At 64.8% G+C, this 57,671-nt stretch carries 38 protein-coding genes and 1 pseudogene (2 of these 39 cut by a window edge); 15 read left to right on the top strand and 24 right to left on the bottom strand.

The window, feature by feature from the left end:
* Nucleotides 1–731 carry the 3' portion of a FadR/GntR family transcriptional regulator gene (locus tag QMG72_RS14925; protein WP_226776037.1) on the top strand. Its footprint begins 1 nt before the window's first position, so only the last 731 of its 732 coding nucleotides appear in the window; only part of the start codon is in view: it crosses the left edge, with 2 bases visible at nt 1–2; it ends in the stop codon at nt 729–731.
* A gap of 151 nt (nt 732–882) precedes the next feature.
* Here QMG72_RS14925 and QMG72_RS14920 read toward each other — a convergent pair whose 3' ends face one another.
* From QMG72_RS14920 to QMG72_RS14890, 7 genes are all read right to left on the bottom strand, one after another.
* Entirely contained in the window at nt 883–1,569 is a 687-nt protein-coding gene (locus QMG72_RS14920) for an N-acetylmannosamine-6-phosphate 2-epimerase (RefSeq protein ID WP_226776038.1), read from the bottom strand.
* A gap of 45 nt (nt 1,570–1,614) precedes the next feature.
* Entirely contained in the window at nt 1,615–2,553 is a 939-nt protein-coding gene (locus QMG72_RS14915) for an ROK family protein (RefSeq protein ID WP_226776039.1), read from the bottom strand.
* A gap of 44 nt (nt 2,554–2,597) precedes the next feature.
* A complete protein-coding gene (locus QMG72_RS14910; protein WP_283480934.1) occupies nt 2,598–3,515 on the bottom strand; it encodes a dihydrodipicolinate synthase family protein in 918 nt (305 codons plus the stop codon).
* Between the two features lie 46 nt (nt 3,516–3,561).
* Nucleotides 3,562–4,368: an ATP-binding cassette domain-containing protein gene (locus QMG72_RS14905; protein WP_226776041.1), complete on the bottom strand. Its 807-nt coding sequence runs from the start codon at nt 4,366–4,368 to the stop codon at nt 3,562–3,564.
* Nucleotides 4,365–6,455, bottom strand: coding sequence for a dipeptide/oligopeptide/nickel ABC transporter permease/ATP-binding protein (locus QMG72_RS14900; protein ID WP_283480933.1), 2,091 nt, complete (start codon nt 6,453–6,455; stop codon nt 4,365–4,367). Before QMG72_RS14900 ends, QMG72_RS14905 begins: the two co-directional genes overlap by 4 nt.
* A gap of 3 nt (nt 6,456–6,458) precedes the next feature.
* Nucleotides 6,459–7,415, bottom strand: coding sequence for an ABC transporter permease (locus QMG72_RS14895; RefSeq protein WP_263660626.1), 957 nt, complete (start codon nt 7,413–7,415; stop codon nt 6,459–6,461).
* Between the two features lie 114 nt (nt 7,416–7,529).
* A complete protein-coding gene (locus tag QMG72_RS14890; RefSeq protein WP_396021313.1) occupies nt 7,530–9,188 on the bottom strand; it encodes an ABC transporter substrate-binding protein in 1,659 nt (552 codons plus the stop codon).
* Between the two features lie 95 nt (nt 9,189–9,283).
* Between QMG72_RS14890 and QMG72_RS14885 the strand changes: the two genes are divergently transcribed.
* Nucleotides 9,284–10,237: a DUF4862 family protein gene (locus tag QMG72_RS14885; RefSeq protein WP_283480928.1), complete on the top strand. Its 954-nt coding sequence runs from the start codon at nt 9,284–9,286 to the stop codon at nt 10,235–10,237.
* A 110-nt stretch (nt 10,238–10,347) separates the two neighbouring features.
* On the opposite strand, the gene QMG72_RS14880 is transcribed toward QMG72_RS14885, so the two are convergent.
* From QMG72_RS14880 to QMG72_RS14860, 5 genes are all read right to left on the bottom strand, one after another.
* Nucleotides 10,348–19,425 carry a Tc toxin subunit A-related protein gene (locus QMG72_RS14880; RefSeq protein WP_283480927.1) on the bottom strand — a complete coding sequence of 3,026 codons (9,078 nt, stop codon included), beginning with the start codon at nt 19,423–19,425 and terminating at the stop codon, nt 10,348–10,350.
* Between the two features lie 25 nt (nt 19,426–19,450).
* Nucleotides 19,451–27,598 carry a SpvB/TcaC N-terminal domain-containing protein gene (locus QMG72_RS14875; protein WP_283480926.1) on the bottom strand — a complete coding sequence of 2,716 codons (8,148 nt, stop codon included), beginning with the start codon at nt 27,596–27,598 and terminating at the stop codon, nt 19,451–19,453.
* Nucleotides 27,599–27,954: 356 nt separating this feature from the next.
* Nucleotides 27,955–28,707 (bottom strand): MerR family transcriptional regulator, encoded by a 753-nt coding sequence (locus tag QMG72_RS14870; protein ID WP_226776257.1) that lies wholly within the window; start codon nt 28,705–28,707, stop codon nt 27,955–27,957.
* A 376-nt stretch (nt 28,708–29,083) separates the two neighbouring features.
* A complete protein-coding gene (locus tag QMG72_RS14865) occupies nt 29,084–29,905 on the bottom strand; it encodes an MBL fold metallo-hydrolase (protein WP_283480924.1) in 822 nt (273 codons plus the stop codon).
* 82 nt (nt 29,906–29,987) lie between these two features.
* The gene (locus QMG72_RS14860) at nt 29,988–30,950 is read right to left on the bottom strand and encodes an IS481 family transposase (RefSeq protein WP_282360797.1); all 963 of its coding nucleotides are present in this window, start codon (nt 30,948–30,950) and stop codon (nt 29,988–29,990) included.
* 279 nt (nt 30,951–31,229) lie between these two features.
* On the opposite strand from QMG72_RS14860, the gene QMG72_RS14855 reads away from it, so the two are divergent.
* Together QMG72_RS14855 and QMG72_RS14850 are read left to right on the top strand one after the other, a co-directional pair.
* Nucleotides 31,230–31,994 carry a type 1 glutamine amidotransferase domain-containing protein gene (locus tag QMG72_RS14855; RefSeq protein WP_226775747.1) on the top strand — a complete coding sequence of 255 codons (765 nt, stop codon included), beginning with the start codon at nt 31,230–31,232 and terminating at the stop codon, nt 31,992–31,994.
* A 123-nt stretch (nt 31,995–32,117) separates the two neighbouring features.
* The gene (locus QMG72_RS14850; RefSeq protein WP_502934666.1) at nt 32,118–33,191 is read left to right on the top strand and encodes a DNA polymerase IV; all 1,074 of its coding nucleotides are present in this window, start codon (nt 32,118–32,120) and stop codon (nt 33,189–33,191) included.
* 34 nt (nt 33,192–33,225) lie between these two features.
* Here QMG72_RS14850 and QMG72_RS14845 read toward each other — a convergent pair whose 3' ends face one another.
* Complete coding sequence (locus QMG72_RS14845; protein WP_226775746.1) at nt 33,226–34,017, bottom strand: alpha/beta fold hydrolase; 792 nt, start codon at nt 34,015–34,017, stop codon at nt 33,226–33,228.
* 57 nt (nt 34,018–34,074) lie between these two features.
* Entirely contained in the window at nt 34,075–34,863 is a 789-nt protein-coding gene (locus QMG72_RS14840) for an isocitrate lyase/PEP mutase family protein (protein ID WP_226775745.1), read from the bottom strand.
* 137 nt (nt 34,864–35,000) lie between these two features.
* Here QMG72_RS14840 and QMG72_RS14835 point away from each other — a divergent pair, with 137 nt between their 5' ends.
* Entirely contained in the window at nt 35,001–35,465 is a 465-nt protein-coding gene (locus tag QMG72_RS14835) for a DUF8821 family protein (protein WP_253032922.1), read from the top strand.
* Between the two features lie 88 nt (nt 35,466–35,553).
* Here the strand turns inward: QMG72_RS14835 and QMG72_RS14830 are convergent, their stop codons facing one another.
* Entirely contained in the window at nt 35,554–35,838 is a 285-nt protein-coding gene (locus tag QMG72_RS14830; RefSeq protein WP_226775743.1) for a DUF1905 domain-containing protein, read from the bottom strand.
* Between the two features lie 73 nt (nt 35,839–35,911).
* Nucleotides 35,912–36,355 (bottom strand): YdeI/OmpD-associated family protein, encoded by a 444-nt coding sequence (locus tag QMG72_RS14825; protein WP_226775742.1) that lies wholly within the window; start codon nt 36,353–36,355, stop codon nt 35,912–35,914.
* A gap of 696 nt (nt 36,356–37,051) precedes the next feature.
* On the opposite strand from QMG72_RS14825, the gene QMG72_RS14820 reads away from it, so the two are divergent.
* A complete protein-coding gene (locus QMG72_RS14820) occupies nt 37,052–37,402 on the top strand; it encodes a DUF3846 domain-containing protein (RefSeq protein ID WP_283480921.1) in 351 nt (116 codons plus the stop codon).
* A 206-nt stretch (nt 37,403–37,608) separates the two neighbouring features.
* Here QMG72_RS14820 and QMG72_RS14815 read toward each other — a convergent pair.
* Nucleotides 37,609–37,870: pseudogene (locus QMG72_RS14815) on the bottom strand (pyridoxal 5'-phosphate synthase lyase subunit PdxS); the annotation flags it as partial.
* A 68-nt stretch (nt 37,871–37,938) separates the two neighbouring features.
* Nucleotides 37,939–38,334, bottom strand: coding sequence for an HsmA family protein (locus QMG72_RS14810; protein ID WP_283480920.1), 396 nt, complete (start codon nt 38,332–38,334; stop codon nt 37,939–37,941).
* A gap of 662 nt (nt 38,335–38,996) precedes the next feature.
* Here QMG72_RS14810 and QMG72_RS14805 point away from each other — a divergent pair.
* Complete coding sequence (locus tag QMG72_RS14805; RefSeq protein WP_283480919.1) at nt 38,997–39,620, top strand: TM2 domain-containing protein; 624 nt, start codon at nt 38,997–38,999, stop codon at nt 39,618–39,620.
* A 342-nt stretch (nt 39,621–39,962) separates the two neighbouring features.
* Here QMG72_RS14805 and QMG72_RS14800 read toward each other — a convergent pair whose 3' ends face one another.
* The gene (locus QMG72_RS14800; RefSeq protein WP_283480918.1) at nt 39,963–40,490 is read right to left on the bottom strand and encodes a DUF427 domain-containing protein; all 528 of its coding nucleotides are present in this window, start codon (nt 40,488–40,490) and stop codon (nt 39,963–39,965) included.
* A 184-nt stretch (nt 40,491–40,674) separates the two neighbouring features.
* Between QMG72_RS14800 and QMG72_RS17860 the strand changes: the two genes are divergently transcribed.
* Nucleotides 40,675–41,085, top strand: a complete 411-nt coding sequence (locus tag QMG72_RS17860; RefSeq protein ID WP_502934665.1) for a DUF8817 family protein — start codon at nt 40,675–40,677, stop codon at nt 41,083–41,085.
* On the opposite strand, the gene QMG72_RS14795 is transcribed toward QMG72_RS17860, so the two are convergent.
* The 4 genes from QMG72_RS14795 to QMG72_RS14780 all read right to left on the bottom strand — a co-directional run bounded on the left by QMG72_RS14795 (nt 41,018) and on the right by QMG72_RS14780 (nt 46,687).
* Nucleotides 41,018–42,799 carry a molybdopterin-dependent oxidoreductase gene (locus QMG72_RS14795; RefSeq protein WP_283480916.1) on the bottom strand — a complete coding sequence of 594 codons (1,782 nt, stop codon included), beginning with the start codon at nt 42,797–42,799 and terminating at the stop codon, nt 41,018–41,020. The two genes, QMG72_RS17860 and QMG72_RS14795, sit on opposite strands and share 68 nt — an antisense overlap.
* Nucleotides 42,800–42,887: 88 nt before the next feature.
* Entirely contained in the window at nt 42,888–44,240 is a 1,353-nt protein-coding gene (gene allB, locus QMG72_RS14790; protein ID WP_283480915.1) for an allantoinase AllB, read from the bottom strand.
* A 60-nt stretch (nt 44,241–44,300) separates the two neighbouring features.
* Nucleotides 44,301–45,065 carry an aspartate/glutamate racemase family protein gene (locus QMG72_RS14785; protein WP_283480914.1) on the bottom strand — a complete coding sequence of 255 codons (765 nt, stop codon included), beginning with the start codon at nt 45,063–45,065 and terminating at the stop codon, nt 44,301–44,303.
* Nucleotides 45,066–45,142: 77 nt separating this feature from the next.
* On the bottom strand, nt 45,143–46,687 hold the full coding sequence (locus QMG72_RS14780; RefSeq protein WP_282361109.1) for an NCS1 family nucleobase:cation symporter-1: 1,545 nt from the start codon (nt 46,685–46,687) through the stop codon (nt 45,143–45,145).
* Nucleotides 46,688–47,303: 616 nt separating this feature from the next.
* Between QMG72_RS14780 and uraD the strand changes: the two genes are divergently transcribed.
* The 5 genes from uraD (at nt 47,304) to QMG72_RS14755 (ending at nt 54,834) form a co-directional block, all read left to right on the top strand.
* The gene (gene uraD, locus QMG72_RS14775; protein ID WP_226776521.1) at nt 47,304–47,801 is read left to right on the top strand and encodes a 2-oxo-4-hydroxy-4-carboxy-5-ureidoimidazoline decarboxylase; all 498 of its coding nucleotides are present in this window, start codon (nt 47,304–47,306) and stop codon (nt 47,799–47,801) included.
* Entirely contained in the window at nt 47,798–48,139 is a 342-nt protein-coding gene (uraH, locus tag QMG72_RS14770; protein WP_226776520.1) for a hydroxyisourate hydrolase, read from the top strand. The genes uraD and uraH overlap by 4 nt, the downstream gene beginning before the upstream one ends.
* Nucleotides 48,140–48,345: 206 nt before the next feature.
* Nucleotides 48,346–51,099, top strand: coding sequence for a pyruvate dehydrogenase (acetyl-transferring), homodimeric type (aceE, locus tag QMG72_RS14765; RefSeq protein WP_283480911.1), 2,754 nt, complete (start codon nt 48,346–48,348; stop codon nt 51,097–51,099).
* 1,174 nt (nt 51,100–52,273) lie between these two features.
* Nucleotides 52,274–53,182 carry a factor-independent urate hydroxylase gene (gene pucL / locus QMG72_RS14760; RefSeq protein WP_226776518.1) on the top strand — a complete coding sequence of 303 codons (909 nt, stop codon included), beginning with the start codon at nt 52,274–52,276 and terminating at the stop codon, nt 53,180–53,182.
* Nucleotides 53,183–53,325: 143 nt separating this feature from the next.
* Nucleotides 53,326–54,834, top strand: coding sequence for a nucleobase:cation symporter-2 family protein (locus QMG72_RS14755; RefSeq protein WP_283480910.1), 1,509 nt, complete (start codon nt 53,326–53,328; stop codon nt 54,832–54,834).
* A gap of 61 nt (nt 54,835–54,895) precedes the next feature.
* Here the strand turns inward: QMG72_RS14755 and QMG72_RS14750 are convergent, their stop codons facing one another.
* Nucleotides 54,896–55,651 (bottom strand): IclR family transcriptional regulator, encoded by a 756-nt coding sequence (locus QMG72_RS14750; protein ID WP_226776516.1) that lies wholly within the window; start codon nt 55,649–55,651, stop codon nt 54,896–54,898.
* A 209-nt stretch (nt 55,652–55,860) separates the two neighbouring features.
* On the opposite strand from QMG72_RS14750, the gene QMG72_RS14745 reads away from it, so the two are divergent.
* Complete coding sequence (locus QMG72_RS14745) at nt 55,861–57,270, top strand: NAD-dependent malic enzyme (protein ID WP_282361006.1); 1,410 nt, start codon at nt 55,861–55,863, stop codon at nt 57,268–57,270.
* Between the two features lie 27 nt (nt 57,271–57,297).
* Nucleotides 57,298–57,671: the 5' end (the start) of a malate synthase A gene (gene aceB, locus QMG72_RS14740; RefSeq protein ID WP_282361007.1), read on the top strand. The gene runs 1,225 nt beyond the window's last position; 374 of the gene's 1,599 nt are visible here — the first part of the coding sequence; its start codon is at nt 57,298–57,300; the stop codon falls past the right edge of the window.

The raw sequence follows: 57,671 nt of genomic DNA, 5'->3' as shown, positions 1-57,671 counted from the left end.
TGAGCATCGAATCCCAGGTAGTGTCCCCGGCCCGTTTCAGCGCTCAGATCAGGTCCCATGCGCTGCAGACGCGCATCATGGACCTCATCCTAGAACAGGGACTGGACGTTGGGGACGCATTGCCGACTGAAAGTGAGCTTTCGGCGGTGCTGGGTGTCGGGCGTAACACTGTCAGGGAGTCCCTGAAGGTGTTGCAGGCGCTTGGTGTGATAGAGATCCGGCACGGTTTTGGCATGTTCGTGGCACCTAACAACTTCAGTGCACTGACCGACGGGCTGGCGTTCCGCGGCCGTCTGTCGCTGCGGCACCGGGGTGAAGAGGCCATGGAGTTGATTGACGTGCGTCAGGCGCTGGAATCCGGACTCATCGGGTCCGCGATCGACCTCATGACCGAGGAGCACCTCGACGGTCTCCGCACCACCATGGAGCTGATGGACGCTGCCGCGGAAGCAGGCGAGCCGCTGGCCGAACTGGATGCGGAGTTCCACCGCAGGCTCTACGCGCCCCTGAACAACGAGCTTCTCATCAATCTCATGGATGTCTTCTGGAAGGTCTACCGGCAGATCCATCAGGCTTTGGGCTCAGGACCCGTGGATCTGGGCGATCAGGCCCGTGTCCATTGGGAGATCTTCCAGGCCGTGGTCGACAAGGACAAGCCGCTGGCCTCCGAGCGGCTCCAACGCCACTTCGACGGCATCCGCCGGAAGCTCAAGGACGTCGCGGCCAGCTAAAGGCCAAGGCGGGCCAGGCGCGTTCGCATCAATCCGAACCACTGGTCGGGGTCCCGGAGCCATGCCGGGTTTGGCGCGCCGCAGCGGGCGTGCGGGAGGAACGCCCTTCGGAGTTGATGCCCGCGATGAGTCCGTGCCATGGCGCCAGTCCTCAGCAGTGCAGCGCGGCAGTGAACCATCCGGTGATGGTGGCCGGGTGGGTAATGGCGGTGCCGACGACGACGGCGAACGCGCCGGCGCCGAGCGCCTGGCGGGCTTGCTCCGGTGTGTGGATTCGGCCTTCGGCGATGAGCGGTTTCCCGAAGGCTGCAGCGGCGATCCGTTCGAGGAGTTCAAGGTCAGGGCCTTGGGTCTTGGTGCGTTCACTGGTGTAGCCGGCGAGGGTGGTGCCGATCAGGTCGACCCCGGCGTCGACGGCCGCTGCAGCGTCGTCGTAGGAGCCGCAATCGGCCATAACGAGCGCGTGGGAGCCGCCACGGATGCCGGCGACTGTCGCTGCCAGGCTCAACCCGTCCGGGCGCTGCCGGCGGGTGCCGTCGATGGCCACGATATGCGCTCCGGCATTGGCGACTGCTAGGGCATGCCGCAGTGTCGGGGTGATCAGGACGCCGTCGTGGCCATCCTTCCAGAGCCCGATGACCGGGACCTCGACGGCGGCCCTGGTGTGCTGGATATCGGCCAGCCCCTGGACCCGGACGGCTGCGGCACCGCCGATGACGGCGGAGGCCGCGAGCTGCGCGGTGGTGCGGGGATCCCGCATCGGCTCGCCAGGGTAGGCCTGGCACGAAACGATAAGCCTGGAGCGGAGGGACTCGAGGCCGTCGGGGGTCAGGATCATAAGTGCCTTGTTTCTGTGTGGCCCGGTGTTGGCGGACAGGTTCGGTCAGTTGAAGACGAGCTTTGCGGCGCCAACGACTGCCGCGGAGTTTTGCAGTGTGGCGCGGAGGACGGGCATGCGGGCGAGCGGGGCCAGCAGTTCCCGGCGCAGGGCTGCCTCCATGGGCTCCCACCACAGCTCGCCGGCGTCGGCCAGCCCGCCGGAGACTACCAATACCTCGGGGTCCAGGATATTGAGAAGCCCGCCGGCCGCCTGGCCAGCCGCAGCGGCCGCGGTGCTGACGGCCTCTCCCGCCGCAGGATCGCCGTCGTGCGCCAGGGCAAAGACTGCTCGGGTGTCCGGGACTGCAGGGGAGCCGCCCAGCCGCAGGAACGCCGCGTGGATGGCCGGCCCGGAGGCCACGGCCTCCACATGGCCCGAGTTGCCGCAGGAACACGGCAGCGCCTCGCCGCCGGAGTACGCGTACGGGGATGCGAGGTGCCCCACGTGACCGCCCACGAAGCGGTGGCCGAGGACCGGCGTGCCGGCCAGGACCAGGCTTCCTCCCACACCGGTTCCGAACGCGATCAGCAGCGAACTCGCCGTCCCAGCCGCGGCACCGCGCCACGCTTCGCCGAGTGCATGGGCGTGAACGTCGTTCACGGCACGGACCGCGGCCGCGGGAAGCCCCAGCCGCCCTGCAAGGCCCTTGGTCAGCGCCGTCCGCGCCCAACCCCGGATCGCGTCGGTCGCGGAAACCACAACGCCACGCCCTGCGTCGATCACGCCGGCGGAGCCCACCCCGACGCCAATGGTGGTGATGCCGTTGGCTTGGGCCCGGAGCCGTATCCTGGACACCAGCGCCGCGGTGGCGTCCAGGACAGCCTCGCCGCCGGCACGGCTGAGTGTTGGGGTGGTCTCCGAGAACAGCAGTTTGCCGTCTTCCGAGACCAGTCCTGCTGCAGTCTTGGTGCCGCCAAGGTCCACACCGATGGCGTGCGCCATGTTCCTCCTCAATCCAAGTTCCCTAGGTCCGTGAACACTGGAGCCTAGAGCAGGCCGTTGCGTTCAAGGATGACCTTGATGGCGGTGGTTTCGTCCTCGTTCAGGGAAGGCATGGGTGTGCTCATGGTGTTGGACTCGATGACGCCCATAAGCTGCAGGGCCGTCTTGAACGCGCCGAGGCCCGCCGCGCCGCCGGAGACCCGGCCGTTGGGGGTGTAAACGATCTCGAAGAGGTCGGCAATGCGGTCCTGCTCGGCAGCAGACTTTGCCCACTCGCCGGCTGCTGCGGCGTCCATAAGGCTCCGGTAGCCGCGGGGGTCCACGTTGCCCAGGCCCGGGACGACACCTTGGGCGCCGCCGAGCAGGGCGCCGTCGACGACGACCTCGTGACCGGTGAAGATGTCGAAGTTGGGGATGTCCCGGGCGGCCAGCAGGAGCTGGCGGAAAGCGACGTCGTCGCCGGAGGAGTCCTTGACGCCGGCGATCACGCCGTCGCGGCCGAGCCGGACCAGCAGGTCAGTGGGCAGTTTGAAGTGGGTGCGGACGGGGACGTCATAGGCGAAGATCGGCGCGCTGACGGCGTCGTGTACGGCGCGGAAGTGGGTTTCCGTCTCCTCGGCGTTGCCGATCGCGTAGTACATCGAGGTCACAACGATCGCATCGGCGCCGAGGTCGATGACCTTCCGGGCCTCCTCGATGACGCGGTTGGTGGTCTGTTCGTTGGCGCCGACGATCAACGGCACGCTGCCGGAGTTCGCATCGGCGATGGTGCTGACAACGAGTTCGCGCTCGGCATTTGTCAGGTAGGGGACCTCGCCGGAGGATCCGAGGACGAAGAGGCCGGACACCCCGCCGTCGAGGAGGTGCCGGGTGAGGTTCTTCAGCGAGTCGGTATCGATGCTGCCGTCGGTGTGGCGGGGGGTGACGACCGGGGGAATGACGCCCTGGAATTGGGTAGACAAAGGTATCTCCAATGATGGTTTGGTGAGTTGGGAAAGGATGGGGGGATCAGGGGTGCAGCAGGCTGGGTGCGGCGCCGAGCAGTTTCTTGGTGTAGTCGTTGCCGGGATGGTCGAAGACCTCTCCGGCGGGACCTTGTTCCACGATTTCGCCGAAATACATAACGCAAATCCGGTCCGAGACGTAGCGGACCGTCTGGATATCGTGGGAGATGAAGACCATACCGAGGTTCAGCTGAGTCTTTAGGTCCGAGAGCAGGTTCAGCACCTGGGCCCGGACCGAGACGTCCAGCGCCGAGGTCGGCTCGTCCGCCACAATGATGTCCGGGTCCAGGGCCAGGGCGCGGGCGATGGCAACGCGCTGGCGCTGGCCGCCGGATACCTGCGAAGGCGTGACCTCGGCGGCGGATGACGGCAGCCCGACTAGTGCGAGGAGTTCCTTGACTTTCGCTGCCCGCGTCGCCGCGGTGCCGATCCCGTGGATCTTGAGCGGGTCGGTGAGGATGTCCTGGATGGTCATCCGGGGGTTGAGCGCAGTGGACGGGTCCTGGAAGACCACCGATACTGCGCGGCCAAATTCCCTGCGCAGGGCGGCGTTCCGCTTGATGGCGGGCTTCCCGTGGAACAACACCGCACCTGAGGTGGGGGTCTGCAGTCCCACCAGCACGGAGGCAAGGGTGGATTTGCCGCAGCCGGATTCGCCGACGATCCCCACGGTCTCGCCGCGGCTGATGGTGAAGTCCACTCCGTTGACTGCCTTGACGATGTTGGGCCGGAAGAGGCCGCCGGTTCGGGCCCGGTGGTGAACCTTGACGTTCTTCAGTTCAATCACGGGCTTGCCGGTTGGTGTGCTCACTTGGCATCCTCCTTGAGGTGGCTGGCCCAGTAGTGGTCGCTTTTTTTGTCAACTGGGGTCAGGACGAGCCGCTGGTCCGGGTCGGCGTCGGGCCGCAGCGAACGGGGAGCAAACCTGTCGCCGGTGGAGAACGCCCTCGGTGATGGTACTGTGCCGGGGATCTGGTGCAGGCGGGCGGCGTCGGCCTCAATGGAGAGCACGGCGCCGAGCAGGCCCCGGGTGTATTCGTGCCGCGGGTTCTGGAGCAGGGTGGATGCCTGCGCGGACTCCACGACCTGCCCGGCATACATCACGGTGATGCGGTGCGCGAGTGACGCCACCAGGGCGAGGTCATGGCTGACGAACACCATGGCGAAGCCCAGTTGCTCGCGCAGCTCGTTGAGCAGCTGCACCACCTGGTGCTGGACGGTCACGTCCAGTGCGGTGGTGGGCTCGTCAGCGACGACGATCCGGGGCGAGCGGGACAGTGCCATGGCGATCAGGACACGCTGCCGCTGGCCGCCGGAGAGCTCGTGCGGGTAGCTGGCCAGGGTGCGGACGGGATCCAGCTTGACCATTTTGAGAAGCTCGGCCGGGGTCTTGCGACCGCCGCGGCGGGTGAGTTGCTCCAGCTGGTCCTTGATTTTCATCGAGGGGTTGAGCGAGCTCAGCGCGTCCTGGTAGACCATGGCGATTTGCTGGCCCCGTAGACCTTGGTAGGCCTGGGTGCTGCCGTGGCCGGTTGAGGGGTCCAGCAGTTCCTTGCCGTTGAAGGTGATCGAGCCGGAGATCTTGGCAGTCTTGGGCAGCAGTCCCATGATGGCCAGGGACGTGATGGACTTGCCGCAGCCGGATTCGCCGACGAGCCCCATGGTTTCGCCCTCGCGGACGTTGAAGGAGACGTTGTCCACGATGTCGGTGTCGCCGAAGCGCCCCGGGAAGCGGATGGATAGGTTCTTGACCTCGAGGACCGTGCGCGCGGTGTCGGGGACCTGGGGGAGGCGGTCGGTCCGTCCGACTTCGACGGTGGCGAGCAGTTTCAGCTCCTGGTCCAGCAGGGCGTGGGGATTGGCCGTTGGGACCTGCCTGTCCTGAGGGCATCCGGCCTCCGGGACAGCATCGGCCACAGCGGCGCGGACGACGTCGAGCTCATGCTGCTCCAGCACGGAGCCTTGGGCTACCGAGGTGCCGATCTCGGCGTCGACGGCCACAGCGGCGGGGGATGACCCGTCGTCGTCCTTGACAACGGGTGCCCGGCGGAGCTTCGGATTGACCATGGCATCCGTGAGGCCCTCGGCCAGGATGTTCAGGGCGAGCACTGTGAGCAGGATGGTGAGGCCGGCGAACGTGGTGGCCCACCAGCCGCCGGACAGGACGAGGTTGCGGCCGTAGGAGATCACATTGCCCCAGGACGGCGCGGGGTCCTGGACGCCGGCGCCGAGGAAAGAGAGCGAAGCCTCCAGGATGATCGCGTCCGCGACCATCACTGTGGCGAACACCAGGACCGGGGCCGCGGTGTTGCGCACGACGTGCTTCAGCAGGAGGTAGAAGCGGCCGGCGCCAATTACCCGCGCGGCGCGGACATAGTCTTCGCCGTATTGGGAGAGGACGTTGGCGCGGACCACCCGGGCGAGCTGGGGCGTGTAGATCACCGCAATGGCCACGATGATGGTGGGCACTGTATTGCCGAATGCCGCCAGCAGCACAGCGGCCAGGGCGATGCCGGGGAACGCCATAAGAATGTCCATAAGCCGCATGATCAGTTCGTTGACCGGTTTGCTGGAGGTCGCGGCCAGGGAGCCGAGCAGCGCGCCGGCAGCCATGGCCAGCGACACGGCGCCCAGGCCGATCATCAGGGAGGACTGCGCGCCATAGAGCAGGCGCGAGAAGATGTCACGTCCCAGCCGGTCGGTGCCGAAGAGGTGCTCCCCGCCGGGCGCCGTCGCCGGGGTGAAGGATTCCAGGGGGTCGTGCGGGGCGATGAGGGGCGCCAAGATGGCGGAAACGGTGATGGCCATCAGGAAGAGGAGCGCGAGCCGGGAGGTCCATGGAAGGGCCTTGAACCGGATTCCGGGGGCGCTGAGGCGTTCAGCGAGTTTGCTGCGCATGGGTCAGACCGTCCTGATTCGGGGGTTGATGAGCAGGTAGAGAAGGTCGACGGCGATGTTCACGAGTACGAAGGTCACTGAGATGGTCAGGACCACCCCTTGGACGAGGTTGACGTCGAGGTTGGTGATTCCGTTGAGGATCAACTGGCCCATGCCGGGCAGGGCAAAGATCATTTCGATCACAACGGCGCCTCCGAGTAGATAGCCGATCCGCAGTCCCAGGACCGTCACCGGTGTGACAAGCGCGTTCCGGAGGACGTTTTTTGATACGACTTCCCGGTAGGGGACACCGTTGCCGATTGCTGTCCGGACGTAGTCGCGGTCAAGTTCCTCGACCATCGAGGTGCGGACCACACGGATCAGGGAGGCGGAGACCGGGATGGCGAGGGCAAGGGCCGGGAGCGTCATCGAGTTCAGCCACCCGCCGAAGCCGGATTCGGGTGTTGCGAGGCCGCCCGAGGGGAAGGACGGGCTGGCGCCAAGGGCGAACCACTGGATCAGCAGGATGCCCAGCCAAAATGACGGTGTTGCCACGGCGGCGATGGAGAACACCCGGACCAGTTGGTCCTGCCATTTGTCCCGGTAGAGTGCACCGATGATGCCGAAGGGAAGCGAGAGCAGAACGGCGATCAGCACCCCCAGGAAGGTCAGTTGCAGGGTCAGCGGAAACGCGGCAGCGATCATGTCGGCCACCGACTTTGCCGGCGGCGTGGTGACCCCGAGATCAAACTGGAGCAGCTTCCCGAGGAACCGGAAGTACTGCAGAACCAGGGAATCGTTGAGCCCGTTGTTCTGGCGGTACTGTTCCTTGGCTTCCTCACTGGCACCGTCGCCCAGGGCGCTGCTCGCCTGATCGCCTGGGGCGGCCTGAAGGACCAGGAACACCAGCAGGGTAATGCCAAGAATCATCAGGGGCAGCGCCGCAAGCCTGCGGCCCAGCAGGCGCAATATCGTGACCAAAATTGTCTCCGGAATTCGTGGAAGTTTGTCCCGGCCTCAGCCGGCACCGGGGGGCAGGTCATCCAGGTCCGGGCGGGAGGGGGCCCGCCCGGACCTGGACTTATTCGGCCGGAATCAGGCCGTGCGCCCGACGCCGATGAAGCCGACACCGGTGGTGGGCAGCGGCTTGAAGCCGCTGAGCTTCTTGGCATCCCAGGCGCTCGGAAGCTGGCGGTGGAAGATCGGATACAGCGGGAGCTCTTCGGACACCAGATCCACGATGTCGCCGGTCACCTTTTTCGCTTCAGCCTTGGTGGACCGCCCGGCTTTCGCCATGAGGTCCACAAGTGTCGCGCGTTCCGGGGTGGCGGCCCAATACGCGCGGCCCTTCATCCAGGTGTCGCCGGCGTAGAACCAGCTCAGCAGCAGGTCGGCGTCGTTGCCGAAGACGGACGGGTCGCCCGGGGCGGCGACGACGGAGAAATCTCCCTTGCCCACCCGGTCCGTGTACAACGCACCGGATTGCAGGTTCTTTAGGGTGACCTTGACGCCCGGGATCTTGTTCCAGGATTCCAGCATCAGCGGGGCCACATCCTTGACCCAGGCTGTGTCCGTGGTGAGCAGTTCAAATTCGAGGTTTGTGACGCCGGCCTGCTTCAGCAGATCCTCGGCTTTCCCGGGGTCATAGCCGTAGACATTCTTGGCCTTGACGTAGTCCGGGTGCCCTTCCTGGAAGTAGGAGCTGGCGGCCTTGGCGTTCCCGAACAGTGCCTTCTTAATGATGGAGTCCTTGTCCAAGCCGTAGTGCAAGGCTTGGCGGACCAGCTTGTTGTCGAACGGGGCCCGGGCGCAATTGAACATCATGAAGAGCAGCCCAAAAGACTGGACGGATTCCACCGTCGCCTTCGATTTCAGTCCGTCAATGTCAAGGTACGGGACATCCTCGATCGCCTGCACACGACCGGACTGCATCGCCGTGACGCGGGCGGCGGCGTCGGAGAGCAGGAGCCAGTTCATGCCCTTGGCCAGTGCCGGCATGGGCCCGTTGTAGTCCGGGTTTGCCTCGAAGACAATCTTGTCGTCCTTGACCGCGGACACCAGTTTGTAGGGGCCGGTACCGACGGGCTTGGCGTCGAATGCTTTGAGCTGATCCGATCCGAGCGGGAAGTTGGCCAGGGCCTTGGGAACGACCTTGACGACGGAGATGCGCGGGCCGAAGCCCGGGAACGCATATTTCAGCGTGAACTCGACGGTCTTCGCGTCGATGGCCTTGACGTCCTGGATAAACGGGATGAATTGGGAGAAGAGCGACTTGTTCGCCGGGTCCATCACACGGGTAAAGGAGAAGACCACGTCTTCGGAGGTGACCGGGGTGCCGTTGTGGAACGTCGCGCCATCGCGGAGGGTCACCTGGTACGTGGTGTCGTTGACTTGCTTCGGATCGGCCGCGGCGAGGGCGTTGTACGGCTCGCGGGTGGCGGGATGAAGTTCCACCAGGCCCTCGTAGACATGGAGGTTGGCGGCCAGCGGCGTTGCCCCGGAAGCGGACAGCGGGTCGAACCCGGTAGACAGGGCGTAGGAGATGCCCGCTTCGATGATGAGGTCCTTGTTGATCGGTGCAGTGTTTGCCCCCGGTCCTGCCGTTGTGGTGGCGGCTCCGCCGCAGGCGGCGAGAGAAGTGGTGAAAGCCGCGGCCATGCCCAGGGCGCCCGACAACTTGAGGAAGCTCCGGCGGCTGGCGTCATTGACCAGCGGCAAGTTCATTGATGTCCTGCTCATAATTTGCCTCACCATTCGAGTATATTTATCGGATGTAGGACGTCCGATGCTTGTAGTGAAAACTGTAAGGGGCATCACACGGGCCCGTCAAGCGGGTGTAGAACCGCAAGTTGGCGAACCCCCCGGGCGACGTACGCAGCATCCAGATCGAAGGAGAGAATGTGTCACTGATCGTCGGCGCCTATCCGGCCCAGCCCGAGGGGCTGCTGCAGAGTCAGTTCTTCGAGGAACTCGCAGCACTCGCCGCTATCCGCGGCCTCGAGCTTCCCTACCGCGCCTGGGGCGGCGACCCGTGGCCTGCCGGGGCGAACGCCGACTGGTCAGCGGTGGTCACCGCAATTCCCGGAACCATGCAGAGAGCCGGCGCAGACGCGCGGTTCGGACTCGCCTCCACGGACCGGGAAGGGCGTCGGGCCGCCGTTGACTTCACGGCAGGGATCTTGGGCTATGTCGCAGGCCTTCGGGACCAGGGGCACCGGGTGGAGGCCGTCGCGTTGCATTCTGCTCCGTCCGGGCATGGCACTCCAGCGGCCTTCGCGGAGTCGCTCTGGGAGATCCTAGGGTGGGACTGGCAGGGCACCTCCCTAGTGGTTGAACACTGCGATGCACCGCGTCCCGGACGGGTTCCTGAAAAGGGATTTCTTTCATTCAGCGACGAAACCAACCTCGTCCGGGCGTTTCGGGAGCAGGGCCAGGACATCGGAATGCTCGTGAACTGGGCCCGGTCCGTCATCGAGACAGGTCAGCGGCGCACGGCAGCAGTCCATGTGGCCGAGGCGCGCGAAGCGGGAGTTCTCAACGGCCTGATGTTTTCCGGGTGTTCCCCCGAAGCCACCGAGTTCGGTTACCCGTGGATCGATGCCCATCTGCCTGCCGTCGAGGTCGAAGGAGCTCCGGCCAGTTCCCTGCTTACCACCCGCGAAATCGCCGGATGCCTTCGCGAAGCCGGCAGGCCGCCGATCATTGGTCTCAAGATCGGCCTGCCAGGGGCCGCGGCGTCACCCCTTGAGCGGGCCGCACGGGTGCGTCAAATGTGCGACCTCGTGATGGCCAACGTCGGGTAGATGGAGGTTCCTGAACATCAAAATGGAACACTCGCCCAAGATCCACGTCGGCACTGACGTATGCGGCCTCTTCGACGAAGGCTGCAATCGCCCGGCCCGGACCACAGCCATTAGGCGACCGCCAGTTCCAGCACGAACATCACATCCAACAGCTCGGTCCCATCCAGTGCCGATTGATCACCGGCCACCGGGGCAGCAGGCGCCAGCCCGCCAGCGGCAACAACCCGAACGACGTGTGCGTCCGCGAAACCGTTGGCGAAGGTTCCGGTGACGTCCACGGACGGCAACCCGCCCAGCGTCGGATCCGCGGCAAACGCACCGGTGGGTGTCCCGTCCACCGAGAACTTCAGACCCGCCAACGCTGGCCCGCCCGGCTTGGTCCGCAGCGCCAGCTTCGCCGAGCTCACCGTGACGCCTCGGCCGTTGAGGAAGTACGGCAGGTGTGTGCTCATCAGCGTGAATCCGGCATCGGTAGCGGCAGGGGAGTGCAGCAACGCGTTGAACGTGTTGGAGAACTGGTTCCGCAGCGACACCACGTGCTGCAGCGGATTGTTAGCCAGAACGTTCAGGATGGTGCCCTCGGTGGCGGCCTGCAGCGCCTCGGTCTTGTCCCGCAGCACACCGTCGTACTTCGAGGTGTACGCCAGCCGGAGCACAACATCGTTGATGGTGCCGTAGTCGAACTGCCGGAAGCTCTTCGGTAACGTCAACTGCCAGCTGCTGATGGCGCCCGCCCCCTCGAACGGCATGTACCGCTCGTCCCGGAAGTTCAGTTCGAACACCCCCGGGTCGCTTTGCGCGGTACTGGTGGCGATCAGGGCGGCCCGCGCGTCGGGCATTTGCGTCACATTCGCGGCCCCCAACTTGGCCTCCTTCCGGATCCAGCTCTCATTCAGTTGCAACGTGGCGCTGACGTTCGCGAACGGTCCCGTGACACAGGGAATGGTGATCCGGGCGGACTTGATCCGGCGGAAGTAGTGCCCGGGGTAGACCACATCGAAGAGCACCTCGGGAATGTCGAAGGCACACTCGCCGGTGGTTTTGAGCTGCACCAATGCGGTGGGATCCAGTTGGCTCAGCGAGAATGATTGATCGATCTCAAGATCCCGGATATTGGTCTCCACGTAGCGCCGCTCCAGCTGCTGCAGGTCCACCACCAGCTGTGCCCCGGCAGACAGGCCCAAATACTCGCTATCCCAATACGAGCCGCCCAGCCGATAGGAATCCTCGCCCCGCTCAAACCGGAACGCCTGCTCCGCCATCCGCGCCATGGAGAGCGCCGTATTAAACGCCTCGCGGTGGAGCCGCTGCAAGGTGGTGGCCAGGAAGGCATAGAGTCCCACGCCGGTGAAGTGATTTTCGTACAGGTCCAGGACCTCTTCAGCCTGCTCGGCGGCCCTGGTATGGATGGTGATGTTCCGCTCCGCAATGTCCCGGCGCAGCTTCATCCCCGTCAGCTGCAGATCGATCTCGGCCAAGTCATCCGCTGCCGCATCCACCTGTTGCTTCCAGCCCTGCTCCCGCCGGTCGAAGCCGGCCTCGACGGCGGCGCTCGTGGCCAGCGCATCGGCGAAGTCGCCCGTGGCCCGGGTTCCGACCGCGAAGTTGTGGGCGCTCCAGCCGGCCTCCACGCCGCCGTACTTCATGGCGAACGGGGAGCCCAGTTGGGGGATCAGGTGCAGCGCGCCGGAGAGGAAGCCCAGCGTGGCTTCGGTCATCCGTGCGCCACTGGCAATGTGCTTGCTGATCCGCTCCGTCCGCTCGGACGCCGTGAGGCTGCCGTCCACCAGCCCATCGAAATAGGCCTTCCGGTTGGCCACAGTGGTTCGGTGCCGCTCCAGGCTGGCCACCGCGTTTGCCGCCGCGTCCCGTTCCTGTTCGCGCGTGCGGGTGGTGAGGTCCAGGATCTGCTGCTGATGCTGGGCCCGCAGCAGGTTCAGCTGTTCGCCGTCGCGCCTTTCCACCGCCGCCTGCAGTGCGTTGCCGAAACCCTGCACCGCGGTGGCTTGGCTCTTGGCCTTCTCCAACAGGAACGAGAACCGATACTGCGGCACGTCACCATTGAGGCTGGTCAGCGCGTCCTGCAAGGACATGCCCTCCGCCCGTGCCCGGACCAATGCCATCGGATCGATCTCCGCGGCGAACAGCGAGAGCTTGCGAACCGCGCCGCTGATGTCGCGGCAGTTGCGCAGCTTCCACAGCCTGTCCTCGAGCCGGTCCCAGTAGGCCAGCAGGTCCTTGTTCGGCGGGATGCAAAACACCGGGTTGACCTGGCGAATGAACGCCACCCCAAACCTTCCCGGCCGCCGCTTGTCCGGCCGCACCCGGGTGGGCCGGTCCTTCCCGTCCGGCCGCAGCCGGTTTTTGCCCTCGTAGGCGCCCAGCCGCTTCCAATCCGGCCCGGCGCTGACGGCGGCTGTGTCCGGTTCGAATTCCCGCAGCCCCTTCCGAGGCGGCACGGCAAGTACCCGGGTCCCGGCATCGACCGATCCCACGGACTTCACAAACACCTTGTCGATGTCCGCCCGCTCGGTCTCGCGCTCCTTGATCGCCTCGGGGTACAGATCGTCCGTCCCGGTGCGGCCCAGCCCGGCCAGACCCGCGGGCGAGTCAATGTCGGCGGTCTCGAATCGTGGAATTCGGTTGGCCATCAGCCTGGCCCGGATCGCCAGCCCGGCCACCGGCAGTTCCGCGCGCCGTTCGAACAGCCGCCGCGGGTCCGCCGGCTGCCGGCCCGGCGGCGCCGGGGCGGGAGCGGCGACGGCGGCAGCGTCCTCCACCAGCATGGCCGCGGCATTGCTGGCGGCGAAGACAGCCTTGGTTGAGTCGGGTGCCACCCGGCCCGCGTCCTCGATACTGAACACACCAGCAGCCTTCAGCCGCTCCGACGAGAGCGCCCGCTTGGTGATCCGCTCAAAGGACACTGAATCCAGCACATACTTGTGCCGGCTGCCCATCTCCTTGGTGCGCTTTCCCTGGATCACCAGGTGCTCGGCCTCGACCAGGAACTCCGAGCCCTTACTGATCAGCGGCTGGATCTTCTCGTAGGTGCGGGGGTCCACCGCGTCTGGGCCGCACGAGCCCAACTGCGCCGGCCGGTCGCCCAGGATGTCCGCAACGGTGGCGTAGTGGATGAGCGCCTCGTTGACCGTCTCCATCTGGAACTGCTCGAACAGGGAATCGGCGAGGTCCAGCTTGTTGTCGATGTACCGCATCACGATCGACTTTTGGTAAGCGCTCAGCCGCAGCCGGGCAATGGCATGCGGGTTGAACGGATCCTTGTGGTAGGCCGCGATCGACGAGGAATCCGTGAGGATGGCGCGCATGGTTGGCAACGTCAGGCCGCGGAATTCCAGGTAGCGCCAGTTCCGGTCCCGGCGCCGGGCTTCATTGGCCGATGCGGAGAGCACCGGGTCAGGCGTGACCACCTCAGAGGTGGTGGGGTCGAAGATGTGCTGGTACCAGCGCTCGGCCTGCGCGTACTTGCCCTGGCTGTTGCAGTGGTTGCCGATCAGCGACGGGATGTGATGGAAAATCTCCCGGTAGTACGTGCCAAACGGCCCGGTGAAGTCCAGCCTCCCGGACACCACCCGGTTGACGATCCGGTTCCCGGACAAACCAAATGCCAGCGGCGCCTCGGCAAGCGCTCGCTGGGTGTCCAGGTCCAGCAGGTGTTCCACGCCGCCGGTGAACAGTTCGCGGGCCACCCGCCGCGCCAGCGTGGTGCCCAACCTGCGCAGCGCCCAGCTGGCCGCGTTCGAGGCGGTGGCCTGCAGCAGGTACAGGTCCCCGCCGGCGTCGATGATCCCGTCCGACAGCGAACCGTTGATGGGCATCAGCCGGCCCGCGCCGATATTCGCCAGCGCACCGACGTACAGGTTCTTGGTGATGATGTTCTTCACCGGCGTGGACCAGTCCACCAACACGCGGTCCAGCCGGATCTTGTCGGCGGCAAGCCCGGCGAGGGCGTAGTTATCGAACAAGGAGGCCGACGGCGTCCCGTAGTACAGCGTCCCGTTCTTCTTGGTGAGAATGGGCGAGTGCGGGGTCAGGTTCCACGTCACTGCCTGCCGGCTCAGGTGCAGGCTGGCGGCCGTGGACGTGGACTTGTCGAACGTGTCGATGTAGGCGCGCATCTGGTAACCGGCACCGGCCACAAACAGCGAGTTGCCCTGCACCTCCGGGTACAGCTGGGTCCACTCCAGACCGCGCAGGGTGTACCCGTCGCGGGCCTTGACGTGGACGTCGTCGTCATATCTGGGCGTGATCAGGCGTTTTTGGGCGGCCGTCAAACTGGCCACCGACGAGGAACCACCGAACAGACCCCAGCCCAACAGCCCGCCAATGGCGCTCAGGAAGTCCTGCCACTCCTCGGGCTCGGCCAGCGGATCCTCGATGACGCCGTCGCTCTCGCCAAATGGATCGGTGCCGTACAGACGCACCCGCTGTGGCGCGGTCCACCTGCCATCCAGGCGGAGGGTGGTGAACTTGATGATCAGCTTGTGGTTGTACCCGGCGAAGCGGGATCCGGCGTCGGCCACTTCATTGACCGGTGAAGTTGTGATCTCCGCCCACAGCAAGTGCAGCCGGCCGTTGTGAACCACCGGGGATACTTCCCGGACCGGGATGGCAACGTCCACCTTTTGCCACGGACCCCAGACGGTGCCACCGGACTTCCGGCCCTGCGGCGCAGCATTTTCGACGCGCCGGTAGTAGAAGGTAGCCGGGTCGCCGGGGGTGACCCCGAAGAGGTGCAATACATCGGAATCTGCGCGGGGATCCACCTCTTGGTAGGACCCGGCGATGGTCAAGCTGGCCAGTTCCTGAAAACCGTCCAGGTACGTGCCGTAGGCATCCAGTACCGCCTGCTCGTCGATGTCGGTTTGCAGCAGTTCCTTCTCGAGGTCCTCGAACAAGGGGGTCTTGTCATCCCGCAGGTCCGGGAAGAGGTAGTTTTCCGGCCACAGGAACACCTTGCGATTGGCTTCCCAGACCCGGTAATGCATCCGCCATTCCCACTCGTCGCGCGGCACCTGGGTGGGCTGGACGTGCACGTTTCCGGCCCGGTCCTGCTCGAGGTTCATCAGCACCCGGTGGACGTACATCTGCGCGCTTGAAATGGCGGACACCACGCGCGAGGTGAGGAAGCAGCCCTCCACCTCGGGATCGATCAGGAAGTACCGGAACAGGTCTTCCAGCCGTTCAAATTCGGGGTGCAGCGCGTGCACCAGGTAGTTCGCCAGCGCGTCCCGGCAGCGCTCCAGGAGCCGGGCCCGGAACGGTCCGTATGCCTTCTGCCACGCGGTTTCGTCCGCATACTTGGCGCGGAAAACGGCGAAGAGGGCATCGGCGCCTTGGCTGAGGAGGTCGTAGTCGTCCTCGGCTACCAGGGCGAACGCTTCGCCGCCGATGCCTACCGCGGTGGCCACAGCGGCGGCCTCGGCGAGTAGGTCCAGCGCGTCCAGCGCGTCGGCGGGCAACGCCAGGTTGGCTTGCAGGGAGACGGAAACAGCACGTTCGGCGGCGAGGAGTGCCGCGAGGGTGTCCTGATCGGCAGCGCCGAAGTGGGCGGCATTGGTGAACGCGCCGGCCACTGCCGTCAGTGCCGCGGTGCCCGCGGGATCCGTGCCAAGATGCCGCCGGAACTGGTCCACCTTGCGGGCCGCCTCGATGGTCAGCGCGTTGGGTGCCTGCAGCGCAAACATGGATGCATGGGCAGCAGCAAACTCCACCGCCTCCGCACCGAGGTCTTTGGCGTTGAACAGCGTCACCAGCGGCAGGATGGGCCCGACGGCGGCACTCAGGGCGGCGATGGAGCCGTTGCCCAGCGCTTCGGGAACGATCGCCGCTGCGTCCAGGTCGGCACCGGCAAGGGCGGCGATAGCGGCCAGCTTGGCCACCGGCACCTTGAGCAGGGCAGCCAAGGCCGGCTTCAGCAGCGTGCCCGCGTGGTGGGTGAGGAGGACCGCTCGAAGCTCCGGCTCCGCAACGGTGACGGCGGCTGGCACCGTGAGGACAGTGGTCGGGGTGAACGCGGCGCTCAACGCCAGCTGGCCAGCCGAGGCATCGAAGGCGGCGGGGTTGGCCGCCACCAGTGCGCGCGAGCCGGCCTCGGATACGCCGGCCAGCGTAAACACTGTGTCGGTGAAGGTCAGGCTGCGGTCGGCGGCGAGCCGGTCCAGGGCACCCTTGGCCAGCGCGTCGGCGGCGGGATAGGCTGCGGCGTTGGTTACCGCCGCGCCGGTGATGCTGGCAAGATCGTCAACTGAGCGCTTGGCGCCCCTGGCCCAGGCGGCAGTTGCCAGCAGCACGCGAAGGTCGTTGAGGCCGCCCACGTGGGTCAGCGGTCCGCTGGGCAGCAGGGCCAAGAGCCGGAACAGGTCCGGCAGCCTCATCTTGAGGAGTTTTGCGAGCCGGGCGTGCCGGACCAAGAGCGCCAAGTTGCTGGCGGTCAGGGCAAAGCCACGGGCCGCCTCTGCTGCGGCGGCGGGGTTTGCGCCCAATGGAACGGCTAGGCCCGCGATGAGCTCGAACAGTCCGCTGGCATCGGTGCGGGTGGCGGCGAGCAGCCGGTGCAGCATGTGATCCGAGGCGGCCACTGTGGGATCATCCCGCAGTGCAGGATGGACAAACCGGGTGCCCGGCAACGGCAGCGGGCCGTCCATGGCCACCAGGTCGGGAAGGTTGAACAGCCGGTCAAAGAGGCCAGGTGCCGAGCTGCTGACGGGGCTGGTGGGTACCTCGGTGAACAGCGGGAGCAGGTCCTCCACCGACCCGCCGAGGCTCTGTTGCAGGGCTTGGAGTTCGGCAATCACGCGCACGGCCGCGGCGTCGATCCCGGCAGCCAAGCCGGCATCCGTGAGCGCTCCCACCACGAGGTCGAGCTCGCGAATGGACCAGCCCGGGCAGGCCCGCCACAGCCGGGTGAACCGGTGCATCCTGTCCAGCGATTCAGGCTTCAGCCCGGTGACCCGTTCAATATCGTTCTGCACGCTGGCAGCGCTGAGCTTGCCGCCCACGATCGTGACCGGCTCGGCGCCGCTAGCCGAGACGAACCGGGTGGACACAAGTTGGGCCAGATCGGTCTGCGCGATGGACATTGGCCGGAGCAGGGTCTGTGCATCGAACGGTGTGACTCCTGCCGGTTTGTAGTCGAAACCCTGCCCGTACATGGTGTCCAGGAAGGCGTGGGCAGTGTTGGCCGTGGTGATCAGGGTGGCCTCTTCTAAGCTGAGCCCCAACCCGGCTATGGCCACTTGGTCGGGGGTGCCACCGCTGAGCCGGACAAACGTGGAGCGTGGCACGCCGAAGTGTTCCAGATACGTCTGCGTGCGGTAGAGCGGCCGAGAGAAGGGGAGCCCAAAGCAGACCTTGGCGGACGCCAGTTTGTCCCGGTATACGGCGCGCTCCACCGCGATCCGGTCCGCGGTGTCCCCGGCGAAGCCCGTCCGCTTGGCCAGGTACGTCTCCAGGATCTCGTTGACGATCACCAGCTGCGGTATCTCATTAGTGGTGTTATCGCAGGTCAGCGGCAGGGTCCACAGCTCTGGCCGGCGGGTCTTCAGGTTCAGGACATGATCCGCCAAGGCTCCGGTGAAGACGCGGCTGAGCAGGTGTTCCTCGATGAAGTGCATTAGGTCCACAAAGTAGGCAGCGGGTCCGGTGATGGACTTGCAGTTTTGGCAGGCGCAAAAGGCTTGGCTGCCAAACAGGTCCTCATAGCCATCGATCTGTTTGAAGTAGTCCTCGATGCTGGGATCGGCGTTGGCCACAGTCAAGAGCCCGAAGCCGCCGTGCTTCATATCGATGATCGAGCCCACCAAAGCCGAGGCCGTACCCACTGTCATGGTCACGGTGTCGTAGTAGCGGGAGGCTACGGCCTCGCTCAGCCCGGTCCGGGTGATCACATCGGCGAGCTGCGCCGACGCCAACGCGGTGGCCGAATCGAAGCCTGCGCTCATCAGTTTGGCCGCGTCAGTAGCGTCTCCGGTGATGGCGAAGACGCGCTGCATCACCTTGGCGTGCCGCAGCATCAACGGCCGCTCCGCTTGCGCAACCCCGCCAAAGTCCAACGCGGCGACGTCGGCGCTCTCGGGGGTGAGGTCGAGGTCGACAAGTTCCACGTCGGCGTTCTTCGCCAAGAAGCTGTCGAACTGTGAGACCCGCTGGCCCACCTTCTTGGCACGCTCGCCGGCGGAGAGGGTCGCGTCAGCCATGATGGCTTCGAGTCCCAGCCCGCGGTGCGCTCCCGCCAAGCCGGCCAAGCTGCCTAACGCCGCTTGGACGTTGGGCAGCGATTGGGCGGAGACCCCGGAAAGGTCAGGGGTACCCAAAACATCAGCGCCGACGTCGAGCACTGCTTTCGCCGTGGTGATCGCGGCGGAGACGTCGTTCGTTACCGGAGCCGCCAGCCGGGCCCGGACCGCGCCGGTGGGGTAGGTGGCCTCCACCCTTGCCGCGAGCAACAGCGCGTATTGATCTGCGTCCATGCCGCCCGGCGGGGTGATGCCCGCCGTCGCAATGGCCGCTTTCCAGCCCTCCGTGTTCAAATCGACGAGATCGCGCACTGCCGCCACGGCGCCGCCGGCCGCACCAGTCTTGAGGATGGTGTCGGCCAAGGCGGTGTCCTCGTCCACCAGCCGGTAAATGCTGGTGGCCAAACCAATTGACGTCGCCTCGGCAACGGTGAGCAGCCGGTGGCCCACCAGGTCATCGAGCTGGGTATCGTCGATGTTGCTCAGCCGCAGCCCGCCCTCCACCAGTTTGGTCGCACGGTCTGGGTCAAACGCGGCGATCTCGGCCAGGCGATGCATGCGGGCAGCGGCCACATCGTCGCGGACCAGCGGCCCCGCACCCAACGGGAGGTTTGCCAGCGCCAAACCGGCGGACTCCACCGCGTCGATCTGCGCTTTGGCCTGGGCGATCAACTCAGGCGGGGCCTGCCGGGCCAGCAGTCCCTTCATTAACGCCGCACCCGGGCCTTCCGCGCCGGAAAGATCGATATCCTTGGCCGTTTCCCACAAGCGCGGCGGCCCGGAATTCTGCATCTGGTCCGCCAAGGCGGCACCGAGCGCCGCCCGCTGGGCGTCCTGGACCGCAGCCACCACCTCGAGGTCCTTGGCGTCCACCACCTCGCCCGGGGCGAGACCCGCAATCCGGTCAAGGCGCAGCAATTCGTCTCGGTTCATAGCTCCTCCTAAGGGTGGAAAATGCTCATGGCGCGGCTGCAGGGGCTGGGGCCGGTGCGGTTCCGGGTGGATCTCGTAGGGGTTCCAGGGCGTAGTCCCACAACTTGTAGAGGCCGTAGCCGCCACCGGCATAGGTCCCGTAGTTGAAGACCGCCGAGACGGCTTTGTTGTTGTAGAGCCACGTGTTGAACCAGCCTTTGATGGGCACCACGTTCCAGCCAGCGTCGCCGAGGCCTTGCATGATCCGGTTCATTCGTGTGCCGTAGCGGAAGAAGGGCGGTTTCTTCCCGACGGTGCGGTACCAGCGCTGTTTGATGATCATGTGCTCCATGGACCAGCCGGAGCCCTTCGCGATGCTCCAGCGCTTCCGGAAGTCCTTCCACATCCCGAAGCTGCGCCGGTCCTCCCAGAAGAACCGCCCCAGGCGGCGCAGCAGCGGGGTGCGTTGTCCCGGAGCCGCGCGCCGGAACAGTCCCAGCAGCGCCGTCCCCATACCGCGGAGCCCGCGGCTCACCACACCCTTTAGCGAGGTCATCCCCGCCTTGAGCGCATTCTTGAGGCCCACCATGGCGGCCTTGAACTCGCCAAGTGTCAAGACTGTAAGCACAATGTCGACCACAGTCAGGGCCAGGAAGGCTACCTGCGCGCCCCAGCCGGACAGGAACCCCATGCCGCCGGGAATGCCGCCGGAGACGCCATCGGCGCTGCCGCTGAACTCGAGATGCCAGTAACCGGCGATCTTGGTGATCTTGTCCAGCGCGGTGGGTTCTTGATTGCTGCCTGCAGGGCCGCTGCCCGAGGTTCCCGTCCCGGTGCCCGTATCCGCGGGCTCGCTGTCCCCGGTCTTGGTGCCCGTGCCCGTCCCGCCGCCCGGACCGGACTTTTCCGTGCCGTGCTTGGTGGGGTCCTTCGAGGGGCCGTCCCCCTGGCCGGTGGCACCGCCGTCGGCCGTTCCATCTGCCGACCCGGTGGGGCTGCCGCCTTCGGCCGGGGTGGTGCCATCGCCCGTGGTGTTGCCATCGAGTTTTCCGTCAACGCTGCCGGTGGGGCTGCCATTGACGTTTCCGCCCACCTGGCCGCCAGGAGCGCCGCCTTCGGTGCCGCCGTCCACGCCACCCTGCGCGCCGCCGGGGCTGGTGCCCTTGCCGCCCGTGCCCGATCCGCCTGCCTTGCCGACGCCGGCGCCCGGCGTGGTGCCACCGCCGGTGCCGCCCGGCTCGGTGGGGGTCTTGCCGTTGCCCGGTCCGGTGTCCGTCCCCGGCCCGGTGCCTGGGCCGTTGCCATTGCCCGGACCCGCGCTGGGGCCGGTGGCCGCCTCGCCCATACCGCCGCCGCCGGGACCCGTGCCCTTGGTGCCGGAACCGCTGCCGGTGCTACCGGGCGCGCCGGGTTGGGTGGCCGTGCCCGAGCCGCCGTCCTTGCTGCTGTTCGAACCGTCGGCACTGTGCGCATTCCCGGTGGCCCGATCCCCGGTTGGCGCCGTCTGGGCACTCGTGGCGCCACCGCCGTTGCCGGCACCAGTGGCGGGCGGGGCCGGCGTCGTGGGCGGATCTCCCGCCGGCGCGTCAGAAGCTGGCGCGTCAGAAGCTGGCACGGCTGGTTCGTCCAGTTTGAGCTCGTCAAACATCTTTTCGATGTCGTAGAGGGCCCCGGCCTTTTCCACGTTGCCGCCGTTTTCGGCGATCATTTGCTGCAACCGCGGCGTGTAGTTCTCCTGCCGGACAATCATCCAGTTGTTGCCGCTGCGCTTGACTTCCAGGGCCCGGATGCCCAGCTCCCTGCCGCGGCCATTGTTGAAATGGCGCATGGCTTGGGCGCCGGTGTAATTGGCGGGCACGCTGTCCAGTCGGCTCATGGTGCCGGTGGCCTGCAAGCCGTTCGGATCCACCAGGTTCACCGGGTTGTTCTGGACGAACTCGTAGAGGTTCAAGGATGCGGCATTGCCCAGCGGGTCCGGGCTGAGCCAGCCGCCAATCCAGGACGCGTAGTACCGGTAGCCGAAGTAGTAGAGGCCGGTAGCGTCGTCGCGCTCCTTGCCCGTGTAGCGCCGGTCCCGCAGTTTAGTGCGGCGCAGCGCGGCCCCTGCGATGAAGCAGGAGCCGCCGTAGCTGAAGTGTTCCTCGTAGCTGAGGACCACGCCGTTGGAGTCCAGTTCCATGGCCGTGGAGCCCAGGTCATCGGGGATGAGGAAGCGGACTTCGGCGGTGCCCACGGTGTCCGTTTCGGCGGCGCTGGTATCGGCACTCCAACGGTAGACGGTGGCCAGGCAGCGATCGTCGTCCTCAATCAGCGCCACGGTGCGTTGGATTGCGGTGATGCCGGCGCGGGTATGGAGGAACAGTTCGCAGCCTTCGAGGTAGATTTTCTCGGTGCGTTCCAGCCCACCTGCCGTGAGCCGTTCGGTGACTTTCCGGACGCGGCGGCCGTCAGCGTCGTAGGCGTAATGTTCGACGTCGTTCGGTTGGCCTTGGGCGCTCCGGTCAATGATGGTGGCGGAGCGGAGGCGGTTGCGGTGGTCCCAGACGATCGCGGCCAGGTGCGGCAGCGAGTTCGTATTTCCGGCGGCGTCGAACCGCCCTTCCGGCGCGGCGATGGGAACGCCGTTCGTGTCCAGAGCCGGGAGACGCCGGTTGGAGGTGGCCGAAACCCAGATGTCCTGTGTCCACGACCGGGTGGTCCCGGTGTGCTTGATCTGGTCCAGGTTGCCGGCGACGTCGTAGTGGAAGCGCTGCGTGAAGCGCTCCACCGCGGCGCCGTTGGCCAGGCTGAGGTGCCGGGTGCCCTGTACCACGCCTGCCGCGCCGGACCAGGCATCGGTGGGCAGCAGCGCCTGGTGCACGCGGCCGGTGGCCTCCACCACCTGGTAGTAGGGGTCGTAGCGGTACTCTCGGGCCGGCGTCACCGTGAGCCCCTGCAGGACCGGGGTGGGGTGCGCCGGTTCCTGGGCGTGATCCAGCAGCCAGGTGATGTTGCCTGCCGGGTCCCGGACCACCTCCACGTCCCGCAGTGTCTGCGCGGCGGCGCCAGCGGAGGCAGTTGTGGAGCGGGTGAGCTGTCCGGTGGCGCGGTCGTAGCCGTTGATCGTGGTGACGCCGTTGCCCAGCTCGACGCGTTCCTGCTGGCCGCGGGCGTTGGCGCTGCTGCCCGCCAAAATGGACCGGTTGCTGAGCTGACCATCAGAAGTGGAGACGGTGATGGTGTCCATCCCGCCGGCGCGGCGGTACTTGAACATGCGGGTGGTGCCGTCCGGGGAGGTTCGCCGCAACGGCCTGCTGAAGGCGTCATAGGCGGAGACGGCGGTGTAGGTGGTGGCATCCAGGGGCTCGCCGCCGGGAGCGGCCCAGTCCGGTTCGCGGTCCACCACTGTTCGCAGCCGATGCGAAACCTCCAGCGGGTTGCCGTCCGGGGTGAAGCGCAGGGCCTCATGCCGCCCGGCCGAGTCCTCGTGGACCACCAACAGCCCGCGCGCGTTGCGGGCCACGGCCTGCGGCACCGCAGGATCCTCGCCGTAGGTGAGCCGTTCCACCATGTGGTTCAGGCCGTTGCCGGACACGCGGATTTCCGTGGGCCGGCCCGCGGCGTCGTAACTGGATTGGATCCGGTACGCCCGCGGATCCCAGCGCTGCACCTCCCGGTCCAGCGCGTCGAGGAAGAAAACCGTCTCGCCAGCGTCCACGCTGCGTTGGCGCAGCAGCCGGCCAGCCATGTCCAGGTCCACCTGGGTGATCATCACCCCGCGGGCATCCACGACGGCGGTGACGTTGCCGTCGTCGTCCAACGTCCGGCGGCAGCGGCGTTCCTCGGCCGCGGCACCGCGGCGCACCTCCAGGACGGTGCGGCCCATCGGGTCCACGTGCACGGTGGTGGGAGTGCCGGCGTGGGCTCTCGCGCGCTCGAGCGCGCGGCGTTCGGGATCGCCGGCGGGCAGGGCTTGGCGTTGCAGTTCATAGTCCGAGCCGGTCACGGTGTCATTGGGGTCCGCGGAGGTGGTGGACCAGGCGTCGGTGGTGACTTGCGTGCGGGTGCCGTTGGGCAGGCTGACTCCAATTTCCCGGCCCAGCGCATCGTAGCGGTGGCGCACGGCGGTTCCGAACGACTGCAATTCGGGGTCCGGCTCGTAGCGGGGCGTGGTGGTGTGGAAGGGCTCGAACTCGAGGACAGCCTGCTGCTTGGAATCGAACACCACGTGCCCGGATGCCCGCCAGCGTTGGGCGGCGGGGGCCTCCACCGGCACCCCCTGGGCATCCACGTCGATACTGCCGTCCGGGCGGCGGACCACCGCGGGGCCCGCGTCCACGCGCTGCTTACCTTGGATGGGCCGGCCGAACCCGTCGAAGTACTGCACGGCCACCTTCAACTCGCCGTTTTGGGCCGGGCCGCCCGCGCCGTCGTCCACCAGCGACTCGCGCGCCACGTCAACGCTGCAGATCGGCTCACCCCGGTCCCGGAAAGCGGCGAGGTCGCAGAAGGCAAAGGTGCTGGCCTGTACCACGGCGCCAGCCGGGTTGGCGAGGGCCGCCGTCACGGTGCCGGGGAGCCCGCCCGGGTGGGCACTCAACGGCCGGGCCCCGTGTGCCTGGGAGGTGCCGCCGTCGTCCAATGCCGTGCCGTGCCCGGACGTGAGAACGGTGAACCCGAAGGCGTCATAGCGCGCCTCGAAGGTGGCCTGGTTGGCGTCGGTGATCCGCCACGGGGCCATGACCTGGTAGTCGAGGTCCGCGGTGGTGGTGTTGCCCACCTCGTCCGTGAAGCTGAGCCTTGACAGCGCGGCAGGGTCCCACACCCACGCGGTTTGTGCGCCGTCGGCTTCCAGGGAGCCTTCCGGCAGGCTGAAACGGGCGGCGGGGAGCAGTGCGGCCACGGGTCCGCGGGCCCACCAGTAGCCATCCGCCGCTACATAGTGGGCGGCGGTGAGAGCCGCGGCGTTGACCCGGGCAGCATAGATGCGGGCCACCTCGGCGGCCGCGAAGCAGGCGTGCTCCTCGTGGTGGACCAAGCCCTCAGGCCCCGGATCGCCGAGTGGCCGGGTGCCGGTTCGGGCGGCGTCCCGGTACAGCGTGCGGTCCCAGGACACGCGGCGCAGCTCCATGCCGGCGGTGAAGGCCGCGCCGTTCTCAAGCGGGGCGGCCAGCGCGGCGGTGGCTGCGGCGCGCGCTGCGGTGAAGCTGAGCGGGCCGGCGTCGCCTAATCCTCTGCCCTCGAATGCTTCCTCCTCGACGGGGATCGCCAGCAGGTAGCTGTCCTCGGTGTCCACGTGCGTGACCCGGCGGCGGGTCACCTGGGAGATGGGCACACCCTGGCTGGGATCGGCCGCAGGCTGGCCGGGGCGGCGCGGGCAGCCCAGGTCCAAGGTGAGCAGTTCGCAGCCCACCTCGTCCCGGGCCAGGACCACGCGCTGCTCCACCCGGGGATCTGCGGGCTGCTCCTCGTAGCTGGCTTCGAGGGTCTCTCGTTCGCGCACGGTATAGGCGGCAGGGCGCCCGCCCAGCGCGGGCTGGAGTTGGTGCACGGCGTAGCCCGTGGTGGAGACACTGAGGGGCTGCGGGTTGCGTTGGCCGGTGCGGTTTACGGCGAACAGTTCGTCCCGCAGCGGCCAACCGGCCAGGGCGCGGTGGGCGTCGGGGTCTTCGGTGGGCGCGTCAGGGCCGCTGGGCGGGGTGGGCGCGTCCGGGTCTGCGGCCCAGCAGCGGGTGCGGAGCCGGGCGTCGACGTCGGGGTCCCCAGAGGCGTGCCAGAGCCGGTGGCAGGAGGCAGCGCCGAGGTCGTCAGGGGGCAGCTCATCGGGGCGGAGGGGCCGGATTTCGGCCACGCCGGGGGCGCCCCAGCCGGGCCGGTGGAAGGAGCCGGAATCATGGATGTCCACGTGCAGGAAGCCGCGGAAGACGCGCTCGACGGAGTCGAAGTAGCCGCAGTGGTATTCGTAGCGTGCCACGGAGCGGGTGTTGGCTATGTGGTCAATGAGGAAAACACGGTCCACCACGGTCACGTGCTGGGGGAGCCGGGTCAGCCAGGGTTCGTCCCCGGCTTCGTCGCGGCGGTAGTGCACGGCGGAGGAAGAATATTCGACGACGGTCTCCGCACCGGCGTCGCTGGCGACGGACACGAGGCGGCGGGGTGGGCCGTCCGCCATCAACCGGACGTAGCGCAGGGGAGCGGAGCTGTCTCCGGCGAGGACGGAGGACCAGACAATGCTGAGGGTGCCGTCGCCCAGGAGGTCCAGGACCTGGGCGCTGCAGAGGTCATCCGCAGCGGGCAGGCCGAGGACCTGGCCGCCGGAGACAAAGCCGTTGCCGGCGGCGTTCCGCCACCACAGCAGGTAGTCCGCGCCCACGTAGACCAGGTCCGCGGTGCCGGTGGAGTCCAGGTCCGCAAACCGGATCCGACGGATGTCCAGTGTGGTGCCGTCCGGGAGGCTGGGCGGGTTGAGCATACTGATGGGGTCGCCTAAATCGCCGCCGGGCAGTCCGGGCCAGTATTCGATCCGGCCTTCCTGGACCTGGACCAAGTCCAGGAGGCCGTCGCCGGTCATGTCCGCCATAAAAACGCCCACCTCCGGACGCTCGGCAAGGAGCGGGACGGAGGTCGCTGCGTGCTGGGGGAGATTGGTGGGGGCGCCGTAACCGATCTTGCCCAGGGCGGGAAAGCACAGGGAATTTTCGCCCAAGGCGAGGATCGTCTCCGGCAGCCCATCGCCGTCGACGTCGACCCAGTCCTGCCGGCCGGGCCCGGCGAAGACAGGGACCTGGCCAAAGGGCTGGAAGGCATGCCAGCTGCGTTCGTCCCTGTTGTATTCGCTGAAGCCGGCGTGGCGGCCGTCCAGGACGGCCACGTTGAAGTTGCCGTCGCGGTCGAAGTCCGCCAGCAACGACCCGGCGGTGCGGTCCGAGGGGGTTTCGGCGAGCCGTTCTTGCGGGCCGAAGATACCGCCGCCCAAGTTTGGTTTGTAGTACCAGGCGCCGTCCGCCACGGTGAGGACACCGGGCAGGCCCTCGCCGCGGACGTCCGCGAATCGGTAGTCGGAGCCGTGTAGGCCCTGGGGTAGGTTTTCGAGACTGGCGGAGTCCAGGGTGCGGAGCCGCTGTTCCACCACGCTGTCGCTATAGCGGAAGGTAACGCCGGGGAGGGATTGGACGGTGACGGTGGCATCATGCCGGAAGCCTTGGACTTCGATCCGGTGCAGGAATGTCCCGGTGGGTGCCTGGTCGTGGATGAGGTTGACGGCGCGGGTGAGGACGGGGGCGGGGCCCAATGCGGCGAAGCGGTGGAACACGAGGATGCGGCGGCACAGCCGGTAGGTGCGGACCTCGAAGCCGGGGCGGCGGCTGGAATAGGGATCCTGCCGGACCAGCCAGTCTTGGTCTGGTGCCGGAGTGGCAGCCTGGCCGGGGGCGTGGTCGCCGTAGTCGAGGACCACTTCCAGATGCCAGTTGGCGGCAGCACCGTCGTCGTTCGCGTCCAGCGGATCCTGGTTGAGGTACCGGACGCGCTTGAGGAGGCGTTGGGCGTGACCGGCGGGGTTGAGGCGCGGGAATTCGGCGGGGGAGCTCCAGTCCACGGCGGCGCCGTCCTCGGCCGCGTAGTCATAGCGGATGGCGTTGCCGAAGCGGTCGTACTGGGCCTCGAGTAGCCACTCGTAGATCCGGGACGGACGTTCGGGGTCCCGGATCCGGCCGGATCCATCACTGCGGCGGCCGAAAATGGCCACGCTGCCGTCTGGTCGTCGCACCCGCCAGTGCACGTCGCCATCCGCTGTCGCGGTCCATTGTTCCACCCGGGTGAAGGTGGACTCGTGCCGGCTCCGGAAGCGTCGGACGTGGTGGGCGGGGGCGTCCCATTCCAGGGCCGTCTGCCCGCCAGGACCTGATGTGAGGGCGGGCACCAGCTCGTCCCCGGCGAGGGAGTAGCGGTCCGTGGCGTCGTAGCGGGGCACATCACGGCGGTCAAAGACGCTCACCGAGGCCATCCCGCCGAGCGCCCAGCCGAACCCGAACGGCGAATTCCCCGCCGCGTCCTGGTAGTTGAATGCCAGCCCGGGGCCGAAGCCCAAGCGCCCGGACGGCAACGGCAGCGGGTAGGAGTACGACGCGGAGCCGGTGGACGCATCCACGGCCACATCGAAGGGCGGCAGCAGGTCCGCCACCTCAACCAGGGCCGGGGTAATGGGGCCGTTCACGGCCGGTGATTCACCCCGCCAAGACGGTGTAAAAGCATAACCCCATACAGCACGGGTGCCCCCAATTTCTCGAGGTGAGAGTACTATGCCCTTGGTCTAGCACTTGGAAGTGGTTTCGTCGAGGGGAAAATCTTAGCGACAGGTCAGGTGGGCCCTGAGGCGGCGGGTATCAGCCGGATGTCCCTAAAAATGGCCTGACTGTTCCGCAGGAAGATGAGCCTGGCCGCTATTCCCGGCGACGGAGACCCTCCCGGGAACCGGCATAAGGGCCGATGACGGCGCTGCCGCTGCGGCAGATCTCCGGGTACACGCCCTCGCCTTCGGCCGGACCGTCTTACGGATCTTCGCCCCAGGAACTAGCCGGCGTCCCGGACCCGCTGGAGGTACATAACTAGTTCCTGGAGCCGGTCCGCGGGCCACGGTAGCCGGGCGCTCAACTCCGGGCTGTTTTCCTGCCACATGCTCCGCGCCGCAGCCTTAGTCGCGTCATTGCTGTGGAACTGGGAACCGAGCCCGTCCCAACGCCTTGCAAAGTCGCGGACCGCGGGATCGTCCACAGGCGTGCGCGCTGACACGTGGCCCAGGCCCTCTTCGATAAGACTGGCAAGCGTGGTCCTGGCATCTTCGACGGCTGCCGGGCCGACCTCGGCCCTCCGTTGCGCCAGTTCGGTGCGCTGTTCTTCCGTGAAGTACTTCTCGTACATCGTCATCCCTTCCAAAATTGTTATGAAGTGGTCCACGCCCGGCATGGCGTCGCCCATGCTGTCGAGCAAGGCCTGGATCTGCCGCTGGAGGCGCAGCGCCTGCTCCGCTTGGTCATGCAGTGCCGACAACTGGCTGGTGAGCAGCCGCCGCACGGCGCCGACGTCGTCCGGCGACGCCGCCAAGACCTCGCGGACCTGCTCCAGAGACAGGCCCAGCGCCCGCAGAGCCCTGATCCGGTAGAGGCGGCGGACATCATCTTCCGAATATCGCCGGTGCCCGGAGCCCGTTCGCCCTGTTGGTGGAAACAGGGCGATCTGGTCGTAGTGGTGCAAGGTCCGCACAGTGACCCCGCACAATGTGGCAAGTTCGCCAATGCTCCACGACTGCCCACCGGTCTCCAACATGTTTCCCACCCTAGGACCTGACGCCACGTCAGGATCAAGCCCCGTGCGCGCGGGGTCCTGACCAAACCGCCAAATCCAATTTGACGGCTATTGGAGCATCGACGGCTTTCACGGCACGCCTCACGAGCCCGGCTGAGCCGGCCGAGTTGTCAGTTTTAGAAGTCGTCTGCCCCAGATTGCGCGGCCGGGCTGCCGGGATGAACAGGCCCGGCAGCTTCCGTGGCTGCATGACACAGGGCGCTTAGCAAAATTCTTGGGAGGTGTCGGCTTAGCGCAATTCCGTGAGTGGTCATGTGCACGAACGCCTCGATGGGGGCAAAGCTTGCGCGGGGTACACCGCTTTTTCGCCGGGAGGAACTGTGCCGCTGGGCGGCCGCTATTGTGGCGTCTCGTTCTTTGCCCTGTGGGCGAGCCGCCCTAGTTGCCATCGGTGCACGTCGGGCAGCCAATCCAACGGGGCCGACGGGCCGACCCGGGGATCCTCGGAAAACCCGCCGTCCCGCAGAGCCTCTACGTACACGCGATCCTCTTTTATTCGAGCTCGAAGCTGCTCAGCCCCGCAACCCGAGCCGTGACCGGGGATCACGGCAGCAACTTCGTCGGCAACACCCTCAAACAGCAGGAGCGCGGCGAGGTAGTCCTCGACCGGATTCACAGCCTCAAGATCGAGAAACGGCATCAGGATGTCGGAAAGCATGTCGCCGGCGACGAGGACGCCGTGCTCCTCGATCAGCAGCGCCGCATGGCCTGGCGCATGGGCCTGGTGCTCGATGATCCGGACTTTCGGTCCATCCCAGGGAATCTGCGCTGCTCCGGCGGGCAGACCGGTCATAAGACCGAGCAGATCCATCGGGATCTCCCCGGCGAGCTCCGGCGGTAGCGCCCCGGCCACGCGGGCCTTCCAGTCCGAGTGCGACAGCAGGTCTTGGATGGACGCCGCGCAGCGGCCCGTACCGTAACGGGGCGCGTCGCCGAACATCGCGTGCCAGAGCACGTGGTCCCAATGCGGATGCGTCGAGAACCCCGCCACGACTTGCTGGCCCAACCCTCGAAGGTCGTTTGCTAGGTCGGCCATTTCCTCGCTCGTGATACCGGGATCGATGAGCAACACACCTGTCAGGCCCTGCACCGCAACGGAGTTACTTTGGATGAACTTGCTCTTATGGACGTAAACGCCCTTAGCCACTTGCTTCAGCATCAAACGCCTTCCGCTTGTGGTTTGCGACCGCTTGCCGCGACGGTACTACCTGGCGGTAAGAGTTTTCAAGCACTAGTTGTACTCAGCCAGCAGGTTGGTTACATCTGCTGATGGGTGCTCGTCCTCCGAGGGCTGCGTGGTTTCGGCGGTGGTTGTAGAAGTCTAGCCAGCCGGTGAGGGCTTGTGCGCGGTGGTCACTGGAGTCGTAGGCGTTCTTGTAGGCCCAGCCTTCCTGCAGGGTCCAGTTGAACCGTTCGGCTTTGCCGTTCTGCCACGGGCTGCGGGGTTTTGTGCGCCGGTGCTTGGCGCCGAGGTCCTCCATGACTTTGGAGAAGGCCGCGGACCGGATGTAGGCCAGGGCGTTGTCCGTCATGACCTCTTGCACGGGGGCTCCGTTGGCGGCCATGAACGCTGCGGCGTTGGCCAGGAACGCCGCGCAGGTGGGGCCCTTCTCATCGGGCAGGACCTCGACATAGGCCAGGCGGGAGTGGTCATCGACGGCCACGTGGACATAGTCATAGCCCAGTCCGCGGCCTCTGACGGCTTCGGACCGGCCGTGGACCCGCCAGCCTCCGCCGTCCGGGATTTTCCCGAGTTTCTTCACGTCAATGTGCAGTAGTTCTCCGGCGGTGTCGCGTTCGTAGCGGTGGTCGGTTGCCCGGCCGGCGCGGATGCGTTCGCCGCTGATCGGGTCCAGTTCCCATAACCGGGGCAGCCCGGCCCGGGCGATGATCCGGGAGACCGTGCGGGCCGGGACGTTGCAGCGTTCGGCCAGTTCGACCGGGCCCTCGCGGTGCTTTACCCGCGCCTCGAGGACCTCGTCGATTTTCGCCGAGGGGGTGGCATGCGGGCACGAACGCGGGCGGGACGAGCGATCCTCCATACCGTCCGAGCCGTGCTCCAGATATCGCCGGAACCACCGGTGGGCGCAGGCACGGGAAACACCCATTTCCTTCGCCACATGCGCCACGGGACGGCCGCCCAGAACACGCTGGACAAGGATGCTTCTACCGGCAGGAGTCAGACGGGCATTACGGTGGACCATGAAGACCTCTTAGTCGTTTGGTGTGTGTGGTAACCACCAACCTAAGAGGTCTTCACCCTTTCAACATGTAACCAACGTCCTGGCTGAGTACACCTAGTGGCAGAAGGCTGAGCGGCGGTCGGGATGCCCGATCGAGGCAGCGGTCACCGCGTTAGGCGATCGCTGGGCCCTGGCCGTGATCCGTGCGGAATCCGCAGAGTTGCCAGGCAGCCGACTGCCACCTGCGTCGGGCGTGAATTAGGCTTGGCGTAGGCTGGAATTCGACGATAGGAGCATTTTATGAAGAAGATTCTTATGGTACTGACAAGCGTTTCGGAGATCCCCGGTACGGGCGAGAAGACCGGCTACAACGTGGCCGAGGCTGCACATCCCTGGAAGGTCTTCAAGGATTCCGGGCATTTCGTCGACTTCGCGTCCATCCAAGGCGGCCAGCCCCCACGTGACGAGGTGGACTCAGAAGATCCCATCCAGGTTGCCTTCACGGAGGACGAGGCAACGCGCGCCGGTCTCTACAACACCGCCCGAGTCGACGTCGTTGATCCCGAACAGTACGACGCCGTCTACCTCGTGGGCGGCCACGGCACCATGTGGGACTTCCCGGACAGCGAAGGCTTGCAGAACCTCGTCGCCAGCGTCTACAACGCCGGCGGCTTGGTGGGCGCGGTCTGCCACGGACCGGCCGGCCTGCTGAACGTGGAATTGGAGAACGGGCTTCGCCTCGTCGAGGGCCGGAAGGTGGCGGCCTTCACCAACGACGAGGAGGTTGCCGCGGGAAAAGACAAGGTCATCCCGTTCTTTTTGGCCGACCGGCTTGAGGAACAGGGCGCCACCCACGTCTCCGCTGATGTCTTTGAGGAGAAGGTTGTGGTTGACGACCGGCTGGTCACTGGCCAGAATCCGGCTTCAGCCGCCGGCGTGGCCAAGGAGATGGAGAAGCTCTTCGCAGAGGTCATCCACCGGGAAAAAGCCGAGGAACGGCACGAAACGGAGGCTCTGCGTGCCGAGAAGGACGCCGAGAAGGCTGCCGCAGAAGCGGAACACTAAGACCGCGCACTGAAACTGACGGCCGCCCCGGCAACGGGGCGGCCGTCAGTTGTCTTGGGGCGCTCTGCTCACCACCCGATGGGAGCGGGCGCTTGCCAGGGATGTTTAGGGCAGACTGGTGGCGTGAACGGAATCCGGTGGGTGCTGCACGTCGATCTCGACCAGTTCATCGCGGCAGTCGAAGTCCTGCGGCGGCCGGAGCTTGCGGGCAAACCGATCATTGTCGGCGGCCGGGGCGACCCCACGGAACGGGCCGTGGTGTCGACCGCATCCTACGAAGCCAGGGCGTTCGGTGTGGGTTCCGGAATGCCGCTACGCATTGCGGCCCGGAAAGTGCCCGACGCCGTGATCCTGCCCGTCGATCAGGAGGCCTACCTAGCGGCGTCTGAAACGGTGATGGCTACCTTGCGCGGGCAGCCCGGTGCCACCGTGCAGGTGCTGGGTTGGGACGAAGCCTTTGTTGGCATTGAGACTGACAGCCCGGAAGCTTATGCCCGGCACGTGCAGGCCGCTGTCCTGGAACGAACGCTGTTGCATTGCAGCGTGGGCATCGGCGACACCTTGGTCCGCGCCAAGGTCGCCACCGGTTTCGGCAAGCCGGCCGGCGTCTTCCGTCTCACTGCCGGGAACTGGCTCGACGTTATGGGCAGCCGGCCCACCAAGGACCTGTGGGGCGTCGGAACCAAAGTGTCGGGCAGGCTGGCGAAACTCGGCTTCAAAACAGTCGCGGAGCTCGCCGCGGCCGACCCCCAGGACCTGGTCCCGGAGTTCGGCCCCAGGATGGGTCCCTGGTACGCGGAGCTCGGACGCGGGGACGGCGCCGGCGTTGTGGACGCCACCCCGTGGGTTGCCCGCGGTCATAGCCGGGAAACAACCTTCCAGCGGGATCTGACCGAGCCCGCCCAGGTGGACGCCGCCGTGCGGGAGCTGACAGCGCGCGTGCTTGAGGATGTTGGGGCGGAAGGACGGCCCGTGGTGGGGCTGACCCTGAAGGTTAGGTACGCGCCGTTCATCACCAAGACCCATGCGCGGAGGATTCCCGAAACTTCCGACCAGGATGAGATCCTCGCGCGGGCCTTGGACCTCGCAGCCGGAATCGAAGTTGGCCGTCCGGTCCGGCTCCTGGGCCTGCGGGCCGAAATGGCAATGCCCGACGACGCCCGACAGGGACATACGCCCACGCGCGGCGGCTGGTAACGACGCCTTTGCCCTCGTCTTCTGGCGAAGGCGATCACTTTTCGTCCGGCCGGGCCCGGTCAAGCCAATCACCGAGCAACGCGGCGAGGAGCTCGGGCCGTTCGTGCATGAGTGCATGGCCCGCGCCCTCTACTACTGCCAGGCTGGCATGCGGATAGCGCTCGAGCAGATCCATGGCGTCGGTGTAACCAACGATCGCATCGCTCCGTCCGGCCGCGATTAGGGTCGGCCCCGTGAAGGTGCCAGACCCGACGTCGACCGTCCATTCGGCGAAGATACGGCCCAGTCCCTTGGCGTCGACGAGCGTTGTACCCGGCACGACATGGCTGCGGTAACGGCGTGCGGTGGCCGGTGTGCGCACGACGAAGTACTCATCGAACCCCTGCCGTTGCTCAGGTTCGAGTTCGTCGTAGGCGTCATCGTCCTGATAGATCACCCGATGGTCCGGCACATTTTGAGACCGCTCGGCGCCGGGGCATAGCAAGGCCAAAGCGCGCACGATGTCCGGCCGCTGTGCGGCCACTCCGCGCGCAAGATATGCGCCGTAGGAATGCCCCAGCAGCATCACCGGTCCGGCCTCCAGCCGATCAATGAAGTCAGCGAGGAGCGCGACTACATCGTCGTTGCAACCCAGGTCCCCGGTCGTGGAATGACCCATCCCCGGCAGATCCGGGTAGATCCGCTGGAATCCCGGGCCGGGGACGACGGCCTCTATCGCCGCCTCGATCTCGCGGTGATCCACACCGGCGCCATGAAGCGCAATAAGCGGCATGCCGACACCGTGCTCGACGTAATGAATCAGGACATCGTTGATCCGTCGCTCCATGTCAACATCGTATTGATCGATTCGGGGCAGCAACACCACCCATATCCAGGTGGCCTCCTACGGCTCCGTGGGGCGCTGGCTGAATGCTACGAGGCGCGATTGCATCTCCCAGTACGGGGTGGCGACCGGCGCCTGCCGGCCGCCACGAAGGGCCGTGACCACCATCACCGCCGCGTCAACAGCTGCCCGGTACGGTAGGGAGCCGGAGCTTACGCGCCGGACCCCCAGCTCACCCAGCTCGGCAACAGTCAGCGAGGGATGTGCCAGCACGTTGACCGGCAGCCCGATGCCGGCGGTGATGGCCCGGATGTCCTCCGGAACCACAAGTCCGGGCACAAAGATGCCATCCGCCCCGGCATCGGCGTAGGCCGAGGCGCGGAGCAGGACGGCATCCACAGTGGCCTGTTCGCCGAACCAAATGTTGTCCACCCGGGCGTTGACAAACATTTCCGGGCTGCGTCGCTTGACGGCGGCAACCTTCTCGGCAAAGGCTGGGGGATCGACCAGGTGCCCGGCTGTGCTGTCCTCCAGGTTGATCCCGGCCACGCCCAGGGCAGCCAGTCGGGCCACAGTCTCCGCAACCTCGGCAGGATCATCGGAGTAGCCGTCTTCGATGTCCGCCGTGACGTGGACAGGCAGGCGGCACAGCTGCGCCGCCAGTGCGAAGGTTTCCGCCTTGCTGGACCGTCCTCCGTTGGGGAGGCCGGCACTTGCCGCAATACCAAAGCTGGTGGTGCCGACGGCCGGGAATCCTGCTGTCGCAAATGCCAAGGCAGACCCTATGTCCCAGGCATTGGGGAGCAGCAGCGGCGACGCAGTGTTGTGGAGATCCCGAAAAGCCGCCATTTTCATTCCCAACTTCGGCCAACCGCATATGTGAATACCTTTGCAGTCTACAAACATGGCTGGGCGGTGCAAGGGAGGGACGCCACTCGAGACAAGGCCCGTTATCGTTGGTCCAACACATCTAGTCAGGAGGGCGCATGCCATACGTTGTTGACTTCGCGAACGTTTCTACTGTCGGCCTGGAATCGTCTCCGGTCGCCGGGGCGCTCGCTGGGTTACGCGCCAACGAGGGACGCTACTACCGCAACAAATACGACCACGTCTTCACCGTTAGCCCCGCAAGCGAGGTTCCGGAAGTAGTCGATAGGGTGAGCCGCATTCTTAAGGACGAGCGCGACCTCGTCATCGGCTCCCGCCCGCTCGAGGCGACCGCGTTTGAAGTCGGCGGTTTACGGATGGATTACGTTTTCTACGAATCCGGGCTGTCGATCAACGTTATGTACAGCATCGAGGACGGCGGGAAACGGGCGGTTGGATTCAAACTGGCCGAAGGCATGGAGATTCCAGCGGAACTGGAGTCACGTTTCAAGTTCGCCCGCCAGAAGTCAAAACTGGCAGGCGTTATCCGCGGCTCCTACTTTGTGATCAAGGGCAAATACTGATCCGCTTGGCAGCTGATGTTAAGCCTGTTACGCCCGCGTTCGGGGGTGCGTAGAGGCAACCCTCGCCGGGACGTCGTGGAGCTGAGGTTTAGTTCAACCGCTGGGTGAGTCTTACCTCGACGCTATCGCCATCAGCCTTGCCGATGGCTTTGCGCACGGGCGCAGCGACCGGTAACTTGTGTGTGCCATCGCCCAGCGCCATAAACGCTCCGGTAAACGGGTACCCGTCAATGGTGCCGGCTACTTTGACAAGCCCCCTGGTGCCAAAGATCTGAGCCGAATCCGGAAGCTGGACGCAGGTCCACGTGTCTCCCGGACGCACCCTGCCCAGAAGCGCGGTAAAGGTGATGTTCAGCGGTTGCTTAGCGGCCATGGTCGTTGTTCCTTAGTGCGGGTCGAGGAAACTGCGGCCGCACTCTGGGTGAAGGTGCTCCAGGGAACGCCCACTATTTCAGACCGGCCTTGAGATCAGTTACCACCTTGGCGACTCGGCGGGAGCGGGTTTCTGCAGTTTTTGCATTCGCGATTGGCTCCACGTAGCGCCGCTGGCTACTGTAGTTCAGCGTCGCGTAGAAGGCCTTCGCCTCGGGTTCCGTCGCAAGGGCAGCGGCGAGGTCCTCAGGAACATCGATGATTCGCGGCTCGGTGTCCACCTCGACGTCCACCTCCACAGTGTCCCCTGCAGAGACCCCCGTCAGTTCACGGTTGACCGCGCTGACGCCAACCATGTTCTGGCCGCCCATCACTGCGATGCTGCTGCGATAGCTTTTGCCGTTGACTGTCACAACCACCGGGGGCCGCCTCCCGGCACCAAGCGCAACTACGATGTCCTCTGGGACCTCGATGCCGACTTTGTTTCCGCTGCCCAGGATGGTCGTGGTGAATTTCATCCTCACAGTATGCGCCGGAGCCCCCATCAGGTCCACGGCGGTGGAGGGCTGACTGTGTCGACCCTTGGTGGCCACCGTATGACAGCTACTTGTCCCCCCTCGTTCGATCGTGCCATAGCCGCAAAAATTCACCCCCGGTGTGGGCTTGCAGCCGGAAGCGAAGGGGCAGTCACAGAATGACCGGCAGCGGCAACGGGAGGTCAGACATGGTTCACTTCACGGCCAACATGGCAGGCGTGAGCGGAACAACTACGTCCTTCCACGGGCAATAGCCAGCCAGGTCAAAGGTAAATATTTCTGGCCCAACCTTGGTCCATAACCAGTCAATATTGTCAGACAACTCGGGGACTGGCATTAAAAATATATGCGGGTATGGTTGTCGATAGATAGCGTTTAGAAAGGCGTGATTCCATTGTCAGGAAAGTCCCCGAGAAATATCGGTACCAAAAAAGCGGGAAAGTCGCTTCTTGAAAAGAGGGCCGACAAAAGAGAAAAAGGAGCAACCAGCCCGAGTCTTTTCATAAAGCCTCGCAAAAACCAGCGTTGACGCATCGGTGGAAGACGGCGCCGGTTATACGATCTGCAGCGGCGCACTGGGCTATAGGATCCCACCACCGGCTTGAGGTTCGCTGCCAGGCGGGCAAACAGGCTCTGTAATTCACCAACGAACCAATTGTTGCAAAGAAGGGAGTGCCAATGCGCTCGCAACGTACCGCCCTGATTATCCCGGCTCGCCTCAGCCAGGCCGTTCGCATAGAAATTATCGACACAACGCCGGCCGCACGCCAATCCTTGATTGACGGAAATGTTGAAGCGTTCACTTGCAGGGATTGGCATGTCTATTTGAACGACGAGGCAGACTTTATCCCCCTGCCCCAAAATGTCCGGGCCGAAGTGCTGATCCGCGAGGCAGGTTTACATTTCGAGGAGAAAGTCAGCGGAACGGCCGTGTTTCTTGGACACGGCGACACTGGCGACGAAACAGATGCGCCCGCACACTTGCTCCGGTTGGCCGAACACCTGTTTGGCACCGCGTGGGCCGCCTAGCGGCAACGGAATGGTCCATCGCGTGCGTGGTTCGTTCTCTGCTTGTCCGGGACCTGGGCTGTCCAGAGGATGTTGGAGTCTTCGGTGGCGTGACCAGCCCACCCCACGCAGCCCAACTGACTCGCAGGTGGGGTCGTTTTGAGCCCTCAAAACGACCCCACCTGCGAGTCAGTTGGGCGTTGGTGCAGTTACCAGCCACGGCCAGGCTGGATGACCTGGGTCTCGACGAAGTGGCCGATTCGGACCTTCGCCATGACCCGAATGGACACTGCGGCGATGTTCGCCTCAATCATGTCCGGATCGGACATGCGGGCCGCCCTGGGCCCGGACGTCGGCCGGACTGCGTTCCAGCGCTATGACTGCCACGGCTCCGGCATCCTGGGCAATGAGGACCTGGTCGACGTTAACTGCGTCGATGATGACGCCCGCCCATGTCCCGGACGTTTCAACGGATTCGATCCTGGTCATCCACTTGACGCTTTTTGACGCCGACCTCGTTCACATGGAGTCCGCCCCCTTACCGTTCCCGCGCCAGGTCAGCGCAGATTGGTGCCGATGGCTCCGGCCAGATACGGGACGAGCCATATGGCCCAGACGAGGAGGGAAAACTTGTGGAAGCGCTTCTTTTCAGCGTCGCGGTCGCGCAGAAGCACGATGCCGGCCCATGCCAGGTGGACCAGCATAAGCAGCAACGCCGCAGGACCGGTTATGGCCATGATGGTATTGAGTCCTGCACCGATTCCACCTGCACGGGCCGCCCCGGATGCCGCGAGTTGGGTCATCAGGTAGGTTCCGGTGCCGTCGCAGATCAGCCCCAGGCCAAAGAACCCCGCATGCCACCACTTGAGAACGCGCTGGCGATGTTCGGCCCACACACCAACAGAGTAGAAGGCCAGGGCCGCGGTGATGAGAATGATTGCAGCCGTGAGCATGCCCTGAGACTACAGGTCCTGCGCTCACCAATAGGTCGGACGAAACCGGACACGATCGGCTGGGCATGCCCCGCGACGAGGTGGAAGCGCTGCTGGGGAATCTGGACCGGGCCTTGGCTCTGGCGATGTGCTCGGGCTTAGGCATCCGCACCCTGGACACAGGCAACGAGGGATACTGGCCGCTGCGTTACGATGCCGGTTCCGTCTGGTCCCACGACACGGCAGTTGTCCTGCAGGGCACGGCCAGGGCCGGGCACGGAGCGAAGCCGCGCAGGTCGCCGCAGCGTGGACGTGGACTCCGACGGTCGATTCACCGTGTACCCGGAACATCCTGCTCCCAGCGCCAACTGACCGCCGGCTGTCGATGCGTGTCCGGCGGAGCCGTGGACAGCGAGTCCCATGACGCCTTCCGGCTCGTGGTGTTGTGCGGGCACGAGAGCCGCTGTGTGAGCCGCAGCGAACGGCAGGCAATTGCGCTTAAATTCAACGGCGAGTCGGTTGCGCGGGGCCTTTGGCTAGGACATTCAATGTGTCGTGTCGCGCTGACGGATTTGTTCCGTCAGAATGATGACGGCAAGTGGATTCTTGGGGGAAGCAGTCTTTGACGGTGCTGCCGCCGGGACTCCCGTGGCTGCATCATCACTCCATCGAAAGGCACCACCATGACCCAGCCCAATTTTGACCCCAATGCTGTTCCGCCGGAAGGTTATGGGCCGCCCACTGTACCGCCCTCCCCGGGCCAGCAGTACCTGTCCGGTGCCCAGCCGCAGCCTCCCTACCAGGGCCCGCAGCAGCCATATGCCGGGCAGCCTCCCTACCAGGGCCCGCAGCAGCCATATGCCGGGCAGCCTCCCTACCAGGGCCCGCAGCAGCCATATGCCGGGCAGCCTCCCTACCAGGGCCCGCAGCAGCCATATGCCGGGCAGCCGCAGTACCAGGGCCAGCAGTACCCCTATGCCGGGCAGGCGCAGTACCCGGGCCACGCCCCGCAGCCGCAGTACCAGTACCAGGGACAGGTGCCCATGCCGAACCCCGCTTACGGTTACGCGCAGCCCAAGTCCAAGGTCGTCGCCGGACTCCTGGGCATCTTCCTCGGCGGCTTGGGCATCCACCGCTTCTACCTCGGCTTCACCAAGATTGCAGTCATCCAGCTTGTCCTGACGCTGGTCCTGGGTGTTTTTACCTTTGGCATCGTCGGTCTGTGGGGCGTCATTGAGGGCATCATGATCATCGCCGGCTCGGCCTACTTCCGCACCGATTCCAACGGTGTCCCGCTCCGCGACTGACCTTCGTGAACCGCATAATCCATCAGCGACCACCAGGGGTACGCCTTGACCCAGGTCATCCACGCCAGGGCCGAACAGTTTGAACAGATCAAAGCCGATCGCAGTTCCAGACCACAAGGTTGTGTCCGCACTGCGGGGCTTTTCAGCCTCGCATCAATCCGACGTCCACGGCAGTGACGGTCGGACCGGCATGGCGGTCTAAGGTCAGCAGGAAATGGCGCTGTTCTTCGTTTCAGGGGCATCCCGCAGGACCTGCAGCGGCGGGAGTTGCTGAGCTGGTTCTACTGTGCCGCCAGAGACGAAGTCACGGACGGGTGTTGCCGGCGGGAAAGGCCGATGTGCTCACCAGCCGGCCGTACCGGGGCCGCCCTTGAACGGACCAACGATCTGCGTGGTGATCCAACCGCCGTAGAAGTCACCGTCCTGGAATGTCACCCGCTCGCCGTTGACTTCGCAGGATTCCATGCGACCGGGGTAGAGCGCTACCCGGGTACTGAGCGCCTCGAAGCCCCGGGCGGGTTCCGGGTAAATCCACCCGGCCCTGGCAGCAGAGACTCCGCCGGCAACGACGTCGAAGTAGTGCGCTTCTCCCTTGAACTCGCAGAAGCTGGTGCCCTCGACCGGGACGAGTACACCGGCCGGGAATGAGTCCAATGGCAAGTAGTAGACGGGCGGATGACTCGTCTCCAGGACGCGCACTGAATCGGTGGTGTCGGCAATTACCGCCCCGCCAAGCCGCACGATGACCCGGTCCGGTCGCGGCTCGACCCTTGGCGGTCGCGGGTAGTCCCACACCGATTCTTGACCGGCCCTGGGTTTGATGGGTTGGGGACGCCGGAAGAAGCCGGAAAAACCGTGAGCAGGAGTCATGCCTCCATGGTGCCATCTTCCGCTGGGAGGCTACCGTTAACGCCGGGGGATCTCGATTGGCACAGATGGCGGCTGGTTCCGGCAGTCATTTAGACTGCAGCGTTTTCAATCACGGCCACAAGATGAGCTCCAGGGTGGCTCACAGTCGCGAGTACAAGCACTAATGCCGAGGCAAAGTTGACAGTTGGAATTCTTCCCAGCCCCCGACCTCGAACCGCTATTTAGCAGCTTTATGTGCTGCCTGCGCGTCATCGACGTCGACGAGCTGCACGAGGCAGTCCGACGATTCGGGGTGCCCGGCGTCCGTACCGGGATGCCGCGACTGCGCCCTGTCCGTATGCAGGGGCGGGGTCTTCGGGCAGGGTTTCTCGTGGACCCCGACGGCACCCAACTCACCCTCATCGAGCAGCGGGCCTATCGGACATGGCCAGTGGTTTCGGCCGGGCTGCGGCCGCGAATGAAAAAGGTTACGGCGGCGAGTTCCAGTGCGAAAGCAAGATTCCCAGGCTCCGGGGGCGGACGTTGGGCTAGATCGATTGCCGGTAGCCAAAGAATTCGTGGTCGTTGTTGTATCCGCCAAGACCACCGCCGATAGCTGCGAAGGATTCGACGAACTCGATTCCTTCGATCCACTTGACCATTTTGAAGCCAAGCTCGGACTCGTTCCGGAGCCGCACAGGTGCCCCATGGCCAAACGACAAGGGGGCGCCATTCATGTCATAGGCCAGCATGGTCAGGTGGTGGTCCATCTGTTCGATGGCGTGGGCATCGTAATACAGGCCGCCTTCGGGGCCGGGCGCAAAGGAGTAGAAGATTACCCACTTTGCTTCCGCGCTCGGCTTCACCATGTCCAGGATGGTACGCATGGAAACGCCGCCCCATTTGGCGACACCGGACCAGCCTTGGATGCAGAAGTGCTGAGTGATTTGCTCGTGATGCTCCAACGCCCGCAACTGTGCCAGGTCCAGCTCCAACGGGTTCTCAACGAGCCCGTTGACGCGGAGTTTGTAGTTGGTGAAGTGGCCGGCGGACAGTTGTTGGTATTGCTCGGTGTCCGGATAGTTGCCGTTGTGCCAGAAGTATGGGGAGATGTCCTTTTCCGTGTATTGGCCAGGCTTGGCGTCGAGGTGCTCGAACAGGCGTTCCGCCGGTCCGGTCAAAGCGAATCCGACCTTCTGAACAACCCGTGGATGCCTGTAGGTGAATGGGGTGGCTGCCACCCAGGCGGCGATCAGGACGATCATGGCGAGAGCAAAAATCCAGAACCCCGTCCAGGATTCGTTGTTCTGGGCCGCGAACATGTGGTTGAGGTTTTGGAGGACTCCGGTGGTCATTACGAGGGCAATGTGAAGGACGATGAACATCAGGAACCAGCACAGGACCAGGAAATGCAGCGACCGGGCAGCTTGGATGCTGAAAATGGAGCTGATGCGCCGGAACCGGGTGGAGAGTGCCGGCGACATTCCAAGCCCCGAAATAAGGGCGAACGGTGCAGCGATGAAAACCGTGATGAAGTAAGCGATCAGTTGAAGGCTGTTGTAATTGCTCCACCCGCTCTCTGTCGGCCAGTCCAGCGACAAATACTGGATCGTCACGGAGAGCGCGTTGGGGATGACGTCCCAGTGCAGCGGGACCAGGCGCATCCACTGTCCGGTTGTGAAAAGCAGCACGAAGAAGACGGCGCCGTTGGCCAACCAGAGGGTGTTGATGCCCAGATGCCACCATCGGGCCAAGCCGATGGAGTGCCGGCGCCCCGGCAGGCCGACTCCGTCCGGCAGTGTGATTGAATCCTCCTTCGCCGTGTAGAGCGGGTTGGGCGGTACGGGTTTCTGGACCCGGAACCAGTCGCGGCCGGGGGTGGAGTGCCGGGTCCAGTAGAGCCGCGGGTGGTCGGCGATGATTGTGATCCCGGACCGGATGATGAAGATCATCAAGAACATATTCAGGAAATGCTGCCAGCCGACCCACACAGGGAACCCGACGGGCGCACTACCGGGCAATGCCGAGATGCCCGGATAGCGGACGAGAAAATCCTGCACCGACGGGAGCCCCCGGAGGCCCTTGGCGACCGCGACAGCTACCAGCAGCAGCAAGAGACCGATCGGGATCAGCCACAGCAGGTTGAACCATCTGTTTTGACCGATCCTCACCCGGGGAGCCACACCGTATTGGGCGGGCAGGCCACCGGCCCAATCCGCATTAACTGCGGTGTATCTCTGACGGTCGAGCTCCGACCGGAAACTGCGGTCTTTGCCGCCCGCAGCAATATCGGGAGCACGAATGGGAAGATCTTCCGAAGAAGGAGTCATGATCCGAAGCCTAGCTGTTTCTCCCGGGATTCTTGCCGGCCCGGTTGACCGTCAGGCACTTTAGCGATGCTGCCTGCCCGGGTGGGGTTTAGATGCCGCCGCGGCGCAGGAGGGTGCCATGGGGGGTGTGGTTGTTGATGGGGTGGCCGCGGAGGTAGGTTTTGCGGACGACGCCGGAGAGTGCTTTGCCGTCGTAGGGGGTGATGGGGTTTTTGTGCTGGAGTTTGGTGACGTCCACGACGTAGGCCTCGTTGGGGGCGAAGATCGCGAAGTCCGCGTCGTAGCCGAGGGCGATGTGGCCTTTGGTGGTGAGGCGGGCGAGTTCGGCGGGTTTGGCGGCCATCCAGGAGATCACTTGTTCCAGGGCGATGCCGCGGTGGCGGGCTTCGGTCCAGATCAGGGACAGTCCGAGCTGCAGGGAGGAGACCCCGCCCCAGGCGACGGCGAAGTCGCCGTTTTCGAGGTCTTTCAGGTCCAGGGTCGAGGGTGAGTGGTCTGAGACGATGCAGTCGATGGTGCCTTCCTGGAGGCCTTTCCAGAGCAGTTCCCGGTTCGCGGCTTCCCGGATCGGCGGGCAGCATTTGTATGCGGTGGCGCCGTCGGGGATTTCCTCGGCCATCAGTGTCAAATAGTGCGGGCAGGTCTCCACGGTCAGGTGCACGCCGTCGCGTTTGGCCGAGGCGATCATCGGCAGCGCGTCGGAGGAGGACAGGTGCAGGATGTGGGCCCTGGCTCCGGTCCAGCGGGCGCGTTCGATGACTTCGGCGATGGCTTTGTTCTCGGCCCCGCGCGGGCGGGAGGAGAGGAAGTTCGCGTAGTGGTCCCCGCCCGGGTGCGGTGCGCGGTCGATCGCGTGGGAGTCTTCGGCGTGGACGATCATGAGTGAGTCGAAGGATTTCAGCTCGGCCATGTCTGTTTCCATTTCATCGGCCTCCAGGTGCGGGAATTCATCGACCCCGGAGTGGAGCAGGAAACACTTGAACCCGAAGACGCCCTCGTCGTGGAGGCCCCGGAGGTCTTTCAGGTTCCCCGGGACCGCCCCGCCCCAGAACCCGACGTCGACAAACGCCTGGTCCGCGGCGACTTCACGTTTGAGTTTCAACCCTTCGACAGTGGTGGTCGGCGGAATGGAGTTCAGCGGCATGTCGATGATCGTCGTGACGCCCCCGGCCGCGGCGGCCCGGGTCGCGGACGCGAACCCTTCCCACTCCGTGCGGCCCGGTTCGTTGACGTGGACATGGGTATCGACCAGGCCCGGGATCATCGTCTCGTCATCGGCGAGGTCTATGACCTGCGCCCCGGCCAGGGCATTACCCAACGGCTCGATCGCCACGATCCGCCCGCCCCGGATCCCGACCTCCCGCGCCGCGATCCCCGCCGTCGTCAACACACGCCGACCACGAACAACCAAGTCATATTCCGGTCTGGTCGTTTCACTCATTGATTTTGTTCCTCTGGTGATTGGGCTATCAGGTCTACGCGCGTCCCGGAACTGCTCCCGCTAGCGGGCGTGGACGTCAGAAGGTGTGCCATCGGCGTTCTGGTTAATGGAAAACGGCCATCCGGTGACCACCTTGGGTCGGGGTGTGGCAAAGGTTCGGACCTTCGACGTACTCAGCCCAAGGCGCACCAGGGACTCGGCGATCGTTACTGCGGCTGCGACGCCGTCGACGACGGGTACGCCAAGGGATGCGCGGATTTGATCGTCGAGCCCGGACATGCCGCCGCAGCCGAGGACGATAACTTCGGCTTTGTCCTCTTCCACGGCCCGTCGCGCCTGGTCCAGAATGGCCTCTACGGCACGGTCCGGGAATTCCTCGAGTTCAAGGACGCCCAGGCCGCTTGCCCGCACGGAGGCGCATCGGGCATCGAGTCCGGCGAGTTTCAACCGGTCCTCAATGAGCGGAACCGTCCGGTCGAGGGTGGTGACGACTGAATATTTGTGGCCCAGGAACATCGCGGTGCTGGCGGCTGCCTCGGTGATGTCGATGACTGGCACGTCGAGCAGTTCCTGGAGCCCCTCCCGGCCGTGTTCGCCGTAGCCGGCCTGGATAACGGCGTCGAACGGTTCGGGATATGCAAGGACAACATCCATAACGGCAATGGCGGCCAGATAGCTTTCGAAGTTTCCCTCGCAGGAGTCCGCGCCAAAGCGCGGGGTGAGACCGATAATCTCGGTCCCGGCAGTGGCGGCCGTGCGGGCCTGTGCGGCGATCGATTCCGTCATGGAAGCGGTGGTGTTGACGTTTGCGACGAGGATACGCATGATGCCTTTCGGGTCGTCTGGGATGGGAAGCGGCCGGTCCGCTGGGCAAGAGCGGACCGGCCGTGATGCCGGGCGGTTCAGTGGAGGCTGGGTACGGCGATCGGCTCGCCGGAGACGTCATGGAATTCCCGATTGCGGTCGGCGACGATGAAGTACGCCAGGGCTCCGATTCCGGCGCCGATGAACCAGGAGAACGCCGCGACCGGCTGCAAAGCCGGGATGAAGGCGATCAGGAGCGAAATGATTGCCGCCGGAATGAACGCTCCGACCGCCCTCATGTTGACGCCCTTGCTGTAGAAGTAGGAACCCTTGTCGACTTCGGTGTACAGCTCCGGGACGTTGATGCGGGTTTTGCGGATCAGCCAGTAGTCGGCCATGATGACGCCGAACAGCGGGCCGAGGAGCGCGCCGAGGCCGCCCAGGAAGTAGACGATGACTGCCGGATTGTTGTAGAGGTTCCAGGGCAGGATCACCAGTCCGATGATTGCGCTGACCAGGCTGGCTTTGCGGAAGTCCAGCCGTTTAGGCATGAGGTTGGTCAGGGCGTAGATCGGCGCAACGAAGTTGGCCATCAGGTTCACAGCAATGGTCAGAATGAGCAGGGCCAGTGCCGCTGCCACCAGAAGGAAGGTGTTGGGGATCGACTGGACAATGTCGGAGGGGCTGCCGATCACTACGCCGTTGATCTTGAACTGGGCTCCCGTGATCACGATGACGATGAGGCCAAAGAAGAGCATGTTGATCGGGATGCCCCAGAAATTACCCTTGATGATGGATTTGCGGGTGGTGGACGATCGGGTGAAGTCGCAGAAGTTCAGCACAAACGTGGCATAGATGGAAACCCAGAGTGCGCCGCCAGCGAAGATCTCCCGCCACATGGCGCCTCCGGTCAGGGCGTCCGGTGTCGAGAGCGCAATGGAGCCTCCGGCCTGCATAAACATCCAGATGGCCAGTGCGGCCATGGTGATGAGGATAATCGGCCCGGCGAACGCCTCGTACTTGCGGATCATGTCCATCCCGTACCGGACGATGATCACCTGCACGATCCACAAGGCAAGGAACGACGCCCAGCCCAGGGTCGAAAGGCCGAGAATGGAGTCCTTGTCGAGGTCCGCCAGGCCGGGCGCCAGCGCGATCAGGAGGACACGGAGGACCAGCGAAGCCAGGTAAGTCTGGATGCCGAACCAGGCGATTGCGACGCCGCCGCGGATCAGGGCCGGGATTTGTGCGCCGTGGATTCCGAAGGCGATGCGGCTCATCACCGGGAACGGGACACCGGTCTTATGGCCCATAAAGCCGGAAAACGTCAGAAGCATAAACAGCAGGACGGCGCCGACGCCGAGGGCGAGCAGGATTTGCCACGCACCAAGGCCAAGGGCGAAGAGGCCGATCGCAAAACCATAGTTGCCCAGGCTGTGTACGTCATTGGCCCAGAGGGTGAAGATGCTGTAGGCGGTCCAGCGGCGGCCCTTCATCATTGTGGGCGCGAGGTCCTGGTTGTAGAGTCGGGCGCTCGTCGGGGACAAGCCGAGCTCCGCGGCAGAGGGTACGTCATCCAACGCAACGGCGGGACGGTCATGGTTCTCGTCGACGGGCGGAGCCGCGTTCGGCAGTTGTGACATGGAATTGCCTCTCGGAAACAAGAAATGTGTTCTATCGAAGGGTCGGCGTAACTGCCGACAGGCTGGAGGGGGCGGCTTATTGCCGTGTTCTGCAGTCCTGAGATTCAGGAACGGAAAGCCGGGGGACCAGTGGGTCCAGATGGCGCCGCGGCATAGCTGGATTGTCGACGGGGTACGTCCCGGGGATAAGCAGGGGCTGCCGCATAAAGACGACCAATCGTTTGTTGCTGTCCTCCTCGTTGAGGAACAAATTAAAAGTAACCCAGATCACGTCCTTCCACAAGGGAAGAGAAAACTTTCATATGGTGGAATCAAGGTGACCGGGGTGGCGGGGCTGCCGCGGCAGTGGGTGATGCCGCACGGCGCACGGTGCGCCGCCGTCGGATGCCTGGCGCCTTTTGTGGCCGCCGGCGCCTCGGGCTGCGCGCCGGTATGGTCGGGTCAGCGGCACGGAAGCGATCGGCGTCCCGTGCAGTGGTGAGGCACTGGAAAAAGTTGACACGCAAAATCGCGTACGCTTCACTGATGGATATTGGAATAAGACTTCCATGATGTGAAATAGACTGGTGTTGTCCCACCGCATCGCGGACAGCGGCCCAAAGCAGAAGGACTAATTATGTTGCTCAAGGATTTCAACGGGGCCAGCCGCCCGGAAATTATCTCCGCGCTGCGTCCCTGCCTTGATATTCAAAGGTGGGTCGAGCAGATTGCCGACGAGCGGCCCTTCGCCTCAGTCGAGGACCTGTTGAACTTCGCCCGCAGTGCCGCCTTTCCCTTCGCTGCGGCTGAAGTGGAATCGGCATTGTCCCACCATCCCCGGATCGGCGAGGTCGCTGCGGGGGAGAGCTCTGAAGCCAAACTCTCGCGCGGTGAGCAGGATGCCCTTGGCGAGTCTTCGGATGCTGTCATTGCGGCGCTGGCCGAGGGGAACCGGAGCTACGAAGAGAAGTTCGGGCGGGTATTTCTGATCCGCGCCGCCGGCCGCAGTAAAGAGGAAATCCTGGAGGCGCTTCAGGTGCGGATTTCCCACACCGCCAACGAGGAAGAGCCTATAGTGCAGCAGCAGCTGCGCGAGATTTCCATCCATCGACTCAGAGGAATGATGAGCCAGTGACGAGTTCCCACATAACAACGCACATTCTGGACACGGCGACGGGCAAACCCGCTGCCGGCGTCCCTGTTAGCCTGCTGGCGCTGGACAACGGAGACTGGTCGGAGGTTGCGGCCGGGCATACCGATGGCGATGGGCGCGTCAAGGATCTCGGTCCCGAGGTGCTGGACTCCGGCACCTATCGCCTGCAGTTCTCGACGGCGGAGTATTTCACCGCCCTGAACACGCCCGCTTTCTTTCCGGAGGTCGTATTGACGTTTACCGTCGACAGGAATGAGGCGCACTATCACGTGCCGCTGCTCCTGAGCCCGTTTTCATTCTCCAGCTATCGCGGCAGCTGAACCCCAGGCGCCGTCCGGCTTCAGCCCGGACGGCGCCTTTCCGCAGTCACAATCCACGGACAGGCCCCTGAGGTGTGCAGCTGGTCGTTGGCGGCCGTTCCTGCTTGACTGCCCCTACCGGGGTCGGTAATCTCGAATAGCAAGAATGTTTTCTCACAATATGAAAATAACTAGCCCAGACATTCAAAGATGAAGAGAGGTTGGACGTGGCTGCAGGAGAAGAGACCTCCCATATCCTTAGCGGGTTGACTAACCAGCTGCCTGATCGTGATCCGGAAGAGACCGCCGAGTGGCTGGAGTCCCTGGATGACTTGATTCAGGAACAGGGTACCGAGCGTGCCCAGTACATAATGCGTAGTTTGCTTCAGCGGGCCGGCGCGCAAAGCGTGGGTGTTCCGATGGTGACGACCACGGATTATGTGAACACGATCCCGGTCGATCAGGAGCCGGCGTTCCCGGGGCATGAGGAGATCGAGCGGAAGTATCGGGCGTGGTTGCGGTGGAATGCGGCGATTATGGTGCATCGGGCGCAGCGGTCTGATATTGGTGTTGGCGGGCATATTTCCACCTATGCCGGTGCCGCGACGCTGTATGAGGTTGGTTTTAATCATTTCTTCCGCGGTAAGGATCATCCCGGCGGCGGTGACCAGGTGTTTTTCCAGGGCCATGCCTCTCCGGGGATGTATGCCCGGGCGTTTATGGAAGGCCGGTTGTCCGAGGAGGACCTGGACGGTTTCCGGCAGGAGAAGTCCAAGGAGGGCCATGCGCTTTCCTCGTACCCGCATCCTCGGTTGATGCCGGAGTTCTGGGAATTCCCGACGGTTTCGATGGGTATCGGGCCGATGAACGCGATTTATCAGGCGCAGTCCAACCGGTATCTGGCCAACCGCGGTATCAAGGACACCTCGGACCAGCAGGTCTGGGCGTTCCTGGGTGATGGGGAAATGGACGAGCCGGAGTCCCGGGGCCTGCTCCAGCTCGCCGCGAACGACAAGCTCGATAACCTGAACTTCGTGATCAACTGCAACCTCCAGCGCCTCGACGGGCCCGTGCGGGGCAACGGCAAGATCATGCAGGAACTGGAGGCATTCTTCCGCGGCGCGGGCTGGAACGTCATCAAGGTCGTTTGGGGCCGGGAGTGGGATGACCTCCTGTCCAAGGACGAGGACGGTTCGCTGGTGAAGATCATGAACGAAACCGTTGACGGGGACTACCAGACGTACAAGGCCGAGTCCGGCGCGTTTGTCCGGGAGCACTTCTTTGGCCAGACTCCGCAGACCAAGGAAATGGTCCAGGACCTCACCGATGACCAGATCTGGAACCTCAAGCGCGGCGGCCACGACTACAACAAGGTCTACGCCGCGTACAAGGCCGCGACCGAATTTAAGGGCAAGCCCACCGTTATCCTGGCCCACACGGTCAAGGGTTACGGCCTGGGTACCCACTTCGAGGGCCGTAACGCCACGCACCAGATGAAGAAACTCACCCTCGCGGACCTGAAGGCTTTCCGGGACCACCTGCGCATCCCCATCACCGATGAACAGCTCGAAGGGGATCTCTACCGGCCCCCGTACTACCACCCCGGCATGGACTCCCCGGAGATCAAGTACCTGATGGAACGCCGGGCCGCGCTCGGCGGCTTCGTCCCCGAACGCCGCTCCAAGCACACCGAGGTCACCCTCCCGGAGGAGAAAGTCTACGAAGTCGCCAACCGCGGCTCCGGCAAGCAGCTGGCAGCCACCACCATGGCCTTCGTCCGGCTGCTCAAGGACCTGATGCGGGACAAGGAGTTCGGCAAGCGGATCGTTCCGATCATCCCGGACGAGGCCCGGACCTTCGGCATGGACGCGTTCTTCCCCACCGCGAAGATCTACAACCCGAACGGGCAGAACTACCTCTCCGTGGACCGCGAGCTCGTCCTGGCCTACAAGGAGTCCATCTCCGGGCAGATCGTGCACGCCGGCATCAACGAGGCCGGCTCCGTCGCGGCGTTCACCGCCGCGGGGACCTCCTACGCCACCCACGGGGAACCGCTGATCCCGATCTACGTCTTCTACTCGATGTTCGGCTTCCAGCGCACCGGGGATTCCTTCTGGGCCGCCGCGGACCAGATGACCCGCGGGTTCATCATCGGCGCCACCGCCGGCCGGACGACCCTGACCGGTGAAGGCCTGCAGCACGCCGATGGCCATTCCCCGGTCCTGGCCGCGACCAACCCGGCCGTGATGACCTACGATCCGGCCTACGGGTACGAGATCGGCGTGATCATGCGCGATGGCCTGAACCGGATGTACGGTCCGGGGCTGGCCGATAACGACCCGTCACGGAACGTGATGTACTACATCACCGTTTACAACGAGCCGATCTCCCAGCCGGCAGCGCCGGCGGAACTCGACGTCGAGGGCATCATCAAGGGCATCTACCTGCTCGCGCCGGCCAAGATCGATGGCCCGCGCACGCAAATCCTCGCCTCCGGCGTGTCCGTCCCGTGGGCCCTCGAAGCCCAGAAAGTCCTCGCCGAAGACTGGGGAGTCTCCGCCGACGTCTGGTCCGTGACGTCCTGGACCGAACTGCGCCGGGACGCGATGGCCGCCGAGGAAGAAGCATTCCTGAACCCCGGCCAGCCCGCACGCGTTCCGTTCGTCACCGAACAACTCGCCGGCGCTACCGGACCGATCGTGGCCGTGACCGATTACATGAAAGCCGTGCCCGACCAGATCCGCCAGTTCATCCCGAACGAGTTCGCCTCCCTCGGCGCGGACGGCTTCGGCTTCTCCGACACCCGCGCCGCAGCACGACGCTTCTTCAAGAACGACATCCACTCAGTGGTCGTCCGTTCCCTGCAGATGCTCGCCCGCCGCGGCGAAGTAGACACCCAAGCACCCGCCCAGGCAATCGAAAAATACCGCCTGCTGGATGTCACGGCCGGGACTACGGGAGGGGCAGGCGGGGATTCCTGACGGTCCGCCACCGCGCGTTCCTTCGCCGGGGCCGCGTATATCGCCGAGTCGACAGCGCGCCCGTTCGTGGACATTACCTCCACGGCCGGGCGCACGGGACTGCGGGACGCGCCTGCTGGTCTGTGACCCGTCGCGAAGCTGGAAACCGCGGTCCGGGACGGACTTGCACCAGCTTCCTTGAAAGCCCGGCGATGGCTTGGACGCATTGGTTTTAAACAACGTTGCCGCACACCACGGCAATAGCCAGTTCATCGGTGTCGCTTGTGCTCGGAGATGCCCGCCAGGATCCGTCGACGCGGGCAGTTAAAGAAGCGTCCGGATGGGCCGCTTATTGTGGCGGAGGATGCGCCGCGGCGGAGGATGCGCCGCGGCGGGGGCCGGGCCGTCGGCGCGGGGTACTGGCAAGAGGCATTGACCCATCTTCGACACGCCGCGAAGCCGCGGGATTGTGGCGCTTGACGTGGATCCGGTACCTGATTCCAGCCCTGGGGTTTATGTGGGGTTGCCGTGGGCCGCGGGTTTCAACCCAGGCCTGACGTGTACCATCCGGCTGATGCGCGATCGCCGTCGCGCTTTAATGAGCAGCCCAACAACCGGCGCTCCGGCGGACTTCGTAACTCGGCAGGGGAGTCCCTTCACCTGCCGGCGAGCAGCGAGTTGTGCAGCCACCGTGAGAACGGGCCCCGAACGTTCACCGTCTCTGCCCGCGGAGCGAAGTCAGGATCCGTACCGCCGCCGGCAGGAAAATAGAAATCAGGAGCTGGCGCTGCTGACCCTGCTGAAGATTCCGACTGTGCGGGCACGTGCCCCTCATCATGCGACATGATGACCTCATTTCCATATAATGAAATAACTTTTTTACTGTATGAAAAAGCATACGGACGTGGGATCTGTCGGTCAAGGGGTCCGGCGGGTGCGCGGAACCGGCGCGGTGCGGAAAAGTTTCTTGTAGATCGTGATGTACAACACGGTCAATGTCCCTTAGTGTTGAAGTACTTCGTGGCGGACGTCACGTAACCTGGGAGCAGCAGGCAGGGTTGTAATGAGCTGACATCGTAGCGATGTCGGCTCATTTTTTGTTTGGGTCGACAGCAAACCATTGGGCCGCAGTAGAAAATGCGCCCGTTTTCAGTGTGGATTATTTATTTCACATAACGGAAGTTTGGAGCAGACCATGAGCAGCAACATCATCCTTGGCGAAAATCAGTTCGGCAAGGCGGAAGTCCGCGTCGTCAAGATCACGCGGGATTCGGACCGGCACGAAATTGAGGACCTCAACGTCTCCTCACAGCTCCGCGGCGATTTTTCCGCTGCGCATCTGGCGGGGGACAACGCCCACGTTGTGCCAACCGACACCCAGAAGAACACGGTGTACGCGTTTGCCCGCGAGGGCATCGGATCGCCCGAGGCCCTGCTGCTTCGGTTGGGTGATCACTTCACCTCCAGCTTCGACTGGGTCTCCGGCGGACGCTGGGAAGCCGAGGCCTACAGTTGGGACCGCATCCAGTCCCACGGCACCTCCCACGACCACTCATTCGTGCGCAACGGACAGGAAATCCGCACCGTCGTCCTCGTCCGTGACGGTGACACCAACCACCTCATTTCCGGGCTTCGGGACCTCACCGTCCTCAAAACCACCCAGTCAGGCTTCGTCGGCTACCCCAAAGACAGGTACACGACGCTTCCGGAGACCACGGACCGGATCCTGGCTACGGATGTGGCCGCGCGCTGGCGCTTCAAGACCGGGACGGACTTCAGCAGCTTCGATTTCAACAAGAGCTATGAAGATGTCAAGGGCCTGCTTCTTGAAGGGTTCACCGAGAACTACTCGCACGCCCTGCAACAGACACTCTTCGACATGGGCAAGAAGGTCCTGGAGGCGCACGCTGAGATCGACGAGATCAAGTTCTCCATGCCGAACAAGCACCACTTCCTGGTGGACCTCTCACCCTTCGGCCTTGACAACCCCAATGAGGTCTTCTTCGCCGCAGACCGGCCGTACGGCCTGATCGAGGCCACCGTCCAGCGCGAGGAATCCACTCCGGCGGCCATTGCATGGTCGGGAATCGCCGGCTTCTGCTGAGTTGAAAAACATGGTGGTGGCGCGGGTAACTCCGTGTGCCTGCGCCACCGCACCCCCGCACTACCGACGTACCTGCAGCATCCAGTTAGCCAGACACCAGTTAGCCAGACGACGACGTCTGCCATGAACCAAGAAGGTCTGCCATGAACCTAAAAAATGCCAAGAATTCCGCCAAGGCGAGCGGCGGCCGCACGTCTTCGGCCCGCCCCGAAGACGAACGGCTCTCCATCGGAAGCAGCTTCGCCTACGGCTTCCAACACGTCCTGACGATGTACGGCGGAATCATTGCCGTGCCGCTGATTGTGGGTCAGGCAGCGGGACTGTCGCCCGAAGACGTTGGAATCCTCATCGCCGCCGCGCTCTTTATGGGCGGCCTTGCCACACTTCTGCAGACCCTCGGGTTGCCGTTCTTCGGTTCGCAGCTGCCGCTGGTGCAGGGTGTGTCGTTTGCCAGCGTCGCCACCATGGTCGCAGTCGTTACGGGCGGTGGCGGCCTGCCGGCAGTTTTCGGTGCTGTCATCGTCTCTGCCGCCATCGGCCTGCTCATTGCCCCGGTCTTCTCCAAGATCGTCCGGTTCTTCCCGCCCGTGGTCACCGGCACCGTCATCACCACCATTGGGTTGACGCTGATGCCCGTCGCCGCCAACTGGGCCATGGGCGGAAACAGGAAAGCCGACAATTACGGCAGTATGGCCAACATCGGGCTGGCCGCCGTGACGCTTGCCCTGGTCCTGATTCTCAGCAAGGTCGGCAGTGCCACCATTTCGCGGCTCTCCATCCTGCTGGCAATCGTGATTGGGACTGTGGTTGCGGTTGTCACCGGCATGGCCGACTTTTCGAAGGTGGGTAGTGGGCCGATCGTCGCCTTTCCCACGCCCTTCCACTTCGGTGCCCCGACCTTCGAAGTCGCCGCGATCATTTCGATGGTGATCGTGGTCCTGGTCATCCTGACCGAGACCATGGCCGACATTCTGGCCGTCGGGGAAATCGTCGGCACCAAAACCGATTCCAAACGGATCGCTGCCGGCCTGCGCGCCGATATGGTCTCCAGCATGGTGGCGCCGGTCTTTGGCTCCTTCACCCAGAGTGCGTTTGCCCAGAATGTGGGGCTGGTAGCCGTCACCAAGATCAAGAGCCGCTACGTTGTCGCGGCAGGCGGCGTTATCCTGGTGCTTCTCGGCCTGCTGCCGGTGATGGGCCGGGTTGTTGCTGCGGTCCCGACGGCAGTCCTTGGCGGAGCCGGGATTGTACTTTTCGGAACGGTCGCCGCGAGCGGCATCAGGACTCTGGCAAAGGTGGAGTACCGCAATAACATGAACCTGATCATCGTGGCGGCATCGATCGGCTTCGGCATGATTCCGATTGCCGCTCCCACCTTCTACGACAAGTTCCCGTCCTGGTTCGGCACCATCTTCCACTCCGGGATCAGCTCCGCCGCCGTGATGGCCATCGCACTGAACCTGCTCTTCAACCACCTGAAGGCAGGAAACTCGGAGAACCAGTCGGTCTTTGTCGCCGGAACAGGGCGGGTCATCCGCGAGGAAGACCTCAAGTGCCTGGCCGACGGTGACCGCTACGAAAACGGCAAGCTGATTGACTGCGACGGCAAGGAAGTGCCGCTGGAGTCTACCGGCGGCCCGGCCGGACACTGACCGCCAACGCCCGCGGTTGGCACTGTCTTCGCGACGACCGCGAAGACAGTGCCAACAAGGCCTACTGGTGGTTCAGCTCAGCTGAAATTGCCAGTGCGGCTTCACGCAGCAAGGGCACGGCACGTTCCGCGAAGGACTGGTCCACCCGCGATACCGGACCGGACACCGAAATGGCTGCCGGGGTGGGTGAATCAGGAACCGCCATAGCGAAGCAACGAACACCAATTTCCTGTTCTTCCTCATCGATGGAGTAACCACGTTCACGGATCAGCTTCAGCTCAAGGAGCAGGCTCTCCACGTCGCCAATGCTTTTCGGCGTGGCAACGGGCATCCCGCTGCGGTGGACAATCCCGCGGACGGTTTCGTCGTCGAGCTGGGCCAGGATTGCCTTGCCGACGCCGGTGGCATGGGTATGGGCACGGCGGCCCACCTCGGTGAACATCCTCATGGAGTGCAGGGACGGCACCTGTGCCACGTAGATAACCATGTCCGAATCCAGTACCGCCATGTTGGCTGTCTCGCCCAGCCGGTCCACGAGGGACTTCAGTTGTGGCCGGGCGACGGCGCCCAGCTGCTGGTTCGCCGCTTCGCCGAGCCGGATCAGTCGGGGCCCCAATGCGTAGCGGCGGTTGGGCAGCTGCCGGATGTAACCCAGCGTTACGAGCGTGCGCAGCAGGCGGTGAATCGTCGGCAGCGGCAATTCGGTCGAGGACGAGAGCTCGCTCAACGTGACATTTCCGCCGGCGTCGGTAATGAGTTCCAAGAGTTCGAAGACGCGTTCAACGGACTGCACGCCTCCGGGGGCTTTTTCGGCCATAACAGTGGTCTCCTGCTGGATCGGTCCGGCACGTTATATCCACATCGTGAAAATAATTGCTTGAAATCCCTAAGATACAGCACCGCGCTGAGGCCCACCACAACACCACAGGGTTGTATTTCCACTCAGTAGATAATAATATCCATAATACGAAACTTTTTTATTTAGCACAGCAGCCCAGCCCTGGGCCCGAACTGGAGGAACATTCAATGGCGAACCCGAGCCCCGGAAATTCGATCACCCTTCGCGTGGACGCGCCGTCCAGCTTCACCGCCACGAGCGAACTCGCGGCCGCTGTCGGCGCTGCCGGTGCCGCAATTACCGCGCTGGACGTCACAGAGTCCCACCACGAGACGCTCGTGGTCGATGTCACCTGCAACACCACCGACGACGAGCACGCCGGCCGCGTCAAAGACGCGCTGAACGCTCTCGCGGGCGTTACGGTCCGCAACGTCTCGGACCGTACCTTCCTGATGCACCTCGGCGGCAAGCTCGAGGTGGTGCCCAAGGTGGCCCTCCGCAACCGCGACGATCTCTCCCGTGCCTACACGCCGGGAGTGGCGCGCGTTTGCATGGCGATCGCCGAGAACCCCGACGCCGCACGGAACCTCACCGTCAAGCGCAACACAATCGCCGTCGTGACCGACGGGTCCGCCGTCTTGGGCCTGGGCAACATTGGCCCCGCAGCTGCCCTGCCCGTGATGGAAGGCAAAGCGGCGCTGTTCAAGCAGTTCGCCAATGTCGACGCCTGGCCGGTGTGCCTGGACACCCAGGACACCGAGGAAATCATCATGATCGTCAAGGCCCTAGCCCCCGTCTACGGTGGTGTGAACCTTGAAGACATCGCCGCACCGCGTTGCTTCGAGATCGAGAACCGCCTCCGCGAAGAGCTTGACATCCCTGTCTTCCACGACGATCAGCACGGCACCGCCATTGTCACCCTGGCTGCCCTGGTCAACGCGCTGCGGGTGGTGGACAAAAAGCTCGCCGACGTGCGGATCGTCGTCTCGGGGGTTGGTGCCGCCGGTTCGGCCATTATCCAGCTGCTCAAGGCCCAGGGTGCCCGGCACATCATCGCCGCCGGACGCTCCGGTGCCATCCACTCCGGCCAGGACTACGACGACGAACACCGCAGCTGGATCGCGGCGAACACCAACGAGGAAGGCTTCTCCGGGACACTGCATGAGGCGATTAAGGGCGCCGACGTCTTCATCGGCGTCAGCGCCCCCAACGTGATCGGCGAGGAGCAGGTCGCTTCCATGGCGAAGGACGCGATCGTCTTCGCCATGGCCAACCCGACCCCGGAAATCGACCCGGCCGTCGCGTCCCTTCACGCGGCAGTTGTGGCCACCGGCCGCAGCGACTTCCCGAACCAGATCAACAACGTGCTGGCCTTCCCCGGCTTCTTCCGCGGCCTCCTGGACGCCGGAGCATCGGACATCATCCCGGAGATGCTGGTGGCGGCCGCCGAGGCAATCGCCAACCGTGTGGCCGATGACGAGCTTAACGCCAGCTACATCATTCCCAGTGTCTTTGATCCGCATGTTGCCGCCGACGTAGCGTCCGCGGTCGCCCACGCAGCCCACGCAGCACGTGCAGCTGTCTTCGCAAAAGCCTGATTCACCGTCAAGGAAAGGACCCGGACCATGGCTCTCTCAGTCACTGACCCGCACCCGATTGCACGTGCCGAAGAAATTCTGACCCCGGAGGCGTTGGCCTTTGTGGAGGAACTCCACCTTCGCTTCGCCGGTACCCGTGCCGAACTCCTCGCGGCCCGCGTGGTTAGGCGCGAGCAGGTAGCCCGGACCGGCAAGCTCGACTTCCTGCCCGAGACCCGGGACGTCCGCGCGGGCGACTGGACGGTGGCCCCCGCTCCGGCCGCCCTGCAGGACCGGCGTGTGGAAATGACCGGACCCGCCACACCGGCCAAAATGGCCATCAACGCGCTGAACTCGGGCGCAAAGGTCTGGCTGGCAGATCTTGAGGATGCCAGCACACCCACCTGGGCCAACGTTATAGA

Source organism: Pseudarthrobacter sp. PH31-O2, from assembly GCF_030063265.1.
Lineage (GTDB): Bacteria > Actinomycetota > Actinomycetes > Actinomycetales > Micrococcaceae > Arthrobacter.
Note: the sequence above shows the minus strand (reverse complement) of the source record. Positions and strands in the feature narration are given on the sequence as shown.

What these genes read in the sequence shown, in the direction of transcription:
- QMG72_RS14810 (WP_283480920.1), bottom strand. Translation starts at nt 38,334, where the DNA reads ATGCTCACGGCTGCAATCATTCTCATCACCGCGGCCCTGGCCTTCTAC.
- QMG72_RS14750 (WP_226776516.1), bottom strand. Translation starts at nt 55,651, where the DNA reads ATGGCCGAAAAAGCCCCCGGAGGCGTGCAGTCCGTTGAACGCGTCTTC.
- QMG72_RS14800 (WP_283480918.1), bottom strand. Translation starts at nt 40,490, where the DNA reads ATGACTCCTGCTCACGGTTTTTCCGGCTTCTTCCGGCGTCCCCAACCC.
- QMG72_RS14920 (WP_226776038.1), bottom strand. Translation starts at nt 1,569, where the DNA reads ATGATCCTGACCCCCGACGGCCTCGAGTCCCTCCGCTCCAGGCTTATC.
- QMG72_RS14835 (WP_253032922.1), top strand. Translation starts at nt 35,001, where the DNA reads ATGCCATACGTTGTTGACTTCGCGAACGTTTCTACTGTCGGCCTGGAA.
- QMG72_RS14860 (WP_282360797.1), bottom strand. Translation starts at nt 30,950, where the DNA reads ATGGTCCACCGTAATGCCCGTCTGACTCCTGCCGGTAGAAGCATCCTT.
- QMG72_RS14890 (WP_396021313.1), bottom strand. Translation starts at nt 9,188, where the DNA reads ATGGTGAGGCAAATTATGAGCAGGACATCAATGAACTTGCCGCTGGTC.
- QMG72_RS14915 (WP_226776039.1), bottom strand. Translation starts at nt 2,553, where the DNA reads ATGGCGCACGCCATCGGTGTGGACCTTGGCGGCACCAAGACTGCAGCA.
- QMG72_RS14755 (WP_283480910.1), top strand. Translation starts at nt 53,326, where the DNA reads ATGAACCTAAAAAATGCCAAGAATTCCGCCAAGGCGAGCGGCGGCCGC.
- QMG72_RS14820 (WP_283480921.1), top strand. Translation starts at nt 37,052, where the DNA reads ATGCGCTCGCAACGTACCGCCCTGATTATCCCGGCTCGCCTCAGCCAG.
- QMG72_RS14780 (WP_282361109.1), bottom strand. Translation starts at nt 46,687, where the DNA reads ATGTCACAACTGCCGAACGCGGCTCCGCCCGTCGACGAGAACCATGAC.
- QMG72_RS14900 (WP_283480933.1), bottom strand. Translation starts at nt 6,455, where the DNA reads ATGCGCAGCAAACTCGCTGAACGCCTCAGCGCCCCCGGAATCCGGTTC.
- QMG72_RS14745 (WP_282361006.1), top strand. Translation starts at nt 55,861, where the DNA reads ATGGCGAACCCGAGCCCCGGAAATTCGATCACCCTTCGCGTGGACGCG.
- QMG72_RS14785 (WP_283480914.1), bottom strand. Translation starts at nt 45,065, where the DNA reads ATGCGTATCCTCGTCGCAAACGTCAACACCACCGCTTCCATGACGGAA.
- QMG72_RS14855 (WP_226775747.1), top strand. Translation starts at nt 31,230, where the DNA reads ATGAAGAAGATTCTTATGGTACTGACAAGCGTTTCGGAGATCCCCGGT.
- QMG72_RS14870 (WP_226776257.1), bottom strand. Translation starts at nt 28,707, where the DNA reads ATGTTGGAGACCGGTGGGCAGTCGTGGAGCATTGGCGAACTTGCCACA.
- QMG72_RS14880 (WP_283480927.1), bottom strand. Translation starts at nt 19,425, where the DNA reads ATGAACCGAGACGAATTGCTGCGCCTTGACCGGATTGCGGGTCTCGCC.
- QMG72_RS14830 (WP_226775743.1), bottom strand. Translation starts at nt 35,838, where the DNA reads ATGGCCGCTAAGCAACCGCTGAACATCACCTTTACCGCGCTTCTGGGC.
- pucL (WP_226776518.1), top strand. Translation starts at nt 52,274, where the DNA reads ATGAGCAGCAACATCATCCTTGGCGAAAATCAGTTCGGCAAGGCGGAA.
- QMG72_RS14840 (WP_226775745.1), bottom strand. Translation starts at nt 34,863, where the DNA reads ATGGCGGCTTTTCGGGATCTCCACAACACTGCGTCGCCGCTGCTGCTC.
- QMG72_RS14825 (WP_226775742.1), bottom strand. Translation starts at nt 36,355, where the DNA reads ATGAAATTCACCACGACCATCCTGGGCAGCGGAAACAAAGTCGGCATC.
- allB (WP_283480915.1), bottom strand. Translation starts at nt 44,240, where the DNA reads ATGAGTGAAACGACCAGACCGGAATATGACTTGGTTGTTCGTGGTCGG.
- QMG72_RS14805 (WP_283480919.1), top strand. Translation starts at nt 38,997, where the DNA reads ATGACCCAGCCCAATTTTGACCCCAATGCTGTTCCGCCGGAAGGTTAT.
- uraD (WP_226776521.1), top strand. Translation starts at nt 47,304, where the DNA reads ATGTTGCTCAAGGATTTCAACGGGGCCAGCCGCCCGGAAATTATCTCC.
- QMG72_RS14845 (WP_226775746.1), bottom strand. Translation starts at nt 34,017, where the DNA reads ATGGAGCGACGGATCAACGATGTCCTGATTCATTACGTCGAGCACGGT.
- QMG72_RS14865 (WP_283480924.1), bottom strand. Translation starts at nt 29,905, where the DNA reads ATGCTGAAGCAAGTGGCTAAGGGCGTTTACGTCCATAAGAGCAAGTTC.
- QMG72_RS14795 (WP_283480916.1), bottom strand. Translation starts at nt 42,799, where the DNA reads ATGACTCCTTCTTCGGAAGATCTTCCCATTCGTGCTCCCGATATTGCT.